A 54,389-nucleotide genomic window follows, 5' to 3' on the forward strand; every position below is an offset into this window, starting at 1 on the left:
GGCCCCGTGATTTCAACCCGACGGTCGCGCAGATCCTCAGGTATGCCGCGGATCTTCCACTCACCATTACGAATGGAATCAGTTTCCGAAATAAAATCCGGGAGTTCGCCCTGATCGATCTTCTGCTGCCAACAGGCACGCGCAGCCAAAAGTTTGTTGCGCTGCGGAGTAAATTTACTCACCAGATCCGCCAGGAATTCGACCGCGTCATCCGTCAGCACCTGCCGTTCAGCCGCGGTGAAACTCTGCGTAAACGTTAACTCCGTGCCTGCTATCTGTTGCGTCATTGTCTTGCTCCTTCCCATCATTGTGCACCGACGCTGTAAGTCAGGCGGGCACATCTTCATCAGAAATCAGTGCGGATCAGGATGAATAAAATGATCCTCAACTGGTCAGATCTCATCTCACTGGATCTAAGAATACTCAACTAAAAATAAAAATCAAAAACGATTTCCATTTTATTATTAAATATTTAATTAACCTTTTGTTATCAATTAGTTATTAAAAATAACAATACCAGCAAGTAAGGAAACCGGTTCCATTACCTGGCAATAGTTACATCAAGTATTTGTTAGATAATGAGTTTTAGTAAGAATGGCAGGTAATTAAGAGGAAAAGCGTCATGAAGAGGTGTGCCGGCGGCCTCGATTCAGCCGCCAGCTAAAGCAAAAAACGTTATTCGAGGGTCGGGTTCATATGGCGCAGATCGTACGGTGTGATCTGGTAAACATAGTAGTTAAGCCAGTTGGCAAACAGCAGGTGACCATGGCTGCGCCAGGAAGCTTTGGGGGTATGTTCGGGGTTATCGTCGGGGAAGTAATTGAGCGGCACTACCGGGTTGAGACCTGCTTCGTTATCGCGACAATACTCACCGGCGAGGGTTAATGCATCATACTCTGGGTGCCCGGTCACGAACGCCAACCGTTTATCCTTACTGGCGAACAAATAGGCCCCGGTTTGCTCCGACTCGGCCAGGATATCCAGATCCGTGTACTGCCGAATAATCTCGGTAGGGAAATCCGCATAGCGCGAATGAGGCGCCAGGAAGGTCTCATCAAAACCGCGGGTCAACAACGCATGCTGTTGCAACGTTTGGTGCTGATAGACGCCAGAGAGCTTCACCTCACGGGTCATCTTTGGGATACCATACAGAATATTCAATGCCGCCTGTACTGCCCAACAGACAAACAGCGTGGAGGTCACGTGGTTCTTGGCCCAATCTATTACTCGTTCAATCTGCGGCCAGTAAGCAACGTCGCAGAAATCAACCAACCCTAGCGGCGCCCCCGTCACGATCAGACCATCAAAGTTCTCATCCTGGATGTCTTCAAAATCACAATAAAAGTTGTTCAGATGCTCCGCAGGCGTGTTTTTGGACTCACGGCTGTCGATACGTAACAGCTGAATATCAATTTGCAAAGGAGAGTTGGAAAGCAGGCGTAAAAACTGGTTTTCCGTCTCGATCTTCTTTGGCATCAGGTTAAGGATCAGCACTTTCAACGGCCTGATTTCCTGTGTTTTTGCCCTTGAGGATGCCATCACAAAGACATTCTCATTGCGCAAGAAACTAACTGCAGGTAACTCATCAGGAACACGAATCGGCATTGCTTAATCCCCACACATCCATTTAAACGTTTAGACTTCTAGATGCCCGAAGATAGCGGTTTTTTACTGCAATGTCGAGTATTCAACGGAAAGGTGAAAATGTTTCATAGCGGCGGAACAGGCGGGAGATCGTAGTTTTGAAACGCAAAAAGCAAAAAGGCCACCCTTGCGGATGGCCTCTTGGCTTAATTGATGCCTGGCAGTGTCCTACACGACTCGTCTCATCCTGAGACTCACCCCTTCGGGGCCGCCGCAAGCGGCGTTAAAGCCCGCTCCCGACGGGCTTTTCGCATGCCCATGCTCGAGCAGAACGATATACAGCAGACAAAACAAAAAGCCCTACGCTTTCACGTAGGGCTTGTTGCTTTATTTGATGCTTGGCAGTGTCCTACTCTCGCATGGGGAGACCCCACACTACCATCGGCGCTACGGCGTTTCACTTCTGAGTTCGGCATGGGGTCAGGTGGGACCACCGCGCTATTGCCGCCAAGCAAATTCTTTTAATTCTTTTTGCCGAACTTCTAAACCCACTTTAAATAAAGTGGTGCTGATACCCAGAGTCGAACTGGGGACCTCACCCTTACCAAGGGTGCGCTCTACCAACTGAGCCATATCAGCACACTAATTTGATGCCTGGCAGTGTCCTACTCTCGCATGGGGAGACCCCACACTACCATCGGCGCTACGGCGTTTCACTTCTGAGTTCGGCATGGGGTCAGGTGGGACCACCGCGCTATTGCCGCCAGGCAAATTCTGTTTCATTCCAACCGCTACTCACGTAGCCATTGAAACCAATCTCGGAACTTCGCTGAAAATCTGTCTCTCTAAAACACCTTTGGTGTTGTAAGGTTAAGCCTCACGGATCATTAGTACTGGTTAGCTCAATGCATCGCTGCACTTACACACCCAGCCTATCAACGTCTTAGTCTTAAACGTTCCTTCAGGGGCCTTAAAGGCCCAGGGAAGACTCATCTCGAGGCAAGTTTCGCGCTTAGATGCTTTCAGCGCTTATCTTTTCCGCACTTAGCTACCGGGCAGTGCCATTGGCATGACAACCCGAACACCAGTGGTGCGTTCACTCCGGTCCTCTCGTACTAGGAGCAACCCCTCTCAATCTTCCAACGCCCACGGCAGATAGGGACCGAACTGTCTCACGACGTTCTAAACCCAGCTCGCGTACCACTTTAAATGGCGAACAGCCATACCCTTGGGACCTACTTCAGCCCCAGGATGTGATGAGCCGACATCGAGGTGCCAAACACCGCCGTCGATATGAACTCTTGGGCGGTATCAGCCTGTTATCCCCGGAGTACCTTTTATCCGTTGAGCGATGGCCCTTCCATTCAGAACCACCGGATCACTAAGACCTACTTTCGTACCTGCTCGAGCCGTCACTCTCGCAGTCAAGCTAGCTTATGCCTTTGCACTAACCTCACGATGTCCGACCGTGATTAGCTAACCTTCGTGCTCCTCCGTTACTCTTTGGGAGGAGACCGCCCCAGTCAAACTACCCACCAGACACTGTCCTCACCCCGGATTACGGGGCCGAGTTAGAACATCAAACATTAAAGGGTGGTATTTCAAGGTTGGCTCCACGCAGACTGGCGTCCACGCTTCAAAGCCTCCCACCTATCCTACACATCAAGGCTCAATGTTCAGTGTCAAGCTATAGTAAAGGTTCACGGGGTCTTTCCGTCTTGCCGCGGGTACACTGCATCTTCACAGCGAGTTCAATTTCACTGAGTCTCGGGTGGAGACAGCCTGGCCATCATTACGCCATTCGTGCAGGTCGGAACTTACCCGACAAGGAATTTCGCTACCTTAGGACCGTTATAGTTACGGCCGCCGTTTACTGGGGCTTCGATCAAGAGCTTCGCCTTGCGGCTGACCCCATCAATTAACCTTCCAGCACCGGGCAGGCGTCACACCGTATACGTCCACTTTCGTGTTTGCACAGTGCTGTGTTTTTATTAAACAGTTGCAGCCAGCTGGTATCTGCGACTGGCTTCAGCTCCGAGAGCAAGTCTCTTCACCTACGCGCCAGCGTGCCTTCTCCCGAAGTTACGGCACCATTTTGCCTAGTTCCTTCACCCGAGTTCTCTCAAGCGCCTTGGTATTCTCTACCTGACCACCTGTGTCGGTTTGGGGTACGATTCTGTGTTACCTGATGCTTAGAGGCTTTTCCTGGAAGCTTGGCATCAACTACTTCTGCACCGTAGTGCATCGTCATCACGCCTCAGGGTTGAATAAGCAACCGGATTTACCAGGTCACTCCCCCTACACGCTTAAACCGGGACAACCGTCGCCCGGCTAGCCTAGCCTTCTCCGTCCCCCCTTCGCAGTAACACCGAGTACAGGAATATTAACCTGTTTCCCATCGACTACGCCTTTCGGCCTCGCCTTAGGGGTCGACTCACCCTGCCCCGATTAACGTTGGACAGGAACCCTTGGTCTTCCGGCGAGCGGGTTTTTCACCCGCTTTATCGTTACTTATGTCAGCATTCGCACTTCTGATACCTCCAGCAACCCTCACAGGTCACCTTCAACGGCTTACAGAACGCTCCCCTACCCAACAACGCCTAAGCGTCGCTGCCGCAGCTTCGGTGCATGGTTTAGCCCCGTTACATCTTCCGCGCAGGCCGACTCGACCAGTGAGCTATTACGCTTTCTTTAAATGATGGCTGCTTCTAAGCCAACATCCTGGCTGTCTATGCCTTCCCACATCGTTTCCCACTTAACCATGACTTTGGGACCTTAGCTGGCGGTCTGGGTTGTTTCCCTCTTCACGACGGACGTTAGCACCCGCCGTGTGTCTCCCGTGATAACATTCTTCGGTATTCGGAGTTTGCATCGGTTTGGTAAGCCGGGATGGCCCCCTAGCCGAAACAGTGCTCTACCCCCGAAGATGAGTTCACGAGGCGCTACCTAAATAGCTTTCGGGGAGAACCAGCTATCTCCCGGTTTGATTGGCCTTTCACCCCCAGCCACAAGTCATCCGCTAATTTTTCAACATTAGTCGGTTCGGTCCTCCAGTTAGTGTTACCCAACCTTCAACCTGCCCATGGCTAGATCACCGGGTTTCGGGTCTATACCTTGCAACTATTCGCCCAGTTAAGACTCGGTTTCCCTACGGCTCCCCTATACGGTTAACCTTGCTACAAAATATAAGTCGCTGACCCATTATACAAAAGGTACGCAGTCACCCAACAAAGTAGGCTCCCACTGCTTGTACGTACACGGTTTCAGGTTCTATTTCACTCCCCTCGCCGGGGTTCTTTTCGCCTTTCCCTCACGGTACTGGTTCACTATCGGTCAGTCAGGAGTATTTAGCCTTGGAGGATGGTCCCCCCATATTCAGACAGGATGTCACGTGTCCCGCCCTACTCATCGAACTCACAATTAATGCATTTTAGTGTACGGGACTATCACCCTTTACTGTGCGACTTTCCAGACGCTTCCACTAACACAAGAACTGATTCAGGTTCTGGGCTCCTCCCCGTTCGCTCGCCGCTACTGGGGGAATCTCGGTTGATTTCTTTTCCTCGGGGTACTTAGATGTTTCAGTTCCCCCGGTTCGCCTCATACGACTATGTATTCATCGTATGATAGTGCAACGAATTGCACTGGGTTTCCCCATTCGGGTATCGCCGGTTATAACGGTTCATATCACCTTACCGACGCTTATCGCAGATTAGCACGCCCTTCATCGCCTCTGACTGCCTAGGCATCCACCGTGTACGCTTAGTCACTTAACCTCACAACCCGAAGGTGTTTCTGTAAACAGAGAACACTGTCGTGCTGTTTATTTGAGAGACTCTATGACAGGTTAATCCTTACCCCAATAGTTCTACGGAGGGATAAGTTTCAGCTGTCATGTTTCAATTTTCAGCTTGTTCCAGATTGTTAAAGAGCAATATCTTAAACACGACTCGCAAGAGTCATCTTTAAGATGTTTTCGGTTATTGCTAACCGGTGATAATGTCTTTCACTCATTATCGGATGGCGTCCCCAAGGGGATTCGAACCCCTGTTACAGCCGTGAAAGGGCAGTGTCCTAGGCCTCTAGACGATGGGGACACAAAATCCGATTAAACCAGGGTTTAACCGTTTCTCGTATCAGCATGAGTCAGTGACTCATTACATCAACAGGTAGCGCTTTGCTCGTTACTTTTCATCAGACAATCTGTGTGAGCACTACACGCAATCAATATCATTAGGTAAGGAGGTGATCCAACCGCAGGTTCCCCTACGGTTACCTTGTTACGACTTCACCCCAGTCATGAATCACAAAGTGGTAAGCGCCCTCCCGAAGGTTAAGCTACCTACTTCTTTTGCAACCCACTCCCATGGTGTGACGGGCGGTGTGTACAAGGCCCGGGAACGTATTCACCGTAGCATTCTGATCTACGATTACTAGCGATTCCGACTTCACGGAGTCGAGTTGCAGACTCCGATCCGGACTACGACGTACTTTATGAGGTCCGCTTGCTCTCGCGAGTTCGCTTCTCTTTGTATACGCCATTGTAGCACGTGTGTAGCCCTACTCGTAAGGGCCATGATGACTTGACGTCATCCCCACCTTCCTCCGGTTTATCACCGGCAGTCTCCTTTGAGTTCCCACCATGACGTGCTGGCAACAAAGGATAAGGGTTGCGCTCGTTGCGGGACTTAACCCAACATTTCACAACACGAGCTGACGACAGCCATGCAGCACCTGTCTCAGAGTTCCCGAAGGCACTAAGCTATCTCTAGCGAATTCTCTGGATGTCAAGAGTAGGTAAGGTTCTTCGCGTTGCATCGAATTAAACCACATGCTCCACCGCTTGTGCGGGCCCCCGTCAATTCATTTGAGTTTTAACCTTGCGGCCGTACTCCCCAGGCGGTCGACTTAACGCGTTAGCTCCGGAAGCCACGCCTCAAGGGCACAACCTCCAAGTCGACATCGTTTACAGCGTGGACTACCAGGGTATCTAATCCTGTTTGCTCCCCACGCTTTCGCACCTGAGCGTCAGTCTTTGTCCAGGGGGCCGCCTTCGCCACCGGTATTCCTCCAGATCTCTACGCATTTCACCGCTACACCTGGAATTCTACCCCCCTCTACAAGACTCTAGCTTGCCAGTTTCAAATGCAGTTCCCACGTTAAGCGCGGGGATTTCACATCTGACTTAACAAACCGCCTGCGTGCGCTTTACGCCCAGTAATTCCGATTAACGCTTGCACCCTCCGTATTACCGCGGCTGCTGGCACGGAGTTAGCCGGTGCTTCTTCTGCGAGTAACGTCAATGCACAGTGCTATTAACACTGAACCCTTCCTCCTCGCTGAAAGTGCTTTACAACCCGAAGGCCTTCTTCACACACGCGGCATGGCTGCATCAGGCTTGCGCCCATTGTGCAATATTCCCCACTGCTGCCTCCCGTAGGAGTCTGGACCGTGTCTCAGTTCCAGTGTGGCTGGTCATCCTCTCAGACCAGCTAGGGATCGTCGCCTAGGTGAGCCATTACCCCACCTACTAGCTAATCCCATCTGGGCACATCTGATGGCATGAGGCCCGAAGGTCCCCCACTTTGGTCCGAAGACGTTATGCGGTATTAGCTACCGTTTCCAGTAGTTATCCCCCTCCATCAGGCAGTTTCCCAGACATTACTCACCCGTCCGCCGCTCGTCACCCGGAGAGCAAGCTCTCCTGTGCTACCGCTCGACTTGCATGTGTTAGGCCTGCCGCCAGCGTTCAATCTGAGCCATGATCAAACTCTTCAATTAAAAGCTTGATTTGCTTCAACTCGTGAAGCGATGCTCGAAAATTAACTTTCGTAATAATCAGACCGTTGACGAATCAACCGACTGACTTATTGCTTGGTCACTCTTCAAGACTTGATATTTTTTCGAACCCGAAGGTTCTGGATATCGTCTTGTGGAGTGCCCACACAGATTGTCTGATAAATTGTTAAAGAGCAGTGAGTTAGCCGCCGTAGCTTGCTATCTCGAGGTGGCGTATAATACGCTTTCCTCTTTCAGAGTCAACCCCTAAATTTCAGGATTTTTTCTCTTCGAACCCCGGAGACTCTGTGAAGTTGTTCACATGTTCCGTGTCGATGGAGGCGCATTATAGGGATCCGAGTTTTTTGCACAACCCCTTTTTTGATCTTTTCTTTCCGTTTGCACACTTTTCAGCCCTTTCGGGCGGATCTTGCGCGATCAGCGCCATTTTCCTTAGGATCCGTCGCTTCAGTTGGTTGTAATTCCACCGCCAACGTCTAGTATTGCCGGTAAATATGATCCCGACGTGAGGCTATTACCATGTCCGATGCAGTGCGTTCTTATCTTCATTACTCTCCAAAACTGGGTCAACGCGTAATGATCGATCCTTCCAGCGTGGTGATCGGCAACGTTGAGCTGGCCGATGACGTCAGTATCTGGCCGCTGGTTGCCATCCGCGGCGATGTCAACGCGGTAAAGATCGGCCCGCGCAGTAATATTCAGGATGGCAGCGTGCTGCACGTGACCCATAAGTCCGAACATAACCCCGAAGGTTACCCGTTGCTGATCGGGGAAGACGTGACCGTAGGCCACAAAGCCATGCTGCACGGCTGCGCCATAGGCAACCGGGTGCTGGTAGGGATGGGATCGATCCTGTTGGATGGTGCAGTAATAGAAGATGATGTGATGATTGGCGCCGGCAGCCTGGTGGCTCCGGGTAAACGTCTGGCGAGCGGTTATCTTTATATGGGGAGTCCGGCTCGTCAGGTTAGGCCATTGACTGCCGCTGAGTTGGAGGGGCTGCTTTACTCTTCTACTAACTATGTACGTTGGAAAGACGAATATTTGTCAGAAGACATCTGACAAGCGCCCGTTCCCTGACGAGAGAACGGGCACTAGGTTATGCCGCCAACTCGTGGCGCAGTTGGCGCAGTACTGGTTCTATCTCCGGCATCACACCATGCCACAACAGGAACGCATGCGCGGCCTGTCCCACCAGCATCCCTAACCCGTCGGCATATTCTGTGGCACCCTGTTGCCGCGCCCAGGTCAGAAACGGCGTTAATCCCTGCTGATAAAACATGTCATAGCAGCGCGTATGGTTATTAATAATGCCAACCGGCAATGCCGGGATCTCGCCGCTAATGCCGGACGCCGTAGCGTTGACCACTAAATCGAACCCTTGTTGATCGAGTTGATCCAGAGGCAAGGCGCTGATGTCACCGAGGTGTTGAAAACTTTCTGCCAGCATTTGTGCTCGACTGAAAGTACGGTTGGTGATCGTCACCTCACAACCAAAAGACAGCAGAGGCAAGATCACACCCCGTGCTGCGCCCCCTGCCCCCACCAGCAAAATGCGATCCTTTGGTGTGATCAGCCCTTGGCGATCCAGATCGGTCAGCAGGCCGATCCCGTCCGTATTGTCACCCAGCAACCCTCCGTCCGGCAGCACCTTTAGCGTATTGACCGCACCGGCCAGCGAGGCACGCTCGCTCAATTCAGACGCCGCCTCGTAGGCATGCTCTTTAAAAGGTACCGTGACGTTCGCTCCCTGGCCACCTGCCTGAATGAACGCTTGCAGCGCCTTTTCGAAACCGTCCAGCGGCGCCAACACCGTACCATAGGGATGTTCTATGCCGGTTTGAGCGGCAAACAACGCATGAATGCGCGGTGACTTACTGTGGCTAATAGGGTTACCGAATACCGCAAACTTCTCCATTCACATTACCTCTAGCCTTGACGGATCTGTTCGCCGGTCAGGGCATCTCTGATTTCTGAAGGATTAAGGCGGCCGCCGACGCTGCCTGCTAGCACCGGGAAAGCAGCGCCAAACTGCTGCTGTACCTCATCGGCGCTGCGGCAGGGCTCTTGTCCGCTGAGGTTAGCGCTGGTCGAGACCAGTGGTTTCCCGAACCCTCGGCAAAGCTGCTGAACCAGTGGATGATCGCTGACGCGTACCGCCAGAGAGGTGAAACGACCGGTCAACAAGCGCGATGTTTCCGCTCGGGCAGGTATGACCCAGGTAACCGGACCAGGCCAACTGGCAAAAATGGCTTCTCGCTGCCGTTCGCTCAGCGCACTGTCATCTATATAAGGCGCTAGCTGCTCATAGTCGGCGGCGATCAGGATCAGCCCTTTTTCCCAGGGGCGCTGTTTGAGGGCCAGCAGCGTATTTACCGCTTGTTCACTGTCGGGATCGCACCCCAAACCAAATACGGCTTCGGTGGGATAAGCGATCACTTGCTGACGATGCAGCGCGTCAAGAATGGGTGTAAAGAGGGAAGTGGTATCTGAGTTCATGGCGTCATTATTCTGTGGTTGCTACGGGTTTGCCGCAAAGCTTACTGGCACAGCAAAGGACTGGACCTTTTGCCGAACGCTTTTCCATCAGCAACGGGTAGTGGCAGTACTCGCACTCACCGGCGACGGGTTTAAAATTGAGGACAAACTGACATTCAGGGTAGCGATCGCAGGCGTGGAAAACCTTGCCATAGCGCGATTTACGCTGCAGCAGTTTGCCCTGGCCACACTGCGGGCAGCTGATACTGGTTTCGTCCGGTTTATCGATGACCTCGGTGTGATCGCACTCCGGATAGTTGCTGCAACCGATAAACATACCGTAACGGCCCTGGCGCAATGCCAGCGTCGCCTGGCATTTTGGGCATTCCTGCCCGTCCAACATCTTGACGATATGCCCATCGGCTTGCGCTTTTAGCGGTCGAATATGTTGGCACTCAGGATAACGGGAACAGCCGAGAAAAGGGCCGTGGCGACCACTGCGGATCACCAATTCGGCCCCACATTCCGGACAGGGTTCATTTTGCCTGGCGGCAAAAATCGCGGCTTTTGTCATAACTTCTTCTATATATGTTATCGGCTCAGTGCAGATAACCTTCGTTTACTTCGAATAACAGTTCTTCCATTTGCTGATAGGCGCTTTCATATCCAGGGATATTAAACAACACCATCAGCACCACCCATTTCAGATCTTCGAGATCGAATTCCGTATTATCCAAAGCCATAACACGATCGATAACCATTTCACGGGTTTCGAGGTTCAATACCTGAATCTGCTCCAGGAACAGGAGGAAACCACGGCAACTGGCATCCAAACGCACGCCTTCCTCTTCGGTGTAAATCCGCATGGCCAGCGGATCGGCATCCATAAAATACGGCGCATTTTCGCCTTCCTGCAGGTCGGCAAGTTTTTCAAGCCAATTCAACGCGTTGTAGATATCGTCCCGATGAAACCCCGCCTGAGCGAGATCATCGGTCAGTTGATCCTGATCGACGCGCATCTCTGGTTCATTGTGGATATAAGTTTCAAACAAGTACATCAGTACGTCGAACATGGCCTGCCCTCCTTATTCGGACATAGCCGCCGGGTACAGCTGCGATCCACCCTGCTAACTCCAGATCGAGCAACTTGATTACTACCTCTGGCACAGGTTGGCCGGCACGTTCAGCGACGACGTCAACAGGTGTCACCTCATCTCCTACGTTAGCCAACACATCGGCAAATGGCAATTCAACTTCGGCTTCTGACGCACAAATAGTTGTAATTTCGTTCAACGACAGCCAATGCAGGCCGCTTCCCAGCTGTTCAGCGATCTCTTTCGGCCCGGTAACCAGGTAAGCACCTTGTTGGATCAACCAGTGTGTCCCCTCACTCATCGGGTTACCCAGCGCACCGGGTAAAGCGAAAACCTCACGCCCCTGATCCAGCGCACATCGCGCAGTAATCAGCGTTCCGCTACGCAGAGAGGCTTCAATCACCACTACCCCCAGACTTAGCCCACTGATGATGCGGTTACGGCGAGGAAAATGGTCTGGCATCGGCAAATCGGTGACCAAATATTCTGAGAGCAAAGCCCCGCCGCTATCAGCGATCTCTTCAGCCAGGCGGCGATGTCGGCGCGGATAGATATTGGCCAGGCCACTCCCCAGAACGGCAACCGTATGTCCTTCCGCCGCAAGTGCTGCGCGATGGCAGATGCTATCAATGCCAAGGGCCAACCCGCTGGTGACGGTAAACCCGCAGTGCACCAGACCGGTGGCAAAGTAATTGCCCCAGTGCTCACCGTAGTGGCTAAACTGGCGGCTGCCGACCATGGCGATTTGCGGCTGCTGCACCGCTTCCGGGTTGCCTTTGACCAGCAGCAGCAAGGGGGCATCGTCGATATGAAGCAACCGCTCTGGATAGCCGCTCTCACCGTAGATCCACAGAAAATGGCCGGGCTGTTCCAGCCAGGCAAGCGTGGCGGCCAGATAACGTGGATCCGCCTGGCGAAACTGCGCCTGCTGCCGGGCGTTCAGTCCCAGTTCATGCAGCAGGCGGGAAGGTTCTCCGCCGGCCCAGACCAACTGCCGTATTATCTGGCTGGCCTGCAGCGCGCCAAGCCCAGTGACCCCACGCATCCGTAAGCCAATTTCCTGTGCCTGCATCGCCTGTTCCCTCGCAAAAAATGGTGGTATTACCAATTCGAGCAATTGGTGCGCAATGCTGTCAATCAGGCCGGGAAATGTCTAGAATAGAAGCTAAACCTCGTTTATCACTCGGATACAGATCTCAAGATATATGTCAGTATTGCAGGTATTACATTACCCAGACGACCGGCTGCGCAAAGTTGCGGCCCCGGTAAAAGAAGTCAATGCGAATATCCAGCGCATCGTGGATGATATGTTTGAAACCATGTACGCAGAGGAAGGCATTGGCCTGGCTGCGACACAGGTGGATATCCATCAGCGCATTATCGTCATTGACGTTTCTGAAAACCGCGATCAGCGCCTGGTGCTGATCAACCCGGAGCTGCTGGAAAAAAGCGGCGAAACCGGGATCGAGGAAGGTTGCCTTTCCATTCCTGAGCAGCGTGCTTTAGTTCCGCGCGCCGCTAACGTGAAAATCAGAGCGCTGGATCGCGACGGCAAGCCTTTTGAGCTGGAAGCCGACGATCTGCTGGCCATCTGTATCCAGCACGAGATGGATCATCTGGTTGGCAAACTGTTCGTCGATTACCTGTCGCCACTCAAGCGCCAGCGTATCCGCCAGAAACTGGAAAAACTGGCCAAGTTTAACGCACGCGCCTAACCGATCAGGAAATAAACGTGTCTGACTCTTTACGGATTATTTTCGCCGGAACTCCAGACTTCGCAGCGCGTCACCTTGACGCGCTGTTGTCATCTGGGCACCAGATTGTCGGGGTTTTCACCCAGCCTGACCGCCCGGCCGGCCGCGGTAATAAACTGACGCCAAGCCCGGTCAAGGTTTTGGCCGAACAGCATCAGTTACCGGTATTTCAGCCAAAATCACTGCGCCCGGAAGAAAACCAGCACCTGGTGGCCGATCTAAACGCCGATGTGATGGTCGTTGTGGCTTATGGTCTGATCCTGCCAAAAGCGGTGCTGGATATGCCGCGACTCGGCTGCATCAACGTTCACGGTTCCCTGTTGCCACGCTGGCGCGGCGCGGCGCCGATCCAACGTTCACTCTGGGCCGGCGATAGCGAAACTGGCGTCACCATCATGCAGATGGACGTGGGTCTGGACACCGGCGATATGATGTACAAAATCGCCTGCCCGATTGAAGCCGATGACACCAGTGCCAGCCTGTATGACAAACTGGCGCAGCTCGGCCCGCAGGGTATGTTGACCACGCTGCAGCAAATGGCTGAAGGTTCGGCCAAACGTGAAGTGCAAGATGAATCGCTGGTCACCTACGCGGAGAAGTTGAGCAAAGAAGAAGCTCGCCTCGACTGGAGCCTGCCAGCCGTGCAGCTGGAACGCTGCATCCGCGCCTTTAACCCGTGGCCGGTCAGCTATTTCACCATTGACGATCAGCCGGTAAAAGTGTGGCAAGCCACGGTGTTGGAACAAAACGCCAACGCGGAACCCGGCACCATCGTTCATGCCGACAAACACGGCATTCAGGTGGCTACCGTCGAAGGTATCCTTAACCTGACTCAGCTGCAGCCCGCGGGCAAAAAACCCATGTCGGCACAGGATCTGCTGAACTCACGTCGTGAATGGTTTACACCGGGTAACCGGTTATAAGCCGCCCTCACTGCCCGGCCGATAATCGCCGGGCTGTTTCTTTCTTAATGCCGATCGCTACCCGCTTTAGCCTATGAAAAACAACTACAATCTCCGAAGCATCGCAGCCAAAGCCATCGGCCAGGTGCTGGATCAGGGCCAGTCTCTCAGTACTGTCTTACCGCCACTGCAAAAATCCATTTCTGACAAAGACCGCGCTCTGCTGCAGGAGTTATGCTTCGGCACCCTGCGCGTGCTGCCACAGTTGGAATGGTGTATTCAGCAATTGATGGCCAAGCCAATGACCGGCAAACAGCGCACGCTGCACTATCTGCTGATGGTCGGCCTGTACCAACTTCTGTATACCCGCATCCCTGCTCATGCAGTGCTGGCAGAAACGGTAGAAGGCGCCGTCGCGCTGAAACGGCCGCAGCTTAAAGGGCTGATCAACGGCGTATTGCGCCAGTTCCAACGACAGCAGGAAGAATTGCTGCAACGCGCCGCCAATAATGACAGCCGCTATCTGCATCCAAGCTGGCTTTTGAAGCGTATCCAGCAAGCCTACCCCGCGCAGTGGGAACAAATCGTCGATGCCAATAATCAGAAACCACCGATGTGGCTGCGTGTCAGCCGACTTCATCACACCCGTGAAGATTATTTGCAGCTGATGGCGCAGGCGGGTATTGCCGCCGAACCCCATACCGAATATCGCGATGCAATACGCCTGCTGGCGCCATGCGCCGTTACCGACCTGCCGGGGTTTGCCGACGGCTGGGTTACCGTGCAGGATGCTTCTGCCCAGGGCTGCGTCGATCTCCTGGATCCACAGGATGGAGAACAGATCCTCGATCTGTGTGCGGCTCCCGGTGGTAAAACTACCCATATTCTGGAAGCTGCACCCAAAGCTCATGTGATGGCGGTCGATATCGATGAACAACGTCTGAGCCGGGTCAAAGAAAACCTGCACCGCCTGCGTTTGCACGCCGAAGTGAAGCAAGGTGATGGTCGCACACCGCAAGACTGGTGTGGCGATAAGCAGTTCGACCGCATTTTGCTGGATGCTCCATGCTCCGCCACCGGTGTGATCCGCCGCCATCCGGACATCAAATGGTTGCGTCGTGACAGTGATATCGCTGAGCTGGCCGCGCTACAGGCCGAGATTATCGAAGCCATTTGGCCACGACTCAAAAAGGGCGGCGTGATGGTATACGCTACCTGCTCAATTTTGCCGGCAGAGAACGCTGAGCAGATTACCGCCTTCCTCCAGCGCCATCCAGAAGCCCGTCTGGTTGAAACCGGCGATGAACAGCAGCCTGGCCGACAGAATCTTCCCCATCCAGAGGATGGAGATGGCTTCTTTTACGCTAAGCTGATTAAAATGTAGCTATTCAGTACTCAGGGCGCGGCTGTTGCGCCCTTTCAGAAAACCTTCAGCGGTTTCAGTGTGAAGCAGAGAAGCGAATGAAAATAATTATTCTTGGTGCCGGTCAGGTTGGTGGAACACTGGCGGAAAACCTGGTGGGTGAAAACAACGACATTACCGTCGTGGATACCGACTCTGGCCGTCTGCGCCAGTTGCAGGATAAGTTCGACCTGCGGGTTGTTCAGGGCTATGGCTCCCATCCTCGCGTGCTGCGAGAAGCAGGCGCAGAAGATGCCGATATGCTGGTTGCGGTCACTAACTCTGACGAAACCAACATGATCGCCTGTCAAATCGCTTACTCTCTGTTTAATACGCCGAACCGAATCGCCCGTATCCGCGCGCCTGAATATATCCGCGAATCAGAGAAACTGTTTCAGCCTGAAGCGGTGCCCATCGACCACTTGATCTCGCCTGAACAGCTGGTTATCGATTACATCTATAAATTAATTGAATACCCTGGTGCATTGCAGGTGGTGAACTTTGCAGAAGGCAAAGTCAGCATCGCTGCGGTAAAAGCCTATTATGGTGGCCCGCTAGTGGGCAATGCCCTGTCTTCCATGCGCGAGCATATGCCGCATATCGATACCCGGGTTGCCGCTATATTCCGTCAGGATCGGCCGATTCGCCCACAGGGCTCCACCATTATCGAAGCCGGTGACGAGGTGTTCTTTGTTGCCGCTTCACAGCATATCCGTGCAGTAATGAGTGAGCTGCAACGGCTGGAAAAACCTTATAAACGCATCATGATTGTCGGCGGCGGTAACGTTGGTGCAGGCCTGGCACAGCGGCTGGAGAAATCCTACAACGTGAAGCTGATCGAACGTAACCAGCAACGCGCCACGGAGCTAGCCGAACAGCTACATGACACCATCGTGTTCTATGGCGATGCCTCTGACCAGGAGTTGTTGGCAGAAGAACATGTTGATCAGGTGGATGTTTTTATCGCCATTACCAATGATGATGAAGCGAACATTATGTCGGCCATGCTAGCCAAACGCATGGGCGCCAAAAAGGTGATGGTGCTGATTCAGCGCCGTGCCTATGTTGATCTGGTACAGGGCAGCGTCATCGACATTGCCATTTCCCCTCAGCAAGCCACAATCTCAGCATTGCTGGGCCACGTACGTAAAGCAGATATCGTCAGCGTTTCATCGTTGCGGCGCGGCGTGGCAGAAGCTATCGAAGCCATTGCGCACGGTGACGAAAGCACGTCAAAAGTGGTTGGCCGCATCGTTGAAGATATTAAATTGCCACCTGGCACCACCATCGGCGCCATTGTGCGCGGCGATGACGTAATTATTGCCAATGGCAGCAGCAAAATCGAACAGGGCGATCACGTCATTATGTTTATAACCGATAAAAAGTTCGTTCCTGACGTTGAACGTTTGTTCCAGCCAAGCCCATTCTTCCTGTAGAACGAATTAATTGTCCCATGGTCTATAATCAGGTTGATATTCGTTGCCGTGGGTAAGAAGAGATAAAAACTTTTCTCTGCTTATTGTGGCAAAGGGAAATTGCTTTGTTAAACTTGTGTTATTAATTTCTTTGAGGGGTGTTCTATGAGTATGTTGAAAGAGTTCCGCGAATTTGCCATGCGTGGCAACGTGGTCGATCTGGCCGTCGGTGTGATTATCGGTGCTGCCTTCGGTAAAATCGTATCTTCATTCGTTGCCGATATCATCATGCCACCGCTGGGTTTACTGATTGGCGGTGTAGATTTCAAGCAGTTCCACCTGGTATTACGGGAAGCTCAGGGTGCGGTTCCAGCCGTCGTGATGAACTATGGTTCTTTCATTCAGACTGTTTTTGATTTCGTTATTGTCGCCTTCGCTATCTTCCTGGCCATTAAATTAATGAACAGAATGCGTCGCAAGCAGGCGGAAGAGCCGGCAGCCCCTCCGGCACCGACTGCGGAAGAGAAACTGCTGACTGAAATTCGCGATTTACTGAGCCATCAGCAGCAACCAAAACTGTAAATCAGTTAATCCTGCGCTAATAAAAAGCCATCTTAACCAGATGGCTTTTTTAATGCCTTAAAACCAGAAGGCCAGTGGTAAATTATCGTTTGATAGTTTGCCACTGGCCTCACAGTTACCGCCTTTTGCGTGTTTGTCTTTACGCCGGTAGCTGCCTTTCCCTTTGGTATTTTTCTCTACTCTTTGGCGGAACAGCGGATCATGCAACAGTGCCTCAATGGCATTGTCCTGGATTTTACCTTTGGTATGTCGGTATTGGGTCATGGTAATTCACCTTATTTGTCTATGGTTATAAAACGAGAAGATAATACTGCCAGCAGTATAAAAATTAAAGGGCCGGCAAGCTTGTCAGGTGCCTTTTTTCACTTTTTCATCGCTGGCGCCCTGTTCCAGCGCTTCCAGAATCGAACAATAATTGCTAGTATGCGCGCTTCCACAACAGGCATCACTAAGGCGCTTTAGCGACTCACGCATCCGCGTTAATTCCTTAAGCTTGTTCTCCACTTCGCTCAGACGCGCATCAACGATCGACTTCGATTCCTGGCAGGTATGATGCTCAGGATCCACACGGATAGACAGCAGTTCGGCAATGGTTTCCAACGTAAAACCTAGCTGTTTGGCATAACGGATAAAACGTAACCGCTGCAGGTCCTGGTCGCTGTACAAGCGATACCCGCCTTCGGTACGAATGTTATGATCCATCATTCCCTGCTTTTCATAGTAGCGCACGGTATCCGGCGTTACGTCGGCAAGTTTTGCCAGTTGCCCAATCTTAAACATCACTCATCCTCCGGTGAAAATTTGCCGCCCAATGCTCTCTGATATTCGCCGTGTAAAAAATCGGTGCTCATTCCAGCCTGACGAAGACGGTGCTCCAACAGGGCCATTCGCTTGCCAAGTTCGGCATAGTCTGGATGTTCGCTATCAATTCCCTGCAACAAACGGGCAATACTTAAAGCCTCTTTACGATCTTCGAGCTCGGCAGGTAGATAGCCGGCATTTTTTAGCAGGCGAAAACCTGTTCGCAATTCTGCGGGCACGGCACTATCATCATCCAACTCCAGTGGCTGTCCCTGGCCGGGCAAGTTATCCAACTCACCTTTCGCCTGCGCATCAAGAATATGGCGCTCCGCCCACTGATCAAGTAGCCACATAACATACTCTCTCAACTGACCTGATGAATAGCGTTAGCATAGCGGATAGGAAGGGGGATCTTAAGCCGGGCGGGGAAAGAACGCACGTTTGGCTGATTATGGACGTAAAAAAACCGGGCAAGCCCGGTTTTTTTACGCGTCCACAGATTACTCTGCAGTTGCTACTTCTGCTTGAGACTCAGCACGATCAACCAGCTCGATGTATGCCATCGGCGCGTTGTCGCCTGCGCGGAAGCCACACTTCAGAATGCGAGTGTAACCACCGGCACGGCTCGCGAAACGCGGGCCCAGCTCGTTAAACAGTTTTGCCACGATCTCGTTATCACGAGTACGGGCGAATGCCAGACGACGATTAGCTACGCTGTCGGTCTTGGCAAGAGTAATCAGCGGCTCAACAACGCGACGCAGCTCTTTCGCTTTTGGCAAGGTCGTCTTGATGATCTCATGACGAACCAAAGAGCCGGCCATGTTACGGAACATAGCCTGGCGATGGCTGCTGTTACGGTTCAGTTGACGACCACTCTTACGATGGCGCATGACCTTATCCTTCTCAGTAAAACCTTAACCTGTGATCCGGTTACTCGTCAGCAATGCTTGCCGGTGGCCAATTTTCCAGGCGCATGCCCAGAGAAAGTCCACGGGAGGCCAGCACGTCTTTAATCTCAGTAAGAGATTTTTTACCCAGGTTCGGCGTTTTCAGCAACTCAACCTCGGTACGCTGTACCAGATCACCGATGTAGTGGATAGCTTCTGCCTTGAGGCAGTTAGCAGAGCGGACAGTCAATTCCAGATCGTCAACAGGGCGCAGCAGGATCGGATCGAACTCTGGTTTTTCTTCTTTAACTTCCGGTTGACGTACATCACGCAAGTCAACGAAGGCTTCAAGTTGTTCGGCCAGGATGGTTGCCGCACGGCGGATCGCCTCTTCAGGATCGATCGTGCCATTGGTTTCCATTTCGATTACCAGCTTGTCCAGGTCAGTACGCTGTTCTACACGCGCTGCTTCAACATTGTAGGCAATACGCTCTACAGGGCTATAGCATGCGTCAACCAACAGACGACCGATCGGGCGCTCATCTTCTTCCGAATGAATTCGGGCAGAAGCCGGCACATAACCACGACCACGTTGAACTTTGATACGCATGCTGATAGCAGCGTTTTCATCGGTCAGGTGGCAGATCACGTGCTGAGGCTTGACGATTTCGACATCACCATCATGGGTAATGTCGGCAGCGGTCACAGGGCCAATGCCAGATTTATTCAGGGTAAGAATAACTTCATCTTTGCCTTGAACTCTCACCGCCAGCCCTTTCAGGTTGAGCAGGATCTCCAGGATATCTTCCTGTACGCCTTCTTTGGTGCTGTACTCGTGCAGTACACCATCAATCTCAACCTCGGTCACCGCGCAACCCGGCATAGATGAAAGCAGAATACGGCGCAGTGCGTTGCCAAGAGTATGGCCAAAGCCACGCTCTAAAGGCTCAAGGGTCACCTTGGCGTGCGTCGAACTGACTTGCTCGATATCTACCAGGCGCGGTTTTAGAAACTCTGTCACAGAACCCTGCATTGTGTCCTCTCTTTGGTACTAAGCCTTACTTGGAGTAAAGCTCGACGATCAGGTGTTCGTTAATGTCCGCAGACAGATCGGTACGTTCAGGCATACGCTTGAACACGCCTTCCATCTTAGCAGCATCAACTTCAAGCCAAGTCGGCTTTTCACGCTGCTCAGCCAGCTCCAGAGAAGCTTTAACACGAGATTGCTTTTTAGCTTTCTCGCGGATGCTGACTACGTCATTCGGAGATACCTGATAAGAAGCGATGTTAACAACGCGACCATTTACCATAATTGCTTTGTGGCTAACCAACTGACGTGACTCTGCACGAGTAGCGCCGAAGCCCATACGGTAAACAACGTTGTCCAGACGACCTTCCAGCAGTTGCAACAGGTTTGCACCGGTGTTGCCCTTCAGGCGTGCTGCTTCTTTGTAATAGTTACGGAATTGACGCTCCAGAACACCGTACATACGGCGAACTTTTTGCTTCTCACGTAACTGTACACCATAGTCAGACAGACGCGGTTTACGCGCACCGTGTTGACCAGGCGGTTGCTCAATTTTACACTTGGTATCGATCGCGCGAACGCCAGACTTCAGGAACAAGTCTGTGCCCTCACGGCGGCTAAGCTTGAGCTTAGGACCCAAATATCTTGCCATTTTCTTTCTCCAACTAACCTAAAAGCAGCGTTATACGCGACGCTTTTTCGGCGGACGACAACCGTTGTGAGGGATAGGAGTCACATCAGTAATGTTAGTGATGCGGAAACCTGCGGCGTTCAGTGCACGAATAGTTGATTCGCGACCCGGACCCGGTCCCTTAACCATAACTTCCAGGTTCTTGATACCGTATTCTTTTACTGCGTCAGCACAACGCTCGGCTGCAACCTGAGCTGCAAACGGAGTTGACTTACGAGAACCACGGAAACCAGAACCACCGGCAGTTGCCCAACCCAATGCATTACCCTGACGATCGGTAATAGTTACAATGGTGTTGTTGAAAGAAGCATGGACATGAGCCACGCCGTCAGAGACTTGCTTTCTTACACGCTTACGTGTACGAACAGGTGCCTTTGCCATTATTCAATCACCCTGATTATTTCTTGATCGGTTTACGCGGACCCTTACGGGTACGTGCGTTGGTCTTCGTACGCTGACCGCGAACTGGCAGACCACGACGATGACGCAAACCACGGTATGTACCAAGATCCATCAGACGCTTGATGCTCAGGGTAACTTCACGACGCAAATCACCTTCTACAGTGAATTTGGCGACTGCTTCACGCAGCTGTTCAATTTGCTCTTCAGACAGCTCACTGATCTTAACATGTTCAGCAATACCCGTAGACGCACAGATAGACTGTGAGCGGGTTTTACCGATTCCGAAGATCGACGTTAAGGCGATTACGGTATGTTTATGATCAGGAATGTTAATGCCTGCTATACGGGCCACTATGCACTCCTACTATTTTATACGGCAACACCATTCTGAAAAGCCCGTTTTCAGGATACTCAAATAATGTTGCAGCTACATACAAAAGATTGGCTGGCTAATCTAGCCAGCTCAACCCAACTTTGCAAGAAAAATATGCGAGATAATCAGCCTTGACGCTGTTTATGCTTCGGCTCGGCGCTGCAAATCACACGAACGACACCGTTACGCTTAACGATTTTGCAGTTACGACATAATTTCTTGACGGAAGCACGAACTTTCATTTTTACTCTCCGTAACTTCTCAAACGCACCTGATTAGCGGTTATAGCCTTTCAGGTTTGCTTTCTTCAATGCAGACTCGTACTGACTTGACATCATCAGAGTTTGCACTTGAGCCATAAAGTCCATGATGACGACAACCACGATCAGTAGCGAGGTACCACCAAAGTAGAATGGTACTTTCATTGCATCACGCATGAACTCCGGGATCAGGCAGATGAAAGTAATGTACATCGCGCCCACCAGGGTTAAACGCGTCATTACTTTATCGATGTACTTCGCCGTTTGCTCTCCCGGACGAATTCCTGGTACGAAGGCACCGGACTTCTTCAGGTTATCTGCTGTCTCACGCGGGTTGAAAACCAACGCCGTGTAAAAGAAACAGAAGAAGATGATTGCAGACGCATAGAGTAACACATAAAGCGGTTGCCCTGGCTGCAAATACAGCGAAATCGTTGTCAGCCAGTTCCAACCGGTACCGCCCCCAAACCATGATGCAATCGTGGCCGGGAACAGAATAATGCTGGAAGCGAAGATTGCCGGGATTACCCCTGCCATGTTCACTTTCAACGGTAAGTGTGTGCTCTGTGCTGCATAAACACGACGACCTTGTTGACGCTTCGCATAGTTAACGACAATACGACGTTGACCACGCTCGATGAAAACAACGAAGAAGGTTACTGCAAACACTAATACTGCAACCAACAGCAACAGGAGGAAGTGCAGGTCGCCTTGCCGGGCTTGCTCAATAGTATGTGCCACTGCCGGCGGAAGTCCCGCTACAATACCTGCGAAGATAATGATCGAGATACCGTTGCCGATACCGCGCTCAGTAATCTGCTCGCCCAGCCACATCAGGAACATTGTCCCGGTCACCAGACTCACTACAGCAGTAAAGTAGAATGCAAAGCCTGGGTTTAACACCAGACCCTGCATACCAGGCATATTCGGCAGACCGGTAGCAATACCGATCGACTGGAATATGGCCAACACCAGCGTACCGTAGCGGGTGTACTGGCTAATCTTGCGACGGCCAGCCTCCCCTTCTTTCTTAATTTCTGCTAGCGCTGGATGAACCACCGTTAACAGCTGGATAATGATCGATGCCGAAATATACGGCATGATCCCCAGGGCAAAGATAGAAGCACGGCTGAGGGCACCACCAGAGAACATGTTAAACATTTCAATGATAGTGCCTCTCTGCTGCTCAAGCAATTTGGCAAGCACAGTGGCATCGATACCAGGAATCGGAATAAAAGAGCCGATACGGAAGACAATCAGCGCGCCGATGACAAACAAAAGTCTGCGCTTCAGCTCGCCGAGCCCGCCTTTAGCACTTTGAAAATCTAATCCTGGTTGCTTAGCCATCTGCTACTTATTCCTCAATTTTACCGCCAGCAGCTTCGATAGCAGCACGAGCGCCTTTGGTGACACGCAGACCACGCAGGGTAACCGGACGAGCGATTTCGCCAGAAAGCATAACTTTCGCGAATTCGATCTGGGTACCAACAACGTTAGCGGCTTTCAGCGTGTTCAGGTCGATTACGTCGCCTTCAACAAGAGCCAGTTCAGACAGACGAACTTCTGCCGTGATCATAGCTTTGCGAGAGGTGAAGCCGAATTTCGGCAAACGACGATATAAAGGCATCTGACCACCTTCAAAACCACGACGTACGCCACCGCCAGAACGTGAGTTCTGACCTTTGTGACCACGACCAGCGGTTTTACCCAGGCCAGAACCAATACCACGACCTACACGCTTAGGCGCATGCTTGGCACCTTCAGCCGGAGACAGAGTATTTAAACGCATCTGTTACTCCTCAACCTTAACCATGTAGGAAACCAAGTTGACCATACCACGTACAGCAGGAGTATCCTCACGCTCTACAGTATGACCAATACGACGCAGACCTAAACCGATCAGGGTTGCCTTATGCTTTGGCAAACGGCCGATGCTGCTTTTTGTTTGAGTTACTTTAATAGTCTTTGCCATGGTTATTTCCCTAGAATTTCTTCGACGGACTTACCACGCTTAGCAGCGACCATTTCTGGGGATTTCATATCTTCCAAAGCAGCAATAGTTGCACGAACCACGTTGATCGGGTTAGTAGAACCATATGCTTTAGCTAATACGTTATGAACCCCTGCAACTTCCAGGACGGCGCGCATTGCACCACCGGCGATGATACCGGTACCTTCGGAAGCTGGTTGCATGAACACACGAGAACCCGTATGAGCACCTTTAACAGGGTGCTGCAGAGTACCGCCATTCAAAGCAACATTAATCATAGCGCGACGGGCTTTTTCCATCGCTTTCTGGATCGCTGCCGGAACTTCGCGTGCTTTGCCGTAGCCAAAACCAACGCGACCGTTACCATCACCAACTACTGTCAGTGCGGTAAAGCTGAAAATACGGCCACCTTTTACGGTTTTAGATACGCGGTTTACCGCGATCAGCTTTTCCTGCAGTTCGCCAGCTTGTTTTTCGATGTGAGCCATCTTAAACCTCTTCCTTAGAACTGAAGGCCAGCTTCACGGGCAGCATCTGCCAGTGCCTGGACTCGACCATGATATTGGAAACCGGAACGGTCGAAGGAAACTTTAGAGATCCCTTTTTCCAACGCGCGCTCAGCCAGTGCTTTACCTACGGCTGCTGCTGCGTCTTTGTTACCGGAATACTTCAATTGCTCTGTGATAGCTTTTTCTACAGTAGAAGCGGCTACCAGTACTTCAGAACCATTTGGAGCAATTACCTGTGCGTAAATGTGACGCGGGGTACGATGTACCACCAGGCGGGTTGCACCCAGTTCTTTGATCTTACGGCGTGCGCGGGTCGCACGACGGATACGAGCAGATTTCTTATCCATAGTGTTACCTTACTTCTTCTTAGCCTCTTTGGTACGCACGACTTCGTCGGCGTAACGGACACCCTTGCCTTTGTAAGGCTCAGGACGGCGGTAGGCACGCAGATCTGCAGCAACCTGGCCAATAACTTGTTTATCAGCGCCTTTCAGCACGATTTCAGTTTGGCTTGGGCATTCAGCAGTAATACCTGCTGGCAGCTGGTGATCGACCGGGTGAGAGAAGCCTAAGGCTAAATTCACCACGTTGCCTTTAACAGCAGCACGATAACCAACACCTACCAGTTGAAGCTTCTTGGTGAAGCCTTCGGTAACACCAACTACCATTGCGTTCAGCAGAGCGCGCGTAGTACCCGCTTGGGCCCAGGCGTTAGCAAAACCTTCGCGCGGGGCGAAAGTCAGTGCGTTAGCTTCTTGCTTCACTTCAACGGCGTTGTGGACAGTACGAGTCAGCTCGCCGTTCTTACCCTTAATCGAAATAACCTGACCGTTGAGTTTTACCTCTACGCCGGCAGGAATGACGACGGGTGCTTTTGCAACACGAGACATTCTTTCCTCCCGAATTAAGCTACGTAGCAGATAATCTCGCCACCAAGACCTGCTTGGCGAGCTGCACGATCGGTCATAACACCTTTAGAGGTAGAAATAACAGCAATACCCAAACCAGCCATAACTTTTGGCAGTGCATCTTTTTTCTTGTAGATGCGCAGACCTGGACGGCTGATTCGCTGAATGCTTTCTACCACTGCCTTGCCCTGGAAGTACTTCAGTACCAGTTCCAGTACAGGCTTGGTGTCGCCTTCGATTTTGAAATCTTCAATAAAACCTTCTTCCTTCAGCAGGTTGGCAATTGCCACTTTCAGCTTGGAGGAAGGCATGGTGACCGCAACTTTGTTCGCGGCTTGACCGTTACGGATACGGGTCAGCATATCCGCGATCGGATCTTGCATGCTCATCTGTCTTTACTCCCGTGATTCAATTGGTAATTACCAGCTAGCCTTTTTCAAGCCTGGTACTTCACCGCGCATAGCGGCTTCACGTAACTTGATACGGCTCAACCCGAATTTGCCCACATAACCATGTGGACGGCCAGTTTGGCGGCAGCGTTTACGCTGACGAGACGGGCTGGAATCACGCGGCAGAGTTTGCAGCTTGAGAACAGCATCCCAACGATCTTCGTCGGAAGAGTTCACACCAGAAATGATAGCTTTCAGTTCCTCGCGTTTAGCGCGGTACTTTTCAGCCAGTTTCACGCGAACGACTTCGCGTGCTTTCATTGATTGCTTAGCCATCAGTAACCCTGCCTTACTTACGGAACGGGAAGTTAAAAGCAGCCAACAGCGCGCGGCCTTCATCATCAGATTTCGCAGTAGTGGTAATGGTAATATCCAAACCACGAACGCGGTCGACTTTGTCGTAGTCGATTTCTGGGAAGATGATTTGCTCACGCACACCCATGCTGTAGTTACCACGGCCATCGAATGACTTAGCGGACAAGCCACGGAAGTCACGGATACGTGGAACAGCAATGGAAATCAGTCGCTCAAAGAACTCCCACATGCGTTCGCCACGCAGAGTTACTTTACAGCCGATCGGATAGCCCTGGCGGATTTTGAAGCCTGCAACAGATTTGCGTGCTTTGGTGATGAACGGCTTTTGACCGGAGATTGCTGCCAGATCAGCTGCTGCATTATCCAGCAGTTTCTTGTCAGCGATCGCTTCACCAACACCCATATTCAGGGTGATCTTCTCGACCCGAGGGACTTGCATGACAGAGTTGTAATCAAACTGAGACATCAGTTGTTTGACTACCTCGTCTTTGTAGTAATCATGCAGTTTCGCCATCGTATTACTCCAAATTACTTGATAGTTTCGCTGTTAGATTTGAAGAAACGGACTTTTTTCCCGTCTTCGAATCTAAAGCCTACACGGTCAGCCTTACCGGTAGCCGCGTTGAAGAGAGCAATGTTAGAAACCTGAATTGCAGCTTCTTTTTCAACAATGCCACCTGGTTGGTTCAGGGCCGGAACCGGCTTCTGATGTTTCTTAACCAGGTTGATACCTTCAACAATGACCTTACCAGCAGACAGGACATTTTTTACTTTACCGCGTTTACCTTTGTCTTTCCCGGTAAGCACGATAATTTCGTCATCACGACGGATTTTCGCTGCCATGTTTCGCTCCTTAGAGTACTTCTGGTGCCAGAGAGATAATTTTCATGAACTTCTCATTACGCAGTTCACGAGTTACCGGCCCAAAAATACGCGTACCGATAGGTTGCTCGCTGTTATTATTTAAAATAACGCATGCATTACCATCGAAGCGAATGACAGAACCGTCCGGGCGACGTACACCCTTCTTGGTGCGCACCACTACCGCCTTCAGCACATCGCCTTTCTTCACCTTACCGCGAGGAATTGCTTCCTTGATGGTAATTTTGATGACATCGCCAATGCCTGCGTAGCGACGGTGCGAGCCACCTAGAACCTTGATACACATTACGCGACGTGCACCGGAGTTGTCGGCCACGGTCAGCATAGTCTGTTCTTGGATCATGTTAGTGCTCCGCTAATGTCAACTACAACTTTAGGACCTATTACTAGATCGTTGAAAAGCCCCATAACTGAGGGCGCAGCATTATAACACCGCTTCCAGAGTATGGGTAGAAAAAATAAACGGCTCATTTTCTGAGCCGTTTATAAGTTAGAGCCAGCTACTCTATTACAGAATCGCTTTCTCTACAACGCGAACCAACGTCCAAGACTTAGTCTTAGACAGTGGACGGCATTCGCGGATTTCTACCACGTCACCGATACCACATTCGTTGTTCTCGTCATGTACGTGCAGCTTGGTCGTACGCTTGATGAATTTCCCGTAGATCGGGTGCTTCACCGTGCGCTCGATAGCAACAACCATGGATTTCTCCATTTTGTCACTAACAACACGACCCTGCAGAGTACGGATAATATCAGTCATTTACACACCCGCCTTTTCAGTCAGTAAAGTCTTAACGCGTGCGACATTACGACGCACTTGTTTCAACAGGTGAGTTTGTTGCAGCTGGCCACTTGCCGCCTGCATGCGCAAGTTAAATTGCTCACGCAGCAGGTTGAGCAGCTCAGTGTTCAGCTCTTCAACGCTTTTTTCACGCAGCTCTTGTGCTTTCATTACATCACCGTCTTAGTTACAAAGGTGGTTTTGATCGGCAATTTAGCTGCAGCCAGCTTGAATGCCTCACGGGCGACCTCTTCTGGTACACCGTCCATTTCGTACAGGACTTTCCCAGGTTGGATCAGGGCAACCCAATACTCCACGTTACCCTTACCTTTACCCATACGCACTTCGAGCGGCTTCTCGGTAATTGGTTTGTCCGGGAATACACGGATCCAAATTTTACCTTGACGCTTAACTGCACGAGTCATTGCACGACGAGCTGCTTCGATTTGACGAGCAGTCAGACGGCCACGGCCAACAGCTTTCAGACCGAAAGTGCCGAAGCTAACATCCGTACCCTGCGCCAGACCACGGTTGCGGCCTTTGTGCATCTTACGGAATTTTGTACGCTTTGGTTGTAACATCAGCGACTCTCCTTACTTGCGGCCTTTACGCTGCTGCTTTTTAGGTTGAGCAGCCGGTTCCGGTTGTTCAACTGCAGCCATACCACCCAGGATCTCACCTTTGAAGATCCATACCTTAACGCCGATTACACCATAAGTGGTGTGCGCTTCAGATGTGTTGTAATCGATATCCGCACGCAGTGTGTGCAACGGAACACGACCTTCACGGTACCATTCGGTACGCGCGATTTCAGCACCGCCAAGACGGCCGCTTACTTCAACTTTGATACCTTTAGCGCCAAGACGCATTGCGTTCTGTACAGCACGCTTCATAGCACGACGGAACATAACGCGACGTTCCAGCTGTGAAGTGATGCTGTCAGCAACCAATTTAGCGTCAAGTTCCGGTTTACGGACTTCGGCGATGTTAATTTGCGCAGGAACGCCAGCGATATCCGCTACGACCTTACGCAGTTTTTCGACATCTTCGCCTTTCTTGCCGATAACGATGCCTGGACGAGCAGTGTGAATAGTCACACGGATGCTCTTCGCAGGACGCTCGATAACGATGCGAGAAACGGAAGCTTTCGCCAGTTCCTTAATCAGGAATTGACGAACTTTAAAGTCGCTGTCCAGGTTGTCAGCGAATTCTTTGGTATTCGCATACCAAGTAGAGTTCCAAGGTTTGACAATACCCAGGCGAATACCATTAGGATGTACTTTCTGACCCATTGCTAGTCTCCAGAGTCTCAGCGATCGGACACAACCACAGTAATGTGGCTGGTGCGCTTCAGGATGCGATCTGCACGACCTTTTGCACGCGGCATAATGCGCTTCATGCTTGGGCCTTCGTCTACGAAGATTTTCGTGACTTTCAGATCATCGATGTCAGCGCCATCGTTGTGTTCTGCGTTAGCAATGGCAGACTCCAGCACTTTCTTAACCAGACCAGCAGCTTTCTTGTTGGTGTAGGCCAGAGTTTCCAGAGCTTGCGACACTTTCTTACCGCGGATCAGGTCTGCAACAAGGCGGACCTTCTGTGCAGAAGAACGAGCGTGGCGATGTTTAGCGATAGTTTCCATCTCTTCCTCCTACCTTAGCGCTTTTTAGCTTTTTTATCAGCCGCATGGCCGCGATAAGTGCGAGTCGGCGCGAATTCACCCAGTTTGTGACCGACCATTTCATCGGAAACGAACACTGGTACGTGCTGACGACCATTATGGACAGCGATGGTCAAACCGATCATGTTAGGAAAGATCGTTGAACGACGGGACCAAGTGCGCAAAGGCTTCTTGTCACCGCTTTCCACCGCTTTCTCTACCTTCTTCAGCAAGTGCAGGTCAATAAAAGGACCTTTCTTGAGAGAACGTGGCATGGCTTATCCTCTAATTATTTTTTGCTACGGCGACGTACGATGAACTTATCGGTACGCTTGTTGCTACGGGTTTTCTTACCTTTGGTCTGAACGCCCCATGGTGTTACTGGGTGTTTACCAAAGTTTTTACCCTCACCACCACCGTGCGGGTGATCGACCGGGTTCATCGCCGTACCGCGAACGGTAGGACGAACGCCACGCCAACGTGCAGCACCTGCTTTACCCAGAACGCGAAGCATATGTTCAGCGTTACCGACTTCACCTAAGGTGGCGCGGCAATCAACTGGAACTTTACGCATTTCGCCTGAGCGCAGACGCAGAGTTACGTAGGAACCATCACGTGCAACGATCTGAACGTAGGCACCAGCAGAACGAGCCATCTGGCCGCCTTTACCTGGTTTCATTTCTACGTTGTGAACCGTTGAACCCACTGGGATGTTGCGCATTGGCAGGGCGTTACCCACCTTGATTGCAGCATCAACGCCAGATTGGATCTGGTCACCAGCTTTCAGGCCTTTCGGCGCCAGGATGTAACGGCGTTCGCCGTCTTTGTACAGAACCAGCGCGATGTTCGCGGAACGGTTCGGATCGTACTCCAGACGCTCAACCACTGCAGCCACACCGTCTTTGTTGCGTTTGAAGTCAACCAGACGATAATGTTGCTTGTGGCCACCACCGATATGACGGGTGGTGATACGGCCATTGTTGTTACGACCACCGCTTTTGCTCAGTTTCTCAAGCAACGGGGCATAAGGTTTACCCTTGTGCAGCTCAGGGTTAACCACTTTAACAACGTGGCGACGACCCGGAGATGTAGGTTTACATTTAACAATTGCCATTGTTCTTACTCCTCCGACTTACTCTGCGCCGCCGATGAAGTCCAGGTTCTGGCCTTCTTTCAGGGTGACGTAAGCTTTTTTCCAGTCGCTACGACGACCAACACGCTGACCGTGACGCTTCACTTTCCCTTTAACTACCAGGGTGTTAACGTCTTCGACTTCGACTTCAAACAGTTTCTGCACTGCAGCTTTAATTTCTGCTTTGGTCGCGTCTTTGGCAACTTTGAGTACGATGGTGTTAGTTTTTTCCATCGCAGCGGATGCTTTTTCAGATACGTGCGGTGCACGCAGCACTTTCAGCAGACGTTCTTCACGGATCATGCCAGCATCTCCTCAACTTGCTTCACAGCATCAGCAGTCATAACCACTTTGTCGAAGGCGATCAGGCTAACCGGGTCGATACCTGCTACATCGCGCACGTCAACCTTGTACAGGTTGCGAGCAGCCAGGAACAGATTCTCATCCAGTTCACCGGTCACGATCAGCACATCTTCCAGAGCCATATCTTTCAGTTTCTGTGCCAGCAGCTTAGTTTTAGGCGCTTCTACAGAGAACTTCTCGACAATGATCAGACGATCTTGACGTACCAGTTCGGACAGGATGCTTTTCAGCGCGCCGCGGTACATCTTTTTGTTTACTTTCTGACTGTGGTCCTGTGGCTTTGCAGCGAAGGTCACGCCACCTGAACGCCAGATCGGGCTCTTTACAGAACCTGAACGCGCACGGCCGGTACCTTTCTGGCGCCACGGTTTTTTACCGGAACCAGTCACTTCAGCGCGGGTCTTCTGAGCACGGGTACCTTGACGGGCACCTGCTGCATAAGCAACAACAACCTGGTGTACCAGCGCTTCGTTGAAATCACGACCGAAGGTAGTTTCGGAAACAGTCAGCGCGCTTTGCGCGTCTTTCAATACTAATTCCATTGCTATCCCCTTACGCCTTCACAGCTGGTTTAACGATCAGGTTGCCACCGGTTGCGCCCGGTACAGCACCCTTAACCAGCAGCAGGTTGCGCTCAGCGTCAACACGTACTACGTCCAGGCTTTGAACGGTTACACGCTCGTCACCCAGGTGGCCAGCCATTTTCTTGCCTTTGAACACTTTGCCCGGAGTCTGGTTCTGACCGATAGAACCCGGAACGCGGTGAGACAAGGAGTTACCGTGGGTAGCGTCTTGGGTACGGAAGTTCCAGCGCTTTACAGTGCCAGCAAAACCTTTACCTTTAGAAGTACCGGTAACATCGACTTTTTTAACTTCAGCGAAGATTTCTACGCTGATGTTTTGACCTGCAGTGAACTCTTCACCTTCTGCAAGGCGGAATTCCCACAGACCACGGCCAGCTTCAACGCCAGCTTTAGCGAAATGGCCCGCTTCCGGTTTGGTCACACGGTTAGCTTTTTTGCTACCAGTGGTAACCTGAACGGCACGGTACCCATCGTTAGCCAGGTCTTTAACCTGAGTCACGCGGTTCGCTTCAATTTCAATCACGGTTACTGGGATAGAAACGCCATCTTCAGTGAAGATACGAGTCATGCCCACTTTTTTACCGACTAAACCAATCATTGTTTCAACCTCTCAATCGCTCAATGACCTGATTAACCCAGGCTGATCTGCACGTCTACACCGGCAGCCAGATCCAGACGCATCAGAGCATCAACGGTTTTCTCGGTTGGCTCAACGATGTCAACCAGACGCTTGTGAGTGCGAATCTCGTACTGATCACGCGCGTCTTTGTTAACGTGCGGAGAGATCAGAACGGTAAAGCGCTCTTTGCGAGTTGGCAGCGGGATCGGACCACGGACTTGCGCACCAGTGCGCTTTGCAGTCTCGACGATTTCCGCGGTTGATTGATCGATAAGACGATGATCAAACGCTTTCAGGCGGATACGGATTCTTTGGTTCTGCATGAGACCAGAGCTCCAATTATTTATAAACGTAAATAATTACTCCTCACACCCATTTCGATTGATGGGGGAGTGTAATCGTCAACATATAACCCCCATATCGGGAGTATTGTTCGAAGAGCAGAAAGTCCTGCCTATCGACTGATTCGCTAAAATCAGGCTTACCAAGATTAGGTAAGCCCGCGCATTATACGCAAAACAGAGCGAGAAGCAAGGCGCAGATGGAAATATGCTCAGGATATCGGCATTTTTTACCGGAGGGTGGCTAACGGGTGAAAACCGAGGGGGAAATCATCAGGATCAGGGCAAGGCTTTGTCGCTGCTCCCCTGCCCTGCCGGAGAAACTCATGCCGGCAGAGGAACATCGTTATTCAAGTGGGTAAACTACAACTGAGCTTGCGCGTAGTTCTGGATACCCAGACGCGCGATCAAATCCAGCTCGGTTTCCAGCCAGTCGATATGCTCTTCTTCATCCGCGAGAATTTCAATCATCAAGTCGCGGCTGACATAGTCATGGATAGAATCGGCATAGGCGATACCCTCACGCAGATTCTTGGCACCGTCCAATTCCAGAGCCAGATCCGAACGCAGCATTTCTTCGATATCTTCGCCAATGTTCAGCTTGCCGAGATCCTGCAAATTCGGCAGGCCTTCCAGAAATAGGATACGCTCGATGTAACGATCGGCATGCTTCATTTCGTCGATCGACTCGTGGTATTCCTTCTCATTGAGACGAGTCAGCCCCCAGTTTTTGAACATTCGGGCGTGCAGGAAATATTGATTGATGGCAACCAGCTCGTTCCCGAGCAGTTTGTTGAGGTGAGCAATGATCTTTTTATCGCCTTTCATAGGTAAATCCTCCTGGCCAGTTCTAAAAGTGTAGAAGCTGTAAGCCAAGAGTCAAAAAATAACCTTACCTTTAGTTAGGCAACTTCGTGCATTGGAATAATGGTTCCGCTTTCCTCCACCATAATCTGTCTTGCCTGACGAATGCATTTTCCGCAATCGGTACCAATCGGCACAAGTTCACGCAGTTGTTTCATGGTATGCGGGTTGTGCTGACGCACGGCTTTACGGATCGCTTTGTCAGTCACGGCATTACACAGACATACGTACATAAGAGACTCACTTCTTAACCAATCCTGTAAGTCTAAATAGGAATGCTTTTTATTTCAATTAAGATTTGAGCAAATTGCATAAAAAAAGGGCACCGAAGTGCCCTCTTTTATGTCGAAAAATTATTTGCGATTAAGCGATAACTTTAGCAACAACACCAGCGCCAACGGTACGGCCGCCTTCACGGATTGCGAAACGCAGACCGTCGTCCATCGCGATTGGGTGGATCAGGGTAACAACCATGTTCACGTTGTCACCAGGCATAACCATTTCAACGCCTTCTGGCAGTTCGATGGTACCGGTCACGTCAGTTGTACGGAAGTAGAACTGTGGACGGTAGCCTTTGAAGAATGGAGTATGACGACCACCTTCTTCTTTGCTCAGGATGTACACTTCTGAGTCGAACTTGGTGTGTGGCTTGATTGAACCTGGTTTAGCCAGTACCTGACCACGTTCGATGTCTTCACGCTTGATACCACGCAGCAGAACACCTACGTTCTCACCAGCACGGCCTTCGTCCAGCAGTTTGCGGAACATTTCAACGCCGGTACAGGTAGACTTAACGGTGTCTTTGATACCAACGATTTCAACTTCTTCGCCCACTTTAACGATACCGCGCTCAACACGACCGGTAACAACGGTACCACGACCGGAGATGGAGAAGACGTCTTCGATTGGCAGCAGGAACGGCTTGTCGATAGCACGCTCTGGTTCTGGGATGTAAGAATCCAGGTAACCGGCCAGCTCGATGATTTTAGCTTCCCACTCAGCTTCGCCTTCCAGTGCTTTCAGCGCTGAACCACGAACAACCGGCAGGTCATCACCAGGGAAGTCGTAAGCAGACAGAAGTTCACGAACTTCCATTTCTACCAGTTCCAGCAGCTCTTCATCATCAACCATGTCGCATTTGTTCATGAATACGATGATGAAAGGAACGCCAACCTGACGACCCAGCAGGATGTGCTCACGGGTCTGAGGCATAGGGCCATCAGTCGCAGCAACAACCAGGATAGCGCCGTCCATCTGAGCAGCACCGGTGATCATGTTTTTAACGTAGTCGGCGTGCCCTGGGCAGTCAACGTGCGCGTAGTGACGAGTCGGGGTGTCATACTCAACGTGAGAAGTGTTGATGGTGATACCACGAGCTTTTTCTTCTGGCGCGTTATCGATCTGGTCGAAAGCACGTGCAGAACCGCCGTAGGTTTTAGCCAGAACGGTGGTGATTGCTGCAGTCAGGGTAGTTTTACCGTGGTCAACGTGGCCGATAGTACCAACGTTAACGTGCGGTTTGGAACGTTCAAATTTTTCTTTAGACACGGCTATATTCCTTACTCTTATGCTCTCCCCTCATGGAGAGAGCACTGATCAATGTGTTAAACCCGAAAGCTTATTTACCACGGGCTTCAATAACGGCCTGAGCGACGTTGTTCGGCGCATCATCGTACTTCAGGAACTCCATGGAGTAAGAAGCACGGCCTTTGGTCAGAGAACGCAGTTGAGTTGCGTAGCCGAACATCTCGGACAACGGAACTTCAGCGTGAATCTGAACGCCAGTAGCGTTGGATTCCTGACCTTTCAGTTGACCACGACGACGGCTAAGGTCACCGATGACGTCACCAGTGTTCTCTTCCGGCGTTTCAACTTCAACCTTCATGATAGGCTCAAGCAAAACAGGTTTTGCTTTCTTAAAGCCATCTTTAAAGGCGATAGAAGCGGCCAGTTTAAACGCCAATTCGGAGGAGTCAACATCGTGGAAAGAACCGAAATGCAGACGCACACCGAGATCAACTACCGGATAACCAGCCAGTGGACCAGACTTAAGCTGCTCCTGGAGGCCTTTATCAATGGCAGGGATGTATTCCGTTGGGATCACACCGCCCTTAATGTCATTGATGAACTCGTAACCTTTCGGATTTGAGCCCGGCTCCAGTGGGTACATGTCGATCACAACGTGACCGTACTGACCACGACCACCAGACTGCTTGGCGTGTTTACCTTCGATATCGGTAACTTTCGCGCGAATCGCTTCACGGTAAGCAACCTGAGGTTTACCCACGTTAGCTTCAACGTTGAATTCACGCTTCATGCGGTCAACCAGGATATCCAGGTGAAGTTCACCCATACCTGCGATGATAGTCTGACCTGATTCTTCGTCAGTCCATACGCGGAATGATGGGTCTTCCTTCGCCAGACGGCCCAGAGCCAGACCCATTTTTTCTTGGTCAGCTTTGGTTTTTGGTTCAACTGCAACGGAGATTACCGGCTCAGGGAACTCCATACGCTCCAGAATGATCACGTGGTTTGGATCACACAGAGTGTCACCGGTAGTCACGTCTTTCAGACCGATTGCTGCAGCGATGTCGCCCGCACGAACTTCTTTGATCTCTTCACGCTTGTTGGCGTGCATCTGAACGATACGGCCCAGACGCTCACGAGCAGCCTTCACTGAGTTCAGAACGGTGTCACCGGAGTTAACGATACCGGAGTACACGCGGAAGAAGGTCAGGTTACCCACGAATGGGTCGGTAGCAATTTTAAATGCCAGAGCAGCAAACGGCTCTTCATCGCTAGCGTGACGCTCAGCCGGAGTATCTTTACCGTCGTCCAGGATACCGTTGATTGCAGGGACGTCAGTTGGGGATGGCAGGTAATCAATTACCGCATCCAGCATCGCCTGCACGCCTTTGTTTTTAAAGGCGGAACCACAGGTAACCAAGATGATTTCGTTGTTCAGCACGCGCTGACGCAGAGCAGTCTTGATTTCTTCCTCGGTCAGCTCTTCGCCGCCCAGGTATTTGTCCATCAGCTCATCTGAAGCTTCAGCTGCAGATTCAACCAGGTTCTGGCGCCATTCTTCAGCCAGTTCTTGCATGTCAGCAGGGATGTCTTCGTATTCGAAGGTCACGCCAGCATCAGCTTCGTTCCAGTTGATCGCTTTCATTTTCACCAGGTCAACAACACCGGTGAATTTCTCTTCTGCGCCGATAGCCAGCTGCAATGGCACTGGATTCGCGCCCAGACGAGTTTTGATCTGACCAACAACTTTCAGGAAGTTAGCACCCATGCGGTCCATTTTGTTAACGAACGCGATGCGTGGAACTTTGTATTTGTTAGCCTGACGCCATACAGTTTCAGACTGAGGCTGAACACCACCTACAGCACAGTAAACCATTACAGCGCCATCAAGAACACGCATGGAACGTTCTACTTCGATGGTGAAGTCAACGTGCCCTGGGGTGTCGATGATGTTTACGCGGTGCGGCTCAAACTGCTTGGCCATACCAGACCAGAAAGCAGTAGTCGCTGCAGAAGTGATGGTAATACCACGCTCCTGCTCCTGTTCCATCCAGTCCATGGTGGCAGCGCCGTCATGAACTTCACCGATTTTGTGGTTTACACCGGTGTAGAACAGAATACGTTCGGTAGTGGTCGTCTTACCGGCGTCGATGTGGGCGCTGATACCGATATTACGGTAGCGCTCAATGGGTGTTGTACGAGCCATTTGATTCCTCTATTGCCTTAGGCGTTCAAGTTCGGTTAACCCAAGCGGGTTGGCTTCTTGAAGCGCCCGCTTGGTTAGCATAACTACTGCGTGGCAATTACCAGCGGTAGTGGGCGAACGCCTTGTTAGCTTCGGCCATACGGTGAACGTCTTCACGCTTCTTAACAGCAGAACCTTTGTTCTCAACTGCATCAGAAAGCTCGTTCGCCAGGCGCAGAGCCATGGATTTATCACCGCGTTTACGAGCAGCATCAACGATCCAACGCATTGCCAGAGCATTACGACGGACCGGGCGAACTTCAACTGGCACCTGATAAGTAGAACCACCAACGCGGCGAGACTTAACTTCTACAGTCGGGCGAACGTTGTCGAGAGCTACTTCGAAAGCTTCCAGGTAATCTTTACCAGAACGCTGAGCCAGGGTCTCCAGCGCGGTATAGACGATTGCTTCTGCAGTAGATTTTTTACCATCTACCATCAGGATGTTTACAAATTTGGCCAACAGTTCGGATCCGAACTTAGGATCTGGCAGGATTTTACGTTGGCCGATTACGCGACGACGTGGCATGGAAATACTCCGTTGTTAATTCAGGATTGTCCAAAACTCTACGAGTTTATTTTGACATTAAAGTGAAAATGTTTGGCCTTACTTAACGGAGAACCATTAAGCCTTTGGCTTCTTCACGCCGTACTTGGAACGAGCTTGCTTACGGTCTTTAACACCGGAGCAGTCAAGTGCACCACGAACGGTGTGGTAACGCACACCTGGCAAGTCTTTTACACGACCGCCACGGATCAGGATCACGGAGTGTTCCTGCAGGTTATGACCTTCACCGCCGATGTAGGAGGTAACTTCAAAACCGTTAGTCAAACGCACACGGCATACTTTACGCAGTGCGGAGTTTGGTTTCTTAGGAGTGGTGGTATATACGCGAGTACATACGCCACGTTTCTGCGGGCAGGCTTCCAGCGCTGGAACGTTGCTTTTAGCAGCCTTCACAGAGCGTGGTTTGCGTACCAGCTGATTAATTGTTGCCATTAAAAAGCTCCTGGTTTTTGCTTCGTAAACACGTGATAAATCCCCTCGTATGCACTACTGGCAAAGTACGAGGACGCAGAATTTTATGGCTGAGTAGTAGAGGTGTCAAGAAATATACAACATCACTCTCATCACCAGGCCATTTGGCTGCGATGTTTTTCGGTTAATTCAACGAAGTGATTATAGCCGACGACAGTGATTTTGTGTGAAAAATGACCAGACAACCCTCTGGCATCCAGGTCGTTCTGCAGCGCATAAAGGGATATGGGGGCATTGAGCAGCAATTCAAGGTGCGCGCTACCGGCCAGGCCGGCCAGCACGCCATCCTGCAGCAGCAGCAGGTCATCGCCCGGCGCGGTCAAACGCAGCAGCGCAGGCAAATCGCATTGAGCGGGGGAACGGCTAAGGGTATACAGCATCAGGGTTTCCTAAAATGTCATCACCACGTCATAGCTGGCCAGTTGGCGACTCAGCGCATCCGGCGCCAAGATCTCGGCGTCCAGCACCCAGTCAGTCACCTGACTCAGGCCGCGCTCCTGTAGCGATGCCTGGCAAAGATAACACTGCTCAACGTCATACAGCGGCAGCACGCCAAAGGTGGCAATGTAATTGCGCGCCAGAATTTTTTCCGGTTGCTGTCCCGGGATGATCTGCAGCACGCCGTCACCGATAAAAAACACGCCCAGATCTTCGCTCAGCGCCGAAGTGGCTAACAACGCATCCAGCCCTTCCCTGCCGCTGGCGCTGCCGTGTGGGCTCTGGGTAAAAACAAAAGCGACTCGTTTCATAAACTCTCTCAGAACTGCACCAGGCGGTCACAGCTCAGCGAAGCCTCCGCCAGCGAGCCCAGCCCGCTAAGGGTAAAACCCGGCTGAAGGTTGGCGCTGGGCAATCCTTGCAGTGCGGCTTCCTGCTCATCGGTCACACCGCGCCGGAGTGCCGCGGCTACGCAGACGTTGAGCTCAATGCCATGCTGCTGTGCCAACTGCACCCAACCCCGCACCAAATCGAATTCGTCGCTGGCCGGCGCAGTCAGTTGATTAGCGTTCAACACCCCTTCACGGTAAAAAAACACGCTGGAGAGGCGGTGTCCCTTGGCCAGCAAAGCCTGCGCGAACTGATAGGCGCTGCTGGCCTGTTGGGTGCCGTAAGCCGGGCCGGTGACCAAAAGGCAGTAACTCAGCATCCGCGCTCGGTTCCCAACAGATCGCCGCTTTTGAACTGGCGGATGTACAGATACACGGTGTGTTTTGAGATATTCAGACGGTCCGCCACCTGATTAATGGCGTCCTTGATATCAAAAATGCCCTTCTCGTAGAGATTCAGCACTACCTGGCGGTTTTTGGCATTGTTGGAAACATTACGATCGGCATTAACTTCCTCAATGGTGAACTCCAGCGTCTGCGCCACCAGATCGTCAACCGACGACGCAAAGTTGACCGAAGGCGCCACGTCCTGAGTTTCCGGCGGCATAAAGGTCTGCATCACCTGGGAGAAAGGTACGTCGAGGTTCATGTTGATACACAGCAAACCGATCACCCGCTGTTCACGATTACGGATGGCGATAGTCACCGACTTCATCAGCACGCCGCTCTTGGCACGGGTAAAATAGGCCTTGGACACGCTGCTGTCATCGCCGGCCATGTCATGCAACATACGCAGCGCGAGATCCGTGATCGGCGAGCCGATCTGCCGCCCGGTGTGCTCACCGTTCGCAATGCGTACCGCCGAACATTTCAAATCTTCCAAAGCATGCAGCACGATCTCACAGTGCCCGCCGATCAACATCGCCAGGCCGTCAACAACCGCTTCGTAAGACTTCAGGATTTCATGATCCGTCTGGGTAAACGGACGTTCATTCAGCAAATCAAGTTCGCTGGCTTCGCTGGATAAAAGCGAATTAGACATCGAAAATACCACCCTCAAAGATCGCCTGTGCCAGGGGGCGCAGCTAAAACTGCTCGTGCGGGTTCCTTTCCACAGGCGGCACACCCTTCAGGTTACGCGGGATGGGCTGGCTGATATCAGTCTGAAACAGCACGACGAGCGTCCGCAGGCCGAGATGACCAGGAACAGTTTTAGGTACACGCCCTAAGGGGCAGGCGCATGACTCATAAGTCCGGATTATTAGTCTAGCAAAACAGCCAGAGTAAAGTCCTTGCGTTTGCGCGTGGTATTGACGTTAAGCCCGATGCCCGGCAGGCGTCAAGCGATCAGTGGGCAGGAAGTGAAAGTTAGCGCTGATTTGGCGGATTAAAATGAACACCGCCGCGAAGGACGTTCGCGGCGGTGTGGGGACTCAGACAGGCTTATTGCGCTTTGGCGTCTGCCGCTGCGTCAGCCGGCTTTTCAGCCTTGGCGTCCGCTTTAGGAGCGGCTTTCACATCCAGCAGTTCAACGTCGAACACCAGTGTGGAGTTAGCCGGGATGCCCGGAACGCCAGTTTTACCGTAGGCCAGCGCCGGTGGGATAACCAGCTTGATTTTGCCGCCTTTCTTGATGTGTTTCAGGCCTTCGGTCCAGCCTGGGATCACGCCGTCCAGACGGAATGACAGTGGCTCGCCACGGGTGTAGGAGTTATCAAACTCGGTACCGTCAGTCAGGGTGCCTTTGTAGTTCACCACAACGGTATCGCTGTCTTTAGGCGCAGAACCGGTCCCTGGCTTCTCTACCTGGTACAGCAGGCCGGACTCGGTTTTCTTCACGCCTTTTTCTTTCGCGAAGGTGTCGCGGTACTTGGTGCCTTTCGCTTCGTTATCTTTCGCGTCCTCCTCCATCTTCGCCTGAGCGGAAGCCTTCACGCGCGCTTCAAAGCTCTGCAGAGTTTTTTCGATATCTGCATCGTTCAGCTTGCTCTTGTTGGCAAAAGCGTCCTGAACGCCTGAGATCAACTGGTCTTTGTCCAGTTTAATACCCAGTTTTTCTTGCTCTTTCAGCGAGTTGTCCATGTAACGGCCCAGGGATGCACCCAGTGCGTAAGCCGCTTGCTCGTCATCGTTCTTGAACTTGCCGGTGCTTGGCGCCGCGTCGGCAGCTTTCGCCGCTTCTGCCGGTTTAGCTGCATCGGCAGCCATGACCTGGGTCGCATTCAAAGCAAAAGCCATGGTGGTTGCCAGAAGCGTGACTTTAAACAAAGATTTCATCCATTTCTCCAGTGTCTGAAGCGGTGCCCCAAACAATCATTAAGTAAGATAACCGGGCTACTATAGCTGTCCGAAACAAAACAAAACAGTCACACAGGTAACCAATCGAGTCAAAGTGTGACTCCAGCTTTAAACAGAAGTTTCGTTTAATGTGCTACCCGTATGATAAGTCAGATTTTTCCTGCGCCCGCAGTATCCACAGTAACAAAAACCCTCAGGCCGATCGCTCTATTTTTCAGCACTTTACACAGTGCCCTGGCGTTTTCCGTCTGCCCCCGCACACAGCGAGGTGAAATAGCGCAGCGCAAAGCCGCCGGCAGCTGTTACCATAGCCTCAGATCCAGGATTTAACCGCGTCAGAGGTAGCATCATGCACAACGCCGATATCCAAAGCCTGTTACTGCGGCTTGAAGAACTGGAAAGCCGTCAGGCCTTTCAGGAAGTCACTATTGAAGAGCTCAATCAGACCGTGGTGAAACACCAGCTTGAAATGCTGAAATTGCAGGATCACCTGCGCGTGCTGACCGACAAGCTGCGTTCGACCCAAACGTCAATGATCGCGTCGCAGTCGGAAGAAACGCCGCCGCCACATTATTGATAAACCATAAAAAAGGGCAGCCTCAGGGCCGCCCATTTTTTTGCCGTTACTGCGCTGCTATTAGTGGCAGCCGCAACCGCCGTTACCGCAACCGCCTTTCTTGGCCTGACCGTGATCATGCGCGTGGTCATGGTCGTGATCGTGGCCATGGCCGCCGCAGCAACCTTCACCGTGTTCGTGGTGATGATCGTGCTCGCCGTGTACGTGGCCGTGAGCCAATTCTTCAGCGGTAGCTTCGCGGATCGCGACAACTTCTACGTTGAAGTTCAGGTTCTGGCCAGCCAGCATGTGGTTACCGTCAACCACGACGTGATCGCCGTCCACTTCGGTGATTTCGACCGGCACTGGGCCCTGATCGGTGTCAGCCAGGAAACGCATGCCAACTTCCAACTCGTCAACGCCCATAAAGACGTCTTTCGGCACGCGCTGCACCAGGTTTTCGTCGTAGTTGCCGTACGCATCGTTAGCGCCAACGTTAACGTCAAAACGATCGCCCGCTTCGTGGCCTTCGAGTGCTTTTTCCAGACCTGCGATCAGAGAACCATGCCCGTGCAGATAGTCCAGCGGCGCACTCACCGGAGACTCATCAACCAACACACCGTCTTCTGTACGTACTTGATAAGCCAGGCTGACCACCAAGTCTTTTGCTACTTTCATGATATCTCCTACCGTTGGATACTTGGACGCAGCCGTCATGAGGCCGCGCCTTTACCGGACAGATTGTATCGGAAATCTGCCCCGCTGTACCCTACAGCATAAAAAAACGCGCTCGATAACGCTATTCAGGATGGAAAATACCGATCACCTGCTCCTGCGGCCGGACGTGCTTTTCCACCTGCTGTTCGGTCTGCCGCTGATGATGGCCGCACTTGACGCACTCCACCACTTCGACCTGGTCTTCACGCCAAACGGCCAGCGTATCCATAGCCTTACAGCTTGGGCAGACCGCCCCGGCGATAAATCTTTTCCGTGTTGCAGACATCTCAATGCTCCAAATTATTCGTATTCATCCCAGCCGTCGAACTGGCGACTCTCTTTTTGCATCTCCCGGTGGAAAAGTTCTTCCAGCTCGCGCCGCGCTTCCTTCACGCGGGAAATTTGTGCCACATCGCCATGATGCGGCGGCATCAGCTCACGCAACATCCGCATATCCAATCGACGGAAGTGCTGCTGCGCGCGATAGGCCTGATGAGGATGCATGCCCAGTTCCATCAGTGCCTTGCGCCCCAGCTCCAGCGCACTGGAAAAGGTTTCGCGACTGAACTGCTTGACCCCTGCCTGCAATAACTCGTGCGCTTCCACACGACCGCGTGCCCGCGCCAAAATACTCAGCTCGGGAAAATGCTGCTGACACAGGCGGACAATTTCCATGGTGTCTTCCGGCTCATTACAGGTGATCACAATCGACTTGGCCTTCGCCGCACCTGCCGCACGCAGCAGTTCCAGCTCGGTGGCGTCACCGTAATACACTTTATAACCATAGCGCCGCAGTACGCCGACGGCGCTGACATCGCGCTCCAGGACGGTAATGCGCATCTTGTTGGCCATCAGCAGGCGGCCGATCACCTGACCAAAACGCCCGAAGCCAACGATGATCACCTGCGGGTCATCGTCTTCCACATACGGGGTCTCTTCGTCCTCATCCCGGGCGTTATAACGACGCACCAGGATGCGATCGATAATCTGCATCAGCAACGGCGTGGTCATCATCGACAGGGTCACCACCACCAGCAACAGCGCAAGCTGATCGGGCTGCAACACCTTCTGCGCCCCCGCCGCCGAAAACAGCACGAAGGCAAACTCTCCACCCTGACTGAGCACCCCGGCAAACTGCAAGCGCACTGAACTGCGCAGGCCGAAAATACGCGACAGCGAGTACAGCACCCCTGACTTAATCGCAACCAACAACACCACGCCCAGCAGCACTTCGGCCAGATGGGTATAGAGTACGCCGATATTCAGCGCCATACCCACCGAGATAAAAAACAGCCCCAGCAGCAGCCCTTTGAAAGGCTCGATGGAGATTTCCAGCTCGTGGCGATATTCGCTTTCCGCCAGCAGCACGCCGGCGATAAAGGTGCCTAGCGCCATAGACAGGCCCAGGGCATCCATAAACATCGCCGCCCCCAGCACCACCAGCAGGGCGGCGGCGGTGAAGATTTCGCGAACTCCGGAAGAGGCGATATAACGGAACAGCGGACGCAGCAGGAACCGCCCGCCAACCAGCATGCCGCCGAATGCCGCCACCTTGAGTGCAATTTGTGCCCAATCGTCGCTGCTGCCGCCAGCGCCGGCCAGGATCGGGATCAACGCCAGCGCCGGGATCACCGCCATGTCCTGGAACAGCAGCACCGAGAACCCCAACTGGCCGCCTTCGTTGCGGTTCATGCCCTTTTCGCGCATCAGTTGCAGCGCCATGGCGGTTGACGACATCGCCAGCCCGATACCGCCAATCACGGCGGCCTGCCAGGCGAAATGCGTCAGATAAAGCAATGCCCCCAGCACCGCAGCGGTGATCAACACCTGTCCGGCGCCGACGCCAAAGATTGAGCGCCTGAGTTCCCACAGCTTGCTCGGGTTCAACTCCAGCCCGATGATAAACATCAGGAACACCACGCCCAGCTCAGAAAAATGCAGGATCTCGTCGACGTCGCGAATGAAACCCAATCCCCAGGGGCCGATGGCAATACCGGCGATCAGGTAACCCAGCACCGCGCCGATACCCAGTCGACGGGCAATCGGCACCGTGACGACGGCGGCAAACAGAAACAGTAAAATTGCGGTCAGTAACGTTGAGCCTTCCATGTTTACCTTCCTCCCTGCGGCAGCGGATTACGCAACCAATCGCCATACGCCGTGGCATGGCTTTCCAACACTTCCGGCTTCTGACGGCGCGCCCAATACACCAGCATCGGCGTCAGCCAGTGCATATGGCACATGGCGGCGGTCAGCTCAAACGGCCGCAGAATATCTTCCATCGGGTAGCGGTTATAACCGCCGGTACGATAGGCCCCCTCCGGTTCCCCGGTGGTGATCACCGAGCGCCAATACTTTCCCGCCAGTGCATTACCGCCCATGCCGCTGGCAAAACCACGCGACAGCACGCGATCCAGCCATTCTTTCAACAGGGCCGGGCAGCTGTAGGTATAGAGAGGATGTTGAAAAACAATGACCTGATGTTCACGCAGCAGTTGTTGTTCGTGGTGAATATCGATAAAAAAATCAGGATAGTGCGCGTATAAATCGTGCACGGTGACATGTTCCAACTGCTGTGCCGGTCGAAGCAAAACCCGATTCGCGACCGAGTCCTGGGATTCCGGATGGGCATACAGCAGCAAGACCTTGGGCGGCTGCGACATCATTCCCCTCCAAAGCGTCGTCAGGGTAGCGGTTTTCCGTTACCATGCTCCGCAAAGACTAATAATAGGACAGTCTGTGTCCTGTTAACTTAGAATCCATTCAATTTAACATACTCTGAACATACGGCGCTTTATGATTGTATTCTCCTCGCTACAAATCCGACGCGGTACCCGCGTCCTGCTGGACAACGCCACGGCGACGGTTAATCCAGGTCAGAAGGTCGGCCTGGTGGGTAAAAACGGCTGTGGCAAATCTACGCTGCTGGCCTTGCTGAAGGGTGAGATGGCCGCAGACGGCGGCAGCTACACCTTTCCAGGCAACTGGGCCCTGGCCTGGGTAAACCAGGAAACGCCGGCGCTCGACGTGCCGGCACTTGAGTATGTTATCGACGGTGATCGCGAATTCCGCCAGCTTGAAGCCGACCTGCAGCTGGCAAACGACAAAAACGACGGCCACGCCATCGCCACGCTGCACGGCAAGCTGGATGCCATCGACGCCTGGACCATACGCTCCCGCGCCGCCAGCCTGCTGCACGGCCTGGGGTTCTCCAATGAACAGCTGCTAAATCCAGTCAGGGCCTTCTCGGGCGGCTGGCGTATGCGCTTGAACCTGGCGCAGGCGCTGGTGTGCCGTTCTGATCTGCTGCTGCTCGACGAACCGACCAACCACCTGGATTTGGACGCGGTGATCTGGCTCGAGCGCTGGTTGAAGGGTTATCCCGGCACGCTGGTGCTGATTTCGCATGACCGCGATTTCCTGGATCCGATCGTCGATAAAATTCTGCATATCGAACAAGAGACCATCAACGAATACACCGGCAACTACTCCTCGTTCGAGCGTCAGCGTTCGACCAAGCTGGCCCAGCAGCAGTCGCTGTACCTGAACCAGCAAGAGAAAGTGGCGCATCTGCAAAGCTATATTGACCGCTTCCGCGCGCAGGCCACCAAGGCCAAGCAGGCGCAGAGCCGCATCAAGATGCTCGAACGCATGGAGCTGATCGCGCCGGCCCATGTGGATAACCCATTCAGCTTCAGCTTCCGCCAGCCGGAAAGCTTGCCGAACCCGTTGCTGCGTATGGAGAAGGTCAGTGCCGGCTACGGCGACAAGGTGATCCTCAACTCGATCAAGCTGAACCTGGTGCCCGGCTCACGCATTGGCTTGCTGGGCCGTAATGGCGCCGGTAAATCGACCCTGATCAAAATGCTGGCCGGTTCGCTTGAGCCGTTGAGCGGTGAAATTGGCCTGGCAAAGGGGATTAAATTGGGTTACTTCGCCCAGCATCAGTTGGAGTTCCTGCGGGCCGACGAATCCCCTCTGCAGCACTTGAGTCGCATCGCTCCACGGGTGCTGGAACAACAGCTGCGCGATTACCTCGGCGGCTTTGGCTTCCAGGGCGATAAGGTCACCGAAGCCACCGAACGGTTCTCCGGCGGCGAGAAAGCGCGGCTGGTACTGGCGCTGATCGTCTGGCAACGCCCCAACCTGCTGCTGCTCGATGAACCGACCAACCACCTGGATTTGGACATGCGTCAGGCGTTGACCGAAGCGCTGATCGATTTCGAGGGCGCATTGGTGGTGGTCTCGCACGACCGTCACCTACTGCGATCCACCACGGACGATCTCTATCTGGTGCATGATGGCCAGGTGGAAGTGTTCGAAGGCGATCTGGACGACTACCAGCAATGGCTGAGCGACCTGCAACGTCAGGAAAATCAGCAGGACGCCCCGGATAAAGAGAACAACGGCAACAGTGCGCAGGCACGTAAAGACCAGAAGCGTCGCGAAGCCGAGTTCCGCAACCAGACTCAGCCACTGCGCAAGCAAATTGCCAAGCTGGAACAACAGATGGAAAAACTGGGGGCCGAACTGGCGGCGGTAGAAGAGAAGTTGGCGGACTCCGCGCTGTACGACATCAGCCGCAAGGCCGATCTGACCCTCTGCCTACAGCAACAAAGTCAGGCCAAGTCCGCCTTGGAAGAAACGGAAATGACCTGGCTGGACGCACAGGAGCAGTTGGAACGCTTCACGCAAGAGTTCGAATCCTAAGGGCTACGGGGCGGCCTGCCGTCCCTGCATGTCACCCCTTGTAAAAGGGTTTATCCCCCAGAATGGTCGCACGGTGCATGATGCGCCGCTGTGGCAGATAATCCGCGTTGGCGTAATGCTGCGTCACGCGGTTATCCCAAATGGCAATGTCATTCTCCTGCCAGCGCCAGCGCACCTGGAACTCCGGCTTGGTAATGTGAGCAAACAGGAAGTTCAGCAGCGCGTCACTTTCCTTCGGAGCCAAATCAACAATTCTGGTCGTGAAACCTTCGTTGACGAACAGCGCCTGCCGGCCGCTGACCGGGTGGGTACGTACCACCGGGTGCAACAGCGGTGGGTTTTTCTGTACCGCCAACTGCCAGCGCTGATGTTCCTCTTCACTGCCGCGGTGCTTGAATTCCGGGAATGATTTGGTGAAGTCATGCTCCGCCTGCAGGCCAGCCAGCAACTGCTTTAAAGGGGCAGACAAGGCTTCATAAGCCGCGATACCGCTGGCCCACAGCGTATCGCCGCCGGTGGTAGGCAGGGTTTTCGCTGCCAAAATCGCCCCCAGCGGTGGGTTTTCGATAAAGGTCACGTCGGTATGCCAGTTATCGTTGTCCGGCGGATTATTGTCATGGGTATCCAGCACGATAATCTCTTTCACATCGGCGGCTTGCGGGTAGACCGGGTGAATGTGCAGGTCGCCAAAGCGGCCGGCCAGGTTGCGCTGCTGCAACGGCGTGATCGGCTGATTGCGCAAGAACAGCACCTGATGTTTGAGCAACGCATGGTAGAGCTGCTCGAACTGGCCGTCGCCCAAAGGACGCGCCAGGTCAACATTCTCGACCAGCGCACCGATATAAGGCCCCAGGGGGGTGATACTTAAACGTTCGTTCATTGCTGTACTCCGTGCCACGGGGTCAATCGACGCTGCAAGGCACGCAGCCCCAGCTCCAGCCCAAATGCAATAATCGCAATCACGCCAATACCGGCCAGCACCACATCGGTAGCCAGAAACTCACCGGCGGATTGCACCATAAATCCCAGGCCGCGGGTGGCGGCAATCAGTTCTGCTGCGACCAGCGTCGACCAGCCGACCCCCAGCCCAATGCGAATACCGGTTAAAATCTCCGGCAAGGCGCTCGGCAGCACCACGAAACGCAGCACCTGCCAGCGATTGGCGCCCAGCGCACGCGCCGCACGCACCCTGACCTGAGCCACGCTGCGCACTCCCGCCACGGCGGACAGCGTCACCGGGGCGAAAATCGCCAGATAAATCAGTAGGATCTTTGAAGTTTCACCGATGCCGAACCAAATCACCATCAGCGGTAAATAGGCCAGCGGCGGCACCGGGCGATAAATTTCAATCAGCGGATCGAGAATGCCGCGCACCGTGTCGTTCAGCCCCATGGCAATACCCACCGGCACCCCGATAAGCACCGCGGCCAGCAGCGCAACCAGGATACGCCCCAGGCTGGCGGCCAGATGCTGCCATAGCGTGGCGTCCATAAAACCCTGCGGGCTGGCTATGGTGATCAACTGATGCAGCACCTGCTGCGGCGCCGGCAAGAACAACGGGCTGATCAGGTTCAACGCGGTCACGCCCCACCAAATAGCCAGCACCACCAACAGGGTGGCGCTGCTCAACCAGACGTTGCGTGGCACGCTAAAGCGCCGCGGTGTCGCCGCCTTCGGCTGGGCAACCTCTTTAAGGGCAGAATGCAGGCTCATAACAAGGCCTCGCGCTGTTGGAAGACTTTGCCCAGCACGTATTCGCGCTGGGCGATAAATTCAGGATCAGACTTGATCGAACGGCAAGGTTCACCGTCGGCATAGCGTTGGCCGAAATTCAGCGCCAGACGCTCCACCACCTGCCCCGGCCCCGGTGACAGCAGCAGCAGTTCACTGGCAAGGAACACCGCCTCTTCAATATCGTGGGTAATCAGCAACACCTGCTTGCCGGTGTCGCGCCAGATGGTCAATAGCAGTTCCTGCATTTGTTCACGGGTAAAAGCATCCAATGCCCCGAACGGCTCGTCCAGCAACAGCAAACGCGGATTGGCCGCCAGTGCGCGAGCTATGCCCACGCGCTGGCGCATGCCGCCGGAAAGCTGCCAGATGAAGTGCTGCTCATAACCGGCCAGGCCGACACGCTGCAGCATCTGCAGCGCCACCTCACGACGTTGCGGCTTGCCGACCCCGGCCAGCTGCAAGCCAAATTCGACGTTATCCACCACGTTACGCCACGGCAGTAAACCTTCATGCTGGAACACCACGCCCCGTTCGGCTCCGGGGCCTTTTACGGGAACTTCGTCAAGCGTGATGCTGCCAGCTGAAGGCTCGATAAACCCGGCGATCAAATTCAGCAGCGTGGTTTTGCCGCAGCCCGAGGGGCCAAGCACCACCACCAGTTGTCCGGCGTCAATCTGGAACGAGACGTCGCGCAGTGCAGGACGCCCCTGATACTCTGCTGAAAGGTGGTTAACGTTTAGCATTCTGCTCCCTTACGACTGCGGCGCAGCCTGCACCTGTTTCACAAAGCGATCGGTGACATAGGCACTGTAATCGCTGTCGACCTGGGGAATTTTGCCCTGCTGTTTGAGGAACTCGGCGGTGTCATGAATGGCTTTGTCCACCGGCTGACCAAGCTGGGTGATCTGTTCGGCGACCGGCAGGTAAGTATTGCCCTGCACCAGCACCGGTATCTGCTCTTCCGGCACGCCGCTCAGTCGGGACAGCGTGCTGAGGTTGCCCTTGTCTTTCAGCCACTGCTCCGGCTGCGCCAGATAGGCTTTTTGGGCATTCAACGCGCTGGCGGCAAAGGCCGTCACCACTTCAGGATGCTTCTCGGCAAAGTCTTTGCGCACCACCCAAACGTCGAGCGTCGGGGCGCCCCACTGTCCGACCTGGGCAGAATCCGTCAGCACCTTGCCCTGTTTGGCCAACTCATTGACCACCGGGGCCCAAACATAGGCGCCATCGATATCACCGCGCTGCCAGGCGGCGGCGATGGCCGGCGGTTGCAGATTGAGGATTTTGACCTGCTCTGGCTTGATGCCCCAGTGCTTCAGAGAAGCCAACAGGCTGTAGTGCGTGGTTGAGATAAAGGGCACGGCGATGCGCTTACCGATCAGATCCTGCGGGCTTTTAATCTCTTTTTTCACCACCAGCGCTTCGGAACTGCCGAGCTGGGAGGCGATCAGAAACACTTCGATAGGAAGTTTTTGGCTGGCGGCCACCGCCAATGGGCTGGAGCCGATGTTGCCGATCTGGACGTCACCTGAAGCCAATGCGCGCAGCACGCTGGAGCCACTGTCGAATTTGCGCCAGTCAACGGTAGCACCGGACTGTTTGGCGAAGCTGTTTTCCGCCTGCGCCACCTTGGCGGGTTCCGCCGAAGTCTGGTAGGCCACGGTCACGTCCACCGCATAGGCGCTGGTTGCGCTAAGTGACAACACCAGCAGCGCCGCACTGCGTAGAGAAAAAAGTTTGCTCGCCATGTTCGCTCCGTTGATAAAAGTCTGTTCAGTTGCTGACAGTTTTATCCGAGCGTTGACGAGCTATAAAAGAATAAAAAACTCTGCGTTATTACTTATGGGAATATTTAATCAAATCAAATCGACCCATTGCCCTCCGGCGGCGCTGCTACGCTGGGCGGCGTCAATAAACGCCATCCCCTGCACGCCGGTTTCAATTCCCGGCAACAAGGGTGCAGCCTGCGGCCCCTCACGCAGACGGCTCGCCGCTTCACGGTAAATCTGGCCAAACCCTTCCAGATACCCCTCGGGGTGGCCGGCAGGCACACGCGCCAACAGGCGGTTCTCCGTATACTGGAATGAAGAAGCGCGCGTGATGCAGTAGGCTGGCGCATTTCGTGGGTGCATCCACAGCTGGTTGGGTTGCTCCTGGCAAAAGGCCAGGCTGCCCTCACTGCCGTAGATTCGCAGCCGCAAGCCGTTCTCATGGCCGCAAGCCACCTGGCTGGCCCACAGTCTGCCTCTGGCGCCGTTGGCGTATCGCATTTGTACCCGCACATCGTCGTCCAGCTTGCGTCCGGGAATAAACGTCGTCAGCTCGGCGCTGATCGCCTGCGGCAACAGGCCGCTGACAAACTGCGCCAACTGCCAGGCGTGAGTGCCGACGTCACCGATGCAACCGGCTCCCGCCTTCTCCGGCTGGGCGCGCCAACCCGCCTGCTTGTTATCGGTCAACTCCAGCGGCTGTGCCAGCCATTCCTGCAGATACTCCACCTCGATAAAGCGGATCTCGCCCAGTTCACCGGCCAGCACCCGGCTCCGCGCCTCGCGCACCAGCGGATAAGCACTGTAGTTATGGGTTAATATCAGCTGCCTTCCGCTACGTCGCACCGTTTCGGCCAACTGCAACGCTTCGGCGTAGCTGTTGCACAGCGGCTTGTCGCAGATGACGTCGATACCGGCGTTGAGAAAGGCAGTCGCTACCGGCGCATGCAAATAATTGGGCGTGACGATCGCCACCACATCCACGCCGTCTTCGCGAGCCGCCTCGGCCTGTGCCATCTGCCGGAAATCGCGATAGCTGCGTTGCGGATCCAGGTGCAGCCGCTCACCGGTACGACGGCAATTTTCCTCATCGGAGGAAAAAGCCCCGGCCACCAGCTCGAATTCGTCGTCCATTCGCGCAGCCAGGCGATGCACTGCACCAATAAACGCCCCTTCGCCCCCGCCGACCATACCCAAACGTAGTCTCATGGCTGTTCTCCGATACCCAGCATCTGCCGGATCTGTTTGCGCTCAACGCCGGAGGCGGCAAAATCATCGAACGCCCGATCGGCAACAGGAATAATATGCCGGGCGATAAACTCGGCCCCTTCACGCGCCCCCGCCTCCGGCGACTTCAGGCAGCACTCCCATTCCAGGGTGGCCCAACCGGGAAAATCGTATTGCGCCAGCTTGCTGAAGATCGCCGGGAAGTCGATCTGCCCGTCCCCCAACGAACGAAAACGCCCAGGCCTTTCCAGCCAGGGTTGATAACCGCCATACACACCGCTGCGGGCGTTGGGCCGATATTCCGCATCTTTGACGTGGAACGCCCGGATACGCGCATGATAAACATCAATAAAGCCCAGGTAGTCCATTTGCTGCAAATGCAGATGGCTGGGGTCGTATAAAATATGGCAGCGCGGATGATTGCCAACCTGGCGCAGAAAACGCTCGAACGTCACGCCGTCGTGCAGATCTTCCCCGGGATGCAGCTCATAGCAAAGATCGACACCCACGTCGTCAAAAGCATCGAGGATCGGCCGCCAACACCGCGCCAACTGCCCGAAGGCCTCCTCCAGCAACAGCGCATTATGGGGCGGCCAGGGGTAAAAATAAGGCCAGGCCAGCGCACCGGAGAAAGTAACGTGCGCGGTTAATCCAAGCCGCTGCGACGCCTGCGCCGCCATCAGCAATTGCTCGGTCGCCCATGCCTGTCGGGCCTGCGGATTGCCGCGCATCGCTGCCGGAGCAAAGGCGTCGAAAGCCAGATCGTAAGCCGGGTGCACCGCCACCAGTTGTCCTTGCAGGTGAGTGGACAACTCCGAAATGACCAGGCCGTATCCTGCCAGTTGCTCACGTATGCCGTCGCAATATTCCTGGCAGTGGGCGGCCCGTTCGAGATCAAAAATGGCCGGAGCGCCGGTCGGGATCTGCACGCTTTTGAACCCCAGGCCCGCGGCCCAACCGGCCAGCCCGTCCAGTGAATCGAACGGCGCCTGCGCGCCGATAAACTGCGCCAGAAACAGCCCTGGCCCCTGAATGGTTTTCATGGTGATGACCTCCCTAACATTACCGTTCTCTGGCTGCGTACCGCTTCATCCGCCGCCAGGACTACGCGCAGGCTGTTTAAGGCATCCTGCCAATGCCGGCTGAGATCCAGCCCCTCTTGTATCGCCTGAAGAAAATAGCGCTGCTCGCTCAGGCACAGCGCCAAATGGTCCGGTTCGTCCTGACAGTCGATCCAGCGGTCCGGGTGGACAAACTGATTGGCACCGTCCAGCGCCGCATAATGGACGCGCAACGAATCGGTGCGGGTATGACCGTCAACGTTATCAGACTCCCCTACCGCACCCGACTGTCGCGCCACGATCGAAACCGCGCCGAGTGGCCCAATCACGTCTTTCACAAAGTAGGCGGTTTCGCTGATCATCGGCCCCCAGCCGGCTTCGTACCAGCCCACCGAGCCATCGGCAAAGCGCACTTGCAGCTGGCCATAGTTGTACATTCCCGGCGGCAGCGCATCGCTCAACCGTGCGCCAATGGCGCTGACGCTGACCGGCTCCGACTGGGTCATCTGGCACATCACGTCGAGGTAATGCACGCCGCAGTCGACAATCGGCGACAGCGACTGCATCAGGTTACGATGCACGTCCCACATCGCGCCGTGGCTTTGCTGATTGAGGTTCATGCGCATCACCAGCGGTTTGCCGAGGCCGCGCGCCAATTCAACGAATTGCCGCCATGAAGGATGGTGACGCAGGATATAGCCGACCACCAGTTGCCGCCCGGCAGCACGGGCGGCGGCGATCACGCGCTCCGCACCGGCCACGGTGGTGGCGAGGGGTTTCTCAATGAACAGATGGCAACCGGCGGCCAGTGCCGCCAGCGCGTAAGCCTCGTGAGTATCGGGCCAGGTCGTCAGGCATACCGCATCAGGACGCGTCGCCGTCAGGGCCTGTGAAAAATCACTGAACGTCGGGTAGCCGCCGCCCAACCTGGCATTGAGCCGATGCCGCGAATCGCCGCACGCCACCAGCCCACAGATCTCAACCCCTTTCATGCCGTGATAGGCTTCGGCGTGCGAGGCTCCCATGTTGCCGCACCCCACAACCAGTACGCGCAGGTCAGTCATCGCCTTTCTCCGCTTGCGGGATTTCACGGTAATTGAAGGTGAAGAAAAACAGCGCCGCTATCACCAGCGCGCCGATGGCCGGATACCACCAGAAGCTCTGCCACTGCGGCAGCGCCGCCGCCCCCTCCGCCGTCACCATCCGATTAAACAGCGCACCGCTGATCTGCGAACCGATCAGCATGCCCAGCCCATAGGTAAACAACACCAGCAGACTCTGCGCCTGGCCCTTGACCTTGTCGCCCGCCACCTTGTCGGTGTAGATAAAGCCAATCACGAAAAAGAAGTCGTAGCACATGCCGTGTAAAAGGATGCCGAGGTAAATCATCCAACGCAGTTCCTCAGTGATACCCAACGCAAACATCACGTAGCGCAGGAACCACGACAGCATGCCAATCAACAGCATCACTTTGATGCCCAACCGCGCGAACAGGAACGGGATCAACAGCATAAAGAACAGCTCGGACATCTGCCCCAGCGACATCACGCCACCGACATTGCTAAAACCCGTGGCTGCCACGAAAGGCGCGGCGTAGGCGTAGTAGGCCGCCAACGGGATGGAGATCAGCGTCGCGCAGATGATAAACACCAGAAAGTGCCGTTGCTTCAGCATGGCAAAGGCATCGGCGCACAGCAGGTCGCGCATTTTTACCGGTTTGCCACGTTCCGGCGCCGGGGTGTGTGGCAGGGTGAAGCTGTAAATGGCCAGCACCAGCGAAGCGACCGCCGCCAGCGTGAAAATGCCGGTGCTGTCGGACAACCCGCTG

The 54,389-nt window shown here is 53.4% G+C and carries 69 protein-coding genes, 2 tRNA genes and 4 rRNA genes (2 of these 75 cut by a window edge); 8 read left to right on the forward strand and 67 right to left on the reverse strand.

Annotated features, from left to right (window positions below; genetic code table 11):
• The 8 genes from aceB to LQ945_RS11305 form a co-directional block, all read right to left on the reverse strand.
• Positions 1-287, reverse strand: partial view of a malate synthase A gene (gene aceB, locus LQ945_RS11270; RefSeq protein ID WP_269934044.1) — the start only. It extends 1,312 nt beyond the left edge of the window; the window shows 287 of its 1,599 coding nt (coding positions 1-287); its start codon is at positions 285-287; its stop codon lies off the left edge, out of view.
• 388 nt (positions 288-675) lie between these two features.
• Positions 676-1,605 (reverse strand): homoserine O-acetyltransferase MetA, encoded by a 930-nt coding sequence (gene metA / locus LQ945_RS11275; RefSeq protein WP_269934043.1) that lies wholly within the window; start codon positions 1,603-1,605, stop codon positions 676-678.
• Positions 1,606-1,980: 375 nt separating this feature from the next.
• Positions 1,981-2,096 (reverse strand): 5S ribosomal RNA (rrf, locus tag LQ945_RS11280).
• Between the two features lie 51 nt (positions 2,097-2,147).
• A tRNA-Thr gene (locus tag LQ945_RS11285) sits at positions 2,148-2,223 on the reverse strand.
• 13 nt (positions 2,224-2,236) lie between these two features.
• A 5S ribosomal RNA gene (gene rrf, locus LQ945_RS11290) occupies positions 2,237-2,352 on the reverse strand.
• A 98-nt stretch (positions 2,353-2,450) separates the two neighbouring features.
• Positions 2,451-5,360 (reverse strand): 23S ribosomal RNA (locus LQ945_RS11295).
• Positions 5,361-5,605: 245 nt separating this feature from the next.
• A tRNA-Glu gene (locus LQ945_RS11300) sits at positions 5,606-5,681 on the reverse strand.
• A gap of 141 nt (positions 5,682-5,822) precedes the next feature.
• Positions 5,823-7,365: ribosomal RNA gene (locus LQ945_RS11305) — 16S ribosomal RNA — on the reverse strand.
• Together the 16S, 23S and 5S rRNA genes with 2 tRNA genes alongside form the textbook arrangement of a ribosomal RNA operon.
• A 537-nt stretch (positions 7,366-7,902) precedes the next feature.
• On the opposite strand from LQ945_RS11305, the gene LQ945_RS11310 reads away from it, so the two are divergent.
• Positions 7,903-8,445, forward strand: coding sequence for a gamma carbonic anhydrase family protein (locus LQ945_RS11310; protein WP_262242696.1), 543 nt, complete (start codon positions 7,903-7,905; stop codon positions 8,443-8,445).
• A gap of 37 nt (positions 8,446-8,482) precedes the next feature.
• Here the strand turns inward: LQ945_RS11310 and aroE are convergent, their stop codons facing one another.
• From aroE to dprA, 5 genes are read right to left on the reverse strand one after another with little or no spacing between them, the layout of a single operon-like run.
• A complete protein-coding gene (aroE, locus tag LQ945_RS11315; RefSeq protein WP_269936292.1) occupies positions 8,483-9,301 on the reverse strand; it encodes a shikimate dehydrogenase in 819 nt (272 codons plus the stop codon).
• Positions 9,302-9,312: 11 nt separating this feature from the next.
• On the reverse strand, positions 9,313-9,882 hold the full coding sequence (gene tsaC, locus LQ945_RS11320) for an L-threonylcarbamoyladenylate synthase type 1 TsaC (protein ID WP_270102896.1): 570 nt from the start codon (positions 9,880-9,882) through the stop codon (positions 9,313-9,315).
• Between the two features lie 7 nt (positions 9,883-9,889).
• Positions 9,890-10,435: a type I DNA topoisomerase gene (locus LQ945_RS11325; protein WP_020837220.1), complete on the reverse strand. Its 546-nt coding sequence runs from the start codon at positions 10,433-10,435 to the stop codon at positions 9,890-9,892.
• A 25-nt stretch (positions 10,436-10,460) separates the two neighbouring features.
• Positions 10,461-10,934, reverse strand: a complete 474-nt coding sequence (gene smg, locus LQ945_RS11330) for a DUF494 family protein Smg (protein ID WP_012147203.1) — start codon at positions 10,932-10,934, stop codon at positions 10,461-10,463.
• Positions 10,906-12,027, reverse strand: a complete 1,122-nt coding sequence (gene dprA / locus LQ945_RS11335) for a DNA-protecting protein DprA (protein ID WP_270102897.1) — start codon at positions 12,025-12,027, stop codon at positions 10,906-10,908. The genes smg and dprA overlap by 29 nt, the downstream gene beginning before the upstream one ends.
• 133 nt (positions 12,028-12,160) lie before the next feature.
• On the opposite strand from dprA, the gene def reads away from it, so the two are divergent.
• The 5 genes from def (at position 12,161) to mscL (ending at position 17,010) form a co-directional block, all read left to right on the forward strand.
• Positions 12,161-12,670: a peptide deformylase gene (def, locus tag LQ945_RS11340; protein WP_020837223.1), complete on the forward strand. Its 510-nt coding sequence runs from the start codon at positions 12,161-12,163 to the stop codon at positions 12,668-12,670.
• 17 nt (positions 12,671-12,687) lie between these two features.
• The gene (gene fmt, locus LQ945_RS11345) at positions 12,688-13,632 is read left to right on the forward strand and encodes a methionyl-tRNA formyltransferase (RefSeq protein WP_269936294.1); all 945 of its coding nucleotides are present in this window, start codon (positions 12,688-12,690) and stop codon (positions 13,630-13,632) included.
• Positions 13,633-13,705: 73 nt separating this feature from the next.
• The gene (gene rsmB, locus LQ945_RS11350; protein ID WP_270102898.1) at positions 13,706-14,995 is read left to right on the forward strand and encodes a 16S rRNA (cytosine(967)-C(5))-methyltransferase RsmB; all 1,290 of its coding nucleotides are present in this window, start codon (positions 13,706-13,708) and stop codon (positions 14,993-14,995) included.
• 77 nt (positions 14,996-15,072) lie between these two features.
• A complete protein-coding gene (trkA, locus tag LQ945_RS11355; RefSeq protein WP_020837226.1) occupies positions 15,073-16,449 on the forward strand; it encodes a Trk system potassium transporter TrkA in 1,377 nt (458 codons plus the stop codon).
• A gap of 144 nt (positions 16,450-16,593) precedes the next feature.
• Positions 16,594-17,010, forward strand: coding sequence for a large-conductance mechanosensitive channel protein MscL (gene mscL / locus LQ945_RS11360; protein ID WP_182825656.1), 417 nt, complete (start codon positions 16,594-16,596; stop codon positions 17,008-17,010).
• A 57-nt stretch (positions 17,011-17,067) separates the two neighbouring features.
• On the opposite strand, the gene LQ945_RS11365 is transcribed toward mscL, so the two are convergent.
• The 42 genes from LQ945_RS11365 to fkpA all read right to left on the reverse strand — a co-directional run bounded on the left by LQ945_RS11365 (position 17,068) and on the right by fkpA (position 40,766).
• Positions 17,068-17,274, reverse strand: coding sequence for an alternative ribosome-rescue factor A (locus tag LQ945_RS11365; protein WP_269936296.1), 207 nt, complete (start codon positions 17,272-17,274; stop codon positions 17,068-17,070).
• A gap of 84 nt (positions 17,275-17,358) precedes the next feature.
• The gene (gene zntR, locus LQ945_RS11370) at positions 17,359-17,790 is read right to left on the reverse strand and encodes a Zn(2+)-responsive transcriptional regulator (protein WP_262242569.1); all 432 of its coding nucleotides are present in this window, start codon (positions 17,788-17,790) and stop codon (positions 17,359-17,361) included.
• The gene (locus LQ945_RS11375; RefSeq protein ID WP_262242570.1) at positions 17,790-18,164 is read right to left on the reverse strand and encodes a DUF1992 domain-containing protein; all 375 of its coding nucleotides are present in this window, start codon (positions 18,162-18,164) and stop codon (positions 17,790-17,792) included. Before LQ945_RS11375 ends, zntR begins: the two co-directional genes overlap by 1 nt.
• A gap of 147 nt (positions 18,165-18,311) precedes the next feature.
• Entirely contained in the window at positions 18,312-18,701 is a 390-nt protein-coding gene (gene rplQ, locus LQ945_RS11380) for a 50S ribosomal protein L17 (RefSeq protein ID WP_004929726.1), read from the reverse strand.
• A 40-nt stretch (positions 18,702-18,741) separates the two neighbouring features.
• A complete protein-coding gene (locus tag LQ945_RS11385; RefSeq protein WP_002919219.1) occupies positions 18,742-19,731 on the reverse strand; it encodes a DNA-directed RNA polymerase subunit alpha in 990 nt (329 codons plus the stop codon).
• 25 nt (positions 19,732-19,756) lie between these two features.
• A complete protein-coding gene (rpsD, locus tag LQ945_RS11390) occupies positions 19,757-20,377 on the reverse strand; it encodes a 30S ribosomal protein S4 (RefSeq protein WP_004951125.1) in 621 nt (206 codons plus the stop codon).
• A 30-nt stretch (positions 20,378-20,407) separates the two neighbouring features.
• Complete coding sequence (rpsK, locus tag LQ945_RS11395) at positions 20,408-20,797, reverse strand: 30S ribosomal protein S11 (protein WP_004951128.1); 390 nt, start codon at positions 20,795-20,797, stop codon at positions 20,408-20,410.
• A gap of 16 nt (positions 20,798-20,813) precedes the next feature.
• Positions 20,814-21,170, reverse strand: coding sequence for a 30S ribosomal protein S13 (rpsM, locus tag LQ945_RS11400; protein ID WP_012147213.1), 357 nt, complete (start codon positions 21,168-21,170; stop codon positions 20,814-20,816).
• 146 nt (positions 21,171-21,316) lie between these two features.
• Entirely contained in the window at positions 21,317-21,433 is a 117-nt protein-coding gene (gene rpmJ / locus LQ945_RS11405) for a 50S ribosomal protein L36 (RefSeq protein ID WP_002227352.1), read from the reverse strand.
• 33 nt (positions 21,434-21,466) lie between these two features.
• A complete protein-coding gene (secY, locus tag LQ945_RS11410) occupies positions 21,467-22,798 on the reverse strand; it encodes a preprotein translocase subunit SecY (protein WP_004929740.1) in 1,332 nt (443 codons plus the stop codon).
• Between the two features lie 7 nt (positions 22,799-22,805).
• Complete coding sequence (rplO, locus tag LQ945_RS11415; RefSeq protein WP_020837232.1) at positions 22,806-23,240, reverse strand: 50S ribosomal protein L15; 435 nt, start codon at positions 23,238-23,240, stop codon at positions 22,806-22,808.
• 3 nt (positions 23,241-23,243) lie between these two features.
• Positions 23,244-23,423 carry a 50S ribosomal protein L30 gene (gene rpmD, locus LQ945_RS11420; RefSeq protein ID WP_002213339.1) on the reverse strand — a complete coding sequence of 60 codons (180 nt, stop codon included), beginning with the start codon at positions 23,421-23,423 and terminating at the stop codon, positions 23,244-23,246.
• Positions 23,424-23,425: 2 nt separating this feature from the next.
• Positions 23,426-23,929, reverse strand: coding sequence for a 30S ribosomal protein S5 (gene rpsE / locus LQ945_RS11425; protein ID WP_262242571.1), 504 nt, complete (start codon positions 23,927-23,929; stop codon positions 23,426-23,428).
• Between the two features lie 14 nt (positions 23,930-23,943).
• A complete protein-coding gene (gene rplR, locus LQ945_RS11430; RefSeq protein WP_037425856.1) occupies positions 23,944-24,297 on the reverse strand; it encodes a 50S ribosomal protein L18 in 354 nt (117 codons plus the stop codon).
• Between the two features lie 9 nt (positions 24,298-24,306).
• On the reverse strand, positions 24,307-24,840 hold the full coding sequence (gene rplF / locus LQ945_RS11435; protein WP_012147217.1) for a 50S ribosomal protein L6: 534 nt from the start codon (positions 24,838-24,840) through the stop codon (positions 24,307-24,309).
• Positions 24,841-24,854: 14 nt separating this feature from the next.
• A complete protein-coding gene (gene rpsH, locus LQ945_RS11440; RefSeq protein WP_004951149.1) occupies positions 24,855-25,247 on the reverse strand; it encodes a 30S ribosomal protein S8 in 393 nt (130 codons plus the stop codon).
• A gap of 30 nt (positions 25,248-25,277) precedes the next feature.
• A complete protein-coding gene (gene rpsN / locus LQ945_RS11445; protein WP_012147218.1) occupies positions 25,278-25,583 on the reverse strand; it encodes a 30S ribosomal protein S14 in 306 nt (101 codons plus the stop codon).
• A gap of 13 nt (positions 25,584-25,596) precedes the next feature.
• Positions 25,597-26,136 carry a 50S ribosomal protein L5 gene (gene rplE, locus LQ945_RS11450; RefSeq protein WP_004951155.1) on the reverse strand — a complete coding sequence of 180 codons (540 nt, stop codon included), beginning with the start codon at positions 26,134-26,136 and terminating at the stop codon, positions 25,597-25,599.
• 14 nt (positions 26,137-26,150) lie between these two features.
• The gene (gene rplX / locus LQ945_RS11455) at positions 26,151-26,465 is read right to left on the reverse strand and encodes a 50S ribosomal protein L24 (protein WP_004951158.1); all 315 of its coding nucleotides are present in this window, start codon (positions 26,463-26,465) and stop codon (positions 26,151-26,153) included.
• 10 nt (positions 26,466-26,475) lie between these two features.
• Positions 26,476-26,847 carry a 50S ribosomal protein L14 gene (rplN, locus tag LQ945_RS11460; protein ID WP_004951161.1) on the reverse strand — a complete coding sequence of 124 codons (372 nt, stop codon included), beginning with the start codon at positions 26,845-26,847 and terminating at the stop codon, positions 26,476-26,478.
• A 165-nt stretch (positions 26,848-27,012) separates the two neighbouring features.
• Positions 27,013-27,267 carry a 30S ribosomal protein S17 gene (gene rpsQ, locus LQ945_RS11465; protein WP_020837241.1) on the reverse strand — a complete coding sequence of 85 codons (255 nt, stop codon included), beginning with the start codon at positions 27,265-27,267 and terminating at the stop codon, positions 27,013-27,015.
• Positions 27,268-27,459 carry a 50S ribosomal protein L29 gene (rpmC, locus tag LQ945_RS11470; protein ID WP_004951169.1) on the reverse strand — a complete coding sequence of 64 codons (192 nt, stop codon included), beginning with the start codon at positions 27,457-27,459 and terminating at the stop codon, positions 27,268-27,270.
• Positions 27,459-27,869, reverse strand: coding sequence for a 50S ribosomal protein L16 (gene rplP, locus LQ945_RS11475; RefSeq protein WP_004951171.1), 411 nt, complete (start codon positions 27,867-27,869; stop codon positions 27,459-27,461). Before rplP ends, rpmC begins: the two co-directional genes overlap by 1 nt.
• Positions 27,870-27,881: 12 nt before the next feature.
• Positions 27,882-28,580: a 30S ribosomal protein S3 gene (gene rpsC / locus LQ945_RS11480; protein WP_004951172.1), complete on the reverse strand. Its 699-nt coding sequence runs from the start codon at positions 28,578-28,580 to the stop codon at positions 27,882-27,884.
• A gap of 17 nt (positions 28,581-28,597) precedes the next feature.
• Complete coding sequence (gene rplV / locus LQ945_RS11485) at positions 28,598-28,930, reverse strand: 50S ribosomal protein L22 (protein WP_004391423.1); 333 nt, start codon at positions 28,928-28,930, stop codon at positions 28,598-28,600.
• 14 nt (positions 28,931-28,944) lie between these two features.
• A complete protein-coding gene (gene rpsS / locus LQ945_RS11490) occupies positions 28,945-29,223 on the reverse strand; it encodes a 30S ribosomal protein S19 (protein ID WP_004929772.1) in 279 nt (92 codons plus the stop codon).
• 14 nt (positions 29,224-29,237) lie between these two features.
• A complete protein-coding gene (rplB, locus tag LQ945_RS11495) occupies positions 29,238-30,062 on the reverse strand; it encodes a 50S ribosomal protein L2 (protein WP_262242572.1) in 825 nt (274 codons plus the stop codon).
• An 18-nt stretch (positions 30,063-30,080) separates the two neighbouring features.
• Positions 30,081-30,383, reverse strand: coding sequence for a 50S ribosomal protein L23 (gene rplW, locus LQ945_RS11500; protein ID WP_012147222.1), 303 nt, complete (start codon positions 30,381-30,383; stop codon positions 30,081-30,083).
• On the reverse strand, positions 30,380-30,985 hold the full coding sequence (gene rplD / locus LQ945_RS11505) for a 50S ribosomal protein L4 (RefSeq protein ID WP_012147223.1): 606 nt from the start codon (positions 30,983-30,985) through the stop codon (positions 30,380-30,382). The genes rplW and rplD overlap by 4 nt, the downstream gene beginning before the upstream one ends.
• 10 nt (positions 30,986-30,995) lie before the next feature.
• On the reverse strand, positions 30,996-31,625 hold the full coding sequence (gene rplC / locus LQ945_RS11510; RefSeq protein WP_044554946.1) for a 50S ribosomal protein L3: 630 nt from the start codon (positions 31,623-31,625) through the stop codon (positions 30,996-30,998).
• A 32-nt stretch (positions 31,626-31,657) separates the two neighbouring features.
• Entirely contained in the window at positions 31,658-31,969 is a 312-nt protein-coding gene (gene rpsJ / locus LQ945_RS11515) for a 30S ribosomal protein S10 (RefSeq protein WP_001181005.1), read from the reverse strand.
• A gap of 381 nt (positions 31,970-32,350) precedes the next feature.
• Positions 32,351-32,815, reverse strand: a complete 465-nt coding sequence (gene bfr / locus LQ945_RS11520) for a bacterioferritin (protein ID WP_044554945.1) — start codon at positions 32,813-32,815, stop codon at positions 32,351-32,353.
• A gap of 74 nt (positions 32,816-32,889) precedes the next feature.
• Complete coding sequence (gene bfd / locus LQ945_RS11525) at positions 32,890-33,084, reverse strand: bacterioferritin-associated ferredoxin (RefSeq protein ID WP_013814795.1); 195 nt, start codon at positions 33,082-33,084, stop codon at positions 32,890-32,892.
• Positions 33,085-33,214: 130 nt separating this feature from the next.
• The gene (tuf, locus tag LQ945_RS11530; protein ID WP_020828747.1) at positions 33,215-34,399 is read right to left on the reverse strand and encodes an elongation factor Tu; all 1,185 of its coding nucleotides are present in this window, start codon (positions 34,397-34,399) and stop codon (positions 33,215-33,217) included.
• Between the two features lie 70 nt (positions 34,400-34,469).
• Complete coding sequence (gene fusA / locus LQ945_RS11535; protein WP_044554735.1) at positions 34,470-36,584, reverse strand: elongation factor G; 2,115 nt, start codon at positions 36,582-36,584, stop codon at positions 34,470-34,472.
• Between the two features lie 97 nt (positions 36,585-36,681).
• A complete protein-coding gene (gene rpsG, locus LQ945_RS11540) occupies positions 36,682-37,152 on the reverse strand; it encodes a 30S ribosomal protein S7 (RefSeq protein ID WP_020837252.1) in 471 nt (156 codons plus the stop codon).
• 96 nt (positions 37,153-37,248) lie between these two features.
• Positions 37,249-37,623, reverse strand: a complete 375-nt coding sequence (gene rpsL / locus LQ945_RS11545) for a 30S ribosomal protein S12 (RefSeq protein WP_004930426.1) — start codon at positions 37,621-37,623, stop codon at positions 37,249-37,251.
• A gap of 131 nt (positions 37,624-37,754) precedes the next feature.
• Complete coding sequence (gene tusB, locus LQ945_RS11550; protein WP_044554736.1) at positions 37,755-38,042, reverse strand: sulfurtransferase complex subunit TusB; 288 nt, start codon at positions 38,040-38,042, stop codon at positions 37,755-37,757.
• Positions 38,043-38,051: 9 nt separating this feature from the next.
• Complete coding sequence (tusC, locus tag LQ945_RS11555) at positions 38,052-38,411, reverse strand: sulfurtransferase complex subunit TusC (protein WP_044554737.1); 360 nt, start codon at positions 38,409-38,411, stop codon at positions 38,052-38,054.
• 8 nt (positions 38,412-38,419) lie between these two features.
• Positions 38,420-38,809: a sulfurtransferase complex subunit TusD gene (tusD, locus tag LQ945_RS11560; RefSeq protein WP_420136154.1), complete on the reverse strand. Its 390-nt coding sequence runs from the start codon at positions 38,807-38,809 to the stop codon at positions 38,420-38,422.
• On the reverse strand, positions 38,803-39,531 hold the full coding sequence (locus tag LQ945_RS11565; protein ID WP_020837257.1) for a helix-turn-helix transcriptional regulator: 729 nt from the start codon (positions 39,529-39,531) through the stop codon (positions 38,803-38,805). Before LQ945_RS11565 ends, tusD begins: the two co-directional genes overlap by 7 nt.
• 401 nt (positions 39,532-39,932) lie before the next feature.
• Positions 39,933-40,766 (reverse strand): FKBP-type peptidyl-prolyl cis-trans isomerase, encoded by an 834-nt coding sequence (gene fkpA, locus LQ945_RS11570; protein WP_270102899.1) that lies wholly within the window; start codon positions 40,764-40,766, stop codon positions 39,933-39,935.
• Between the two features lie 370 nt (positions 40,767-41,136).
• On the opposite strand from fkpA, the gene LQ945_RS11575 reads away from it, so the two are divergent.
• The gene (locus LQ945_RS11575; protein WP_020837259.1) at positions 41,137-41,364 is read left to right on the forward strand and encodes a SlyX family protein; all 228 of its coding nucleotides are present in this window, start codon (positions 41,137-41,139) and stop codon (positions 41,362-41,364) included.
• 60 nt (positions 41,365-41,424) lie between these two features.
• On the opposite strand, the gene slyD is transcribed toward LQ945_RS11575, so the two are convergent.
• From slyD to kefG, 4 genes are all read right to left on the reverse strand, one after another.
• Entirely contained in the window at positions 41,425-42,021 is a 597-nt protein-coding gene (gene slyD / locus LQ945_RS11580) for a peptidylprolyl isomerase (RefSeq protein WP_020837261.1), read from the reverse strand.
• Positions 42,022-42,142: 121 nt separating this feature from the next.
• Positions 42,143-42,346: a YheV family putative zinc ribbon protein gene (locus tag LQ945_RS11585; RefSeq protein ID WP_004951224.1), complete on the reverse strand. Its 204-nt coding sequence runs from the start codon at positions 42,344-42,346 to the stop codon at positions 42,143-42,145.
• A 14-nt stretch (positions 42,347-42,360) separates the two neighbouring features.
• On the reverse strand, positions 42,361-44,169 hold the full coding sequence (gene kefB, locus LQ945_RS11590) for a glutathione-regulated potassium-efflux system protein KefB (protein ID WP_270102900.1): 1,809 nt from the start codon (positions 44,167-44,169) through the stop codon (positions 42,361-42,363).
• 2 nt (positions 44,170-44,171) lie between these two features.
• On the reverse strand, positions 44,172-44,723 hold the full coding sequence (gene kefG / locus LQ945_RS11595; protein WP_044554853.1) for a glutathione-regulated potassium-efflux system ancillary protein KefG: 552 nt from the start codon (positions 44,721-44,723) through the stop codon (positions 44,172-44,174).
• A gap of 133 nt (positions 44,724-44,856) precedes the next feature.
• Here kefG and LQ945_RS11600 point away from each other — a divergent pair, with 133 nt between their 5' ends.
• Positions 44,857-46,770, forward strand: a complete 1,914-nt coding sequence (locus LQ945_RS11600) for an ABC transporter ATP-binding protein (RefSeq protein ID WP_270102901.1) — start codon at positions 44,857-44,859, stop codon at positions 46,768-46,770.
• 31 nt (positions 46,771-46,801) lie between these two features.
• Here the strand turns inward: LQ945_RS11600 and tauD are convergent, their stop codons facing one another.
• From tauD to LQ945_RS11640, 8 genes are all read right to left on the reverse strand, one after another.
• Positions 46,802-47,650, reverse strand: a complete 849-nt coding sequence (gene tauD / locus LQ945_RS11605; protein WP_270102902.1) for a taurine dioxygenase — start codon at positions 47,648-47,650, stop codon at positions 46,802-46,804.
• On the reverse strand, positions 47,647-48,483 hold the full coding sequence (gene tauC / locus LQ945_RS11610; protein WP_270102903.1) for a taurine ABC transporter permease TauC: 837 nt from the start codon (positions 48,481-48,483) through the stop codon (positions 47,647-47,649). The genes tauD and tauC overlap by 4 nt, the downstream gene beginning before the upstream one ends.
• Positions 48,480-49,247 (reverse strand): taurine ABC transporter ATP-binding subunit, encoded by a 768-nt coding sequence (tauB, locus tag LQ945_RS11615; protein ID WP_044554742.1) that lies wholly within the window; start codon positions 49,245-49,247, stop codon positions 48,480-48,482. Before tauB ends, tauC begins: the two co-directional genes overlap by 4 nt.
• A 9-nt stretch (positions 49,248-49,256) precedes the next feature.
• Positions 49,257-50,252, reverse strand: coding sequence for a taurine ABC transporter substrate-binding protein (tauA, locus tag LQ945_RS11620; RefSeq protein WP_044554743.1), 996 nt, complete (start codon positions 50,250-50,252; stop codon positions 49,257-49,259).
• A 108-nt stretch (positions 50,253-50,360) separates the two neighbouring features.
• Complete coding sequence (locus LQ945_RS11625; RefSeq protein ID WP_270102904.1) at positions 50,361-51,482, reverse strand: Gfo/Idh/MocA family protein; 1,122 nt, start codon at positions 51,480-51,482, stop codon at positions 50,361-50,363.
• Positions 51,479-52,543 carry a sugar phosphate isomerase/epimerase family protein gene (locus tag LQ945_RS11630; RefSeq protein WP_270102905.1) on the reverse strand — a complete coding sequence of 355 codons (1,065 nt, stop codon included), beginning with the start codon at positions 52,541-52,543 and terminating at the stop codon, positions 51,479-51,481. The genes LQ945_RS11625 and LQ945_RS11630 overlap by 4 nt, the downstream gene beginning before the upstream one ends.
• Entirely contained in the window at positions 52,540-53,625 is a 1,086-nt protein-coding gene (locus LQ945_RS11635) for a Gfo/Idh/MocA family protein (RefSeq protein WP_270102906.1), read from the reverse strand. The genes LQ945_RS11630 and LQ945_RS11635 overlap by 4 nt, the downstream gene beginning before the upstream one ends.
• Positions 53,618-54,389: the 3' portion of an MFS transporter gene (locus LQ945_RS11640; protein WP_270102907.1), read on the reverse strand. 488 nt of this gene lie beyond the right edge of the window; 772 of the gene's 1,260 nt are visible here — the last part of the coding sequence; its start codon lies off the right edge, out of view; the stop codon is at positions 53,618-53,620. Before LQ945_RS11640 ends, LQ945_RS11635 begins: the two co-directional genes overlap by 8 nt.

The sequence above is a fragment of the Serratia liquefaciens genome, assembly GCF_027594825.1.
GTDB lineage: Bacteria > Pseudomonadota > Gammaproteobacteria > Enterobacterales > Enterobacteriaceae > Serratia > Serratia liquefaciens_A.

Coding starts and splice junctions, on each gene's coding strand:
- dprA (WP_270102897.1), bottom strand. CDS start 12,027: ATGCAGGCACAGGAAATTGGCTTACGGATGCGTGGGGTCACTGGGCTT.
- fusA (WP_044554735.1), bottom strand. CDS start 36,584: ATGGCTCGTACAACACCCATTGAGCGCTACCGTAATATCGGTATCAGC.
- rpmD (WP_002213339.1), bottom strand. CDS start 23,423: ATGGCAAAGACTATTAAAGTAACTCAAACAAAAAGCAGCATCGGCCGT.
- tauD (WP_270102902.1), bottom strand. CDS start 47,650: ATGAACGAACGTTTAAGTATCACCCCCCTGGGGCCTTATATCGGTGCG.
- rplR (WP_037425856.1), bottom strand. CDS start 24,297: ATGGATAAGAAATCTGCTCGTATCCGTCGTGCGACCCGCGCACGCCGT.
- rplB (WP_262242572.1), bottom strand. CDS start 30,062: ATGGCAATTGTTAAATGTAAACCTACATCTCCGGGTCGTCGCCACGTT.
- LQ945_RS11600 (WP_270102901.1), top strand. CDS start 44,857: ATGATTGTATTCTCCTCGCTACAAATCCGACGCGGTACCCGCGTCCTG.
- rplV (WP_004391423.1), bottom strand. CDS start 28,930: ATGGAAACTATCGCTAAACATCGCCACGCTCGTTCTTCTGCACAGAAG.
- secY (WP_004929740.1), bottom strand. CDS start 22,798: ATGGCTAAGCAACCAGGATTAGATTTTCAAAGTGCTAAAGGCGGGCTC.
- rplN (WP_004951161.1), bottom strand. CDS start 26,847: ATGATCCAAGAACAGACTATGCTGACCGTGGCCGACAACTCCGGTGCA.
- rpsG (WP_020837252.1), bottom strand. CDS start 37,152: ATGCCACGTCGTCGCGTAATCGGCCAACGTAAAATCCTGCCAGATCCT.
- LQ945_RS11630 (WP_270102905.1), bottom strand. CDS start 52,543: ATGAAAACCATTCAGGGGCCAGGGCTGTTTCTGGCGCAGTTTATCGGC.
- LQ945_RS11635 (WP_270102906.1), bottom strand. CDS start 53,625: ATGACTGACCTGCGCGTACTGGTTGTGGGGTGCGGCAACATGGGAGCC.
- bfr (WP_044554945.1), bottom strand. CDS start 32,815: ATGAAAGGCGATAAAAAGATCATTGCTCACCTCAACAAACTGCTCGGG.
- rplD (WP_012147223.1), bottom strand. CDS start 30,985: ATGGAATTAGTATTGAAAGACGCGCAAAGCGCGCTGACTGTTTCCGAA.
- tauB (WP_044554742.1), bottom strand. CDS start 49,247: ATGCTAAACGTTAACCACCTTTCAGCAGAGTATCAGGGGCGTCCTGCA.
- kefB (WP_270102900.1), bottom strand. CDS start 44,169: ATGGAAGGCTCAACGTTACTGACCGCAATTTTACTGTTTCTGTTTGCC.
- rplQ (WP_004929726.1), bottom strand. CDS start 18,701: ATGCGCCATCGTAAGAGTGGTCGTCAACTGAACCGTAACAGCAGCCAT.
- rplX (WP_004951158.1), bottom strand. CDS start 26,465: ATGGCAGCGAAAATCCGTCGTGATGACGAAATTATCGTGCTTACCGGG.
- rpsC (WP_004951172.1), bottom strand. CDS start 28,580: ATGGGTCAGAAAGTACATCCTAATGGTATTCGCCTGGGTATTGTCAAA.
- LQ945_RS11385 (WP_002919219.1), bottom strand. CDS start 19,731: ATGCAGGGTTCTGTGACAGAGTTTCTAAAACCGCGCCTGGTAGATATC.
- LQ945_RS11325 (WP_020837220.1), bottom strand. CDS start 10,435: ATGACAAAAGCCGCGATTTTTGCCGCCAGGCAAAATGAACCCTGTCCG.
- rplE (WP_004951155.1), bottom strand. CDS start 26,136: ATGGCGAAACTGCATGATTACTACAAAGACGAGGTAGTCAAACAACTG.
- LQ945_RS11375 (WP_262242570.1), bottom strand. CDS start 18,164: ATGTGGCTACTTGATCAGTGGGCGGAGCGCCATATTCTTGATGCGCAG.
- slyD (WP_020837261.1), bottom strand. CDS start 42,021: ATGAAAGTAGCAAAAGACTTGGTGGTCAGCCTGGCTTATCAAGTACGT.
- LQ945_RS11310 (WP_262242696.1), top strand. CDS start 7,903: ATGTCCGATGCAGTGCGTTCTTATCTTCATTACTCTCCAAAACTGGGT.
- tusD (WP_420136154.1), bottom strand. CDS start 38,809: ATGCTGAGTTACTGCCTTTTGGTCACCGGCCCGGCTTACGGCACCCAA.
- rplF (WP_012147217.1), bottom strand. CDS start 24,840: ATGTCTCGTGTTGCAAAAGCACCCGTCGTCATTCCTGCCGGCGTAGAG.
- mscL (WP_182825656.1), top strand. CDS start 16,594: ATGAGTATGTTGAAAGAGTTCCGCGAATTTGCCATGCGTGGCAACGTG.
- rpsH (WP_004951149.1), bottom strand. CDS start 25,247: ATGAGCATGCAAGATCCGATCGCGGATATGCTGACCCGTATCCGTAAC.
- LQ945_RS11575 (WP_020837259.1), top strand. CDS start 41,137: ATGCACAACGCCGATATCCAAAGCCTGTTACTGCGGCTTGAAGAACTG.
- rpmJ (WP_002227352.1), bottom strand. CDS start 21,433: ATGAAAGTTCGTGCTTCCGTCAAGAAATTATGTCGTAACTGCAAAATC.
- trkA (WP_020837226.1), top strand. CDS start 15,073: ATGAAAATAATTATTCTTGGTGCCGGTCAGGTTGGTGGAACACTGGCG.
- LQ945_RS11565 (WP_020837257.1), bottom strand. CDS start 39,531: ATGTCTAATTCGCTTTTATCCAGCGAAGCCAGCGAACTTGATTTGCTG.
- rpsJ (WP_001181005.1), bottom strand. CDS start 31,969: ATGCAGAACCAAAGAATCCGTATCCGCCTGAAAGCGTTTGATCATCGT.
- tauC (WP_270102903.1), bottom strand. CDS start 48,483: ATGAGCCTGCATTCTGCCCTTAAAGAGGTTGCCCAGCCGAAGGCGGCG.
- kefG (WP_044554853.1), bottom strand. CDS start 44,723: ATGTCGCAGCCGCCCAAGGTCTTGCTGCTGTATGCCCATCCGGAATCC.
- fkpA (WP_270102899.1), bottom strand. CDS start 40,766: ATGAAATCTTTGTTTAAAGTCACGCTTCTGGCAACCACCATGGCTTTT.
- rpmC (WP_004951169.1), bottom strand. CDS start 27,459: ATGAAAGCACAAGAGCTGCGTGAAAAAAGCGTTGAAGAGCTGAACACT.
- def (WP_020837223.1), top strand. CDS start 12,161: ATGTCAGTATTGCAGGTATTACATTACCCAGACGACCGGCTGCGCAAA.
- rpsS (WP_004929772.1), bottom strand. CDS start 29,223: ATGCCACGTTCTCTCAAGAAAGGTCCTTTTATTGACCTGCACTTGCTG.
- rplW (WP_012147222.1), bottom strand. CDS start 30,383: ATGATCCGTGAAGAACGTCTGCTGAAAGTGCTGCGTGCACCGCACGTA.
- rpsD (WP_004951125.1), bottom strand. CDS start 20,377: ATGGCAAGATATTTGGGTCCTAAGCTCAAGCTTAGCCGCCGTGAGGGC.
- rplC (WP_044554946.1), bottom strand. CDS start 31,625: ATGATTGGTTTAGTCGGTAAAAAAGTGGGCATGACTCGTATCTTCACT.
- metA (WP_269934043.1), bottom strand. CDS start 1,605: ATGCCGATTCGTGTTCCTGATGAGTTACCTGCAGTTAGTTTCTTGCGC.
- rpsK (WP_004951128.1), bottom strand. CDS start 20,797: ATGGCAAAGGCACCTGTTCGTACACGTAAGCGTGTAAGAAAGCAAGTC.
- LQ945_RS11365 (WP_269936296.1), bottom strand. CDS start 17,274: ATGACCCAATACCGACATACCAAAGGTAAAATCCAGGACAATGCCATT.
- LQ945_RS11625 (WP_270102904.1), bottom strand. CDS start 51,482: ATGAGACTACGTTTGGGTATGGTCGGCGGGGGCGAAGGGGCGTTTATT.
- LQ945_RS11585 (WP_004951224.1), bottom strand. CDS start 42,346: ATGTCTGCAACACGGAAAAGATTTATCGCCGGGGCGGTCTGCCCAAGC.
- aroE (WP_269936292.1), bottom strand. CDS start 9,301: ATGGAGAAGTTTGCGGTATTCGGTAACCCTATTAGCCACAGTAAGTCA.
- bfd (WP_013814795.1), bottom strand. CDS start 33,084: ATGTACGTATGTCTGTGTAATGCCGTGACTGACAAAGCGATCCGTAAA.
- rpsN (WP_012147218.1), bottom strand. CDS start 25,583: ATGGCTAAGCAATCAATGAAAGCACGCGAAGTCGTTCGCGTGAAACTG.
- tsaC (WP_270102896.1), bottom strand. CDS start 9,882: ATGAACTCAGATACCACTTCCCTCTTTACACCCATTCTTGACGCGCTG.
- rpsE (WP_262242571.1), bottom strand. CDS start 23,929: ATGGCTCACATCGAAAAACAAGCTGGCGAACTGCAGGAAAAGCTGATC.
- tusC (WP_044554737.1), bottom strand. CDS start 38,411: ATGAAACGAGTCGCTTTTGTTTTTACCCAGAGCCCACACGGCAGCGCC.
- rsmB (WP_270102898.1), top strand. CDS start 13,706: ATGAAAAACAACTACAATCTCCGAAGCATCGCAGCCAAAGCCATCGGC.
- rplP (WP_004951171.1), bottom strand. CDS start 27,869: ATGTTACAACCAAAGCGTACAAAATTCCGTAAGATGCACAAAGGCCGC.
- zntR (WP_262242569.1), bottom strand. CDS start 17,790: ATGTTTAAGATTGGGCAACTGGCAAAACTTGCCGACGTAACGCCGGAT.
- rpsL (WP_004930426.1), bottom strand. CDS start 37,623: ATGGCAACAATTAATCAGCTGGTACGCAAACCACGCTCTGTGAAGGCT.
- rpsQ (WP_020837241.1), bottom strand. CDS start 27,267: ATGACTGATATTATCCGTACTCTGCAGGGTCGTGTTGTTAGTGACAAA.
- tusB (WP_044554736.1), bottom strand. CDS start 38,042: ATGCTGTATACCCTTAGCCGTTCCCCCGCTCAATGCGATTTGCCTGCG.
- tauA (WP_044554743.1), bottom strand. CDS start 50,252: ATGGCGAGCAAACTTTTTTCTCTACGCAGTGCGGCGCTGCTGGTGTTG.
- smg (WP_012147203.1), bottom strand. CDS start 10,934: ATGTTCGACGTACTGATGTACTTGTTTGAAACTTATATCCACAATGAA.
- rplO (WP_020837232.1), bottom strand. CDS start 23,240: ATGCGTTTAAATACTCTGTCTCCGGCTGAAGGTGCCAAGCATGCGCCT.